Origin of the sequence: Enterobacter cloacae complex sp. CDL013 (assembly GCF_049238805.1) — a bacterium.
In the GTDB taxonomy this organism is placed as follows: Bacteria; Pseudomonadota; Gammaproteobacteria; order Enterobacterales; family Enterobacteriaceae; genus Enterobacter; species Enterobacter hormaechei_C.
In genome coordinates this window covers 423,072-480,742 of sequence record NZ_JBMKGT010000001.1, presented here as the reverse complement: position 1 = coordinate 480,742, position 57,671 = coordinate 423,072, and the positions used below count along the sequence as shown (strand labels likewise).

General features: G+C 56.0%; 49 protein-coding genes and 3 tRNA genes (2 of these 52 cut by a window edge). 18 read left to right on the top strand and 34 right to left on the bottom strand.

Annotated elements, in window-relative coordinates:
• The 6 genes from ACOTXD_RS02320 to syd all read right to left on the bottom strand — a co-directional run.
• On the bottom strand, window positions 1-944 hold the 5' portion of the coding sequence (locus ACOTXD_RS02320; RefSeq protein WP_003862733.1) for an enolase C-terminal domain-like protein. The gene continues 397 nt to the left of window position 1, outside the view; the window shows 944 of its 1,341 coding nt (coding positions 1-944); its start codon is at window positions 942-944; its stop codon lies off the left edge, out of view.
• Window positions 944-2,299, bottom strand: coding sequence for a galactarate/glucarate/glycerate transporter GudP (gene gudP, locus ACOTXD_RS02315; RefSeq protein WP_003862734.1), 1,356 nt, complete (start codon window positions 2,297-2,299; stop codon window positions 944-946). Before gudP ends, ACOTXD_RS02320 begins: the two co-directional genes overlap by 1 nt.
• Before the next feature lie 308 nt (window positions 2,300-2,607).
• Window positions 2,608-3,057 (bottom strand): flavodoxin, encoded by a 450-nt coding sequence (locus ACOTXD_RS02310; protein ID WP_023295346.1) that lies wholly within the window; start codon window positions 3,055-3,057, stop codon window positions 2,608-2,610.
• Between the two features lie 15 nt (window positions 3,058-3,072).
• Complete coding sequence (gene truC, locus ACOTXD_RS02305) at window positions 3,073-3,858, bottom strand: tRNA pseudouridine(65) synthase TruC (RefSeq protein ID WP_023323685.1); 786 nt, start codon at window positions 3,856-3,858, stop codon at window positions 3,073-3,075.
• Window positions 3,855-4,184 carry a YqcC family protein gene (locus ACOTXD_RS02300; protein ID WP_023323686.1) on the bottom strand — a complete coding sequence of 110 codons (330 nt, stop codon included), beginning with the start codon at window positions 4,182-4,184 and terminating at the stop codon, window positions 3,855-3,857. The genes truC and ACOTXD_RS02300 overlap by 4 nt, the downstream gene beginning before the upstream one ends.
• Before the next feature lie 631 nt (window positions 4,185-4,815).
• Window positions 4,816-5,361: a SecY-interacting protein gene (syd, locus tag ACOTXD_RS02295; RefSeq protein WP_061856265.1), complete on the bottom strand. Its 546-nt coding sequence runs from the start codon at window positions 5,359-5,361 to the stop codon at window positions 4,816-4,818.
• A 69-nt stretch (window positions 5,362-5,430) separates the two neighbouring features.
• On the opposite strand from syd, the gene queF reads away from it, so the two are divergent.
• From queF to xni, 5 genes are all read left to right on the top strand, one after another.
• Entirely contained in the window at window positions 5,431-6,273 is an 843-nt protein-coding gene (queF, locus tag ACOTXD_RS02290) for an NADPH-dependent 7-cyano-7-deazaguanine reductase QueF (protein WP_421766364.1), read from the top strand.
• Window positions 6,274-6,389: 116 nt separating this feature from the next.
• The gene (ppnN, locus tag ACOTXD_RS02285) at window positions 6,390-7,754 is read left to right on the top strand and encodes a nucleotide 5'-monophosphate nucleosidase PpnN (RefSeq protein WP_003862748.1); all 1,365 of its coding nucleotides are present in this window, start codon (window positions 6,390-6,392) and stop codon (window positions 7,752-7,754) included.
• A 504-nt stretch (window positions 7,755-8,258) separates the two neighbouring features.
• Window positions 8,259-9,548 (top strand): HAAAP family serine/threonine permease, encoded by a 1,290-nt coding sequence (locus ACOTXD_RS02280; protein ID WP_003862749.1) that lies wholly within the window; start codon window positions 8,259-8,261, stop codon window positions 9,546-9,548.
• A 62-nt stretch (window positions 9,549-9,610) separates the two neighbouring features.
• Window positions 9,611-10,978 carry an L-serine ammonia-lyase gene (locus tag ACOTXD_RS02275; RefSeq protein WP_003862751.1) on the top strand — a complete coding sequence of 456 codons (1,368 nt, stop codon included), beginning with the start codon at window positions 9,611-9,613 and terminating at the stop codon, window positions 10,976-10,978.
• 112 nt (window positions 10,979-11,090) lie between these two features.
• Window positions 11,091-11,846 (top strand): flap endonuclease Xni, encoded by a 756-nt coding sequence (gene xni / locus ACOTXD_RS02270; protein WP_060579705.1) that lies wholly within the window; start codon window positions 11,091-11,093, stop codon window positions 11,844-11,846.
• 57 nt (window positions 11,847-11,903) lie between these two features.
• Here xni and rlmM read toward each other — a convergent pair whose 3' ends face one another.
• The 4 genes from rlmM to ACOTXD_RS02250 all read right to left on the bottom strand — a co-directional run bounded on the left by rlmM (window position 11,904) and on the right by ACOTXD_RS02250 (window position 14,927).
• On the bottom strand, window positions 11,904-13,004 hold the full coding sequence (gene rlmM / locus ACOTXD_RS02265; RefSeq protein ID WP_003862754.1) for a 23S rRNA (cytidine(2498)-2'-O)-methyltransferase RlmM: 1,101 nt from the start codon (window positions 13,002-13,004) through the stop codon (window positions 11,904-11,906).
• Window positions 12,997-13,392: a DUF423 domain-containing protein gene (locus ACOTXD_RS02260; RefSeq protein WP_003862756.1), complete on the bottom strand. Its 396-nt coding sequence runs from the start codon at window positions 13,390-13,392 to the stop codon at window positions 12,997-12,999. The genes rlmM and ACOTXD_RS02260 overlap by 8 nt, the downstream gene beginning before the upstream one ends.
• Before the next feature lie 39 nt (window positions 13,393-13,431).
• Entirely contained in the window at window positions 13,432-14,349 is a 918-nt protein-coding gene (gcvA, locus tag ACOTXD_RS02255; RefSeq protein WP_003862758.1) for a glycine cleavage system transcriptional regulator GcvA, read from the bottom strand.
• 350 nt (window positions 14,350-14,699) lie between these two features.
• Window positions 14,700-14,927, bottom strand: coding sequence for a YgdI/YgdR family lipoprotein (locus ACOTXD_RS02250; protein WP_003862759.1), 228 nt, complete (start codon window positions 14,925-14,927; stop codon window positions 14,700-14,702).
• 191 nt (window positions 14,928-15,118) lie between these two features.
• Between ACOTXD_RS02250 and csdA the strand changes: the two genes are divergently transcribed.
• Both csdA and csdE read left to right on the top strand, forming a co-directional pair.
• A complete protein-coding gene (csdA, locus tag ACOTXD_RS02245) occupies window positions 15,119-16,324 on the top strand; it encodes a cysteine desulfurase CsdA (protein ID WP_022651789.1) in 1,206 nt (401 codons plus the stop codon).
• Window positions 16,324-16,770: a cysteine desulfurase sulfur acceptor subunit CsdE gene (csdE, locus tag ACOTXD_RS02240; protein WP_003862762.1), complete on the top strand. Its 447-nt coding sequence runs from the start codon at window positions 16,324-16,326 to the stop codon at window positions 16,768-16,770. Before csdA ends, csdE begins: the two co-directional genes overlap by 1 nt.
• On the opposite strand, the gene tcdA is transcribed toward csdE, so the two are convergent.
• Both tcdA and mltA read right to left on the bottom strand, forming a co-directional pair.
• Window positions 16,761-17,567, bottom strand: a complete 807-nt coding sequence (tcdA, locus tag ACOTXD_RS02235) for a tRNA cyclic N6-threonylcarbamoyladenosine(37) synthase TcdA (protein ID WP_006811804.1) — start codon at window positions 17,565-17,567, stop codon at window positions 16,761-16,763. The two genes, csdE and tcdA, sit on opposite strands and share 10 nt — an antisense overlap.
• A gap of 74 nt (window positions 17,568-17,641) precedes the next feature.
• A complete protein-coding gene (mltA, locus tag ACOTXD_RS02230) occupies window positions 17,642-18,739 on the bottom strand; it encodes a murein transglycosylase A (protein WP_003862765.1) in 1,098 nt (365 codons plus the stop codon).
• Between the two features lie 208 nt (window positions 18,740-18,947).
• Here mltA and ACOTXD_RS02225 point away from each other — a divergent pair.
• The 3 genes from ACOTXD_RS02225 to ACOTXD_RS02215 all read left to right on the top strand — a co-directional run bounded on the left by ACOTXD_RS02225 (window position 18,948) and on the right by ACOTXD_RS02215 (window position 19,393).
• Window positions 18,948-19,024, top strand: a tRNA-Met gene (locus ACOTXD_RS02225).
• A gap of 171 nt (window positions 19,025-19,195) precedes the next feature.
• Window positions 19,196-19,272 (top strand) — tRNA-Met (locus ACOTXD_RS02220).
• 44 nt (window positions 19,273-19,316) lie between these two features.
• A tRNA-Met gene (locus tag ACOTXD_RS02215) sits at window positions 19,317-19,393 on the top strand.
• 89 nt (window positions 19,394-19,482) lie between these two features.
• Here the strand turns inward: ACOTXD_RS02215 and amiC are convergent.
• On the bottom strand, window positions 19,483-20,736 hold the full coding sequence (gene amiC, locus ACOTXD_RS02210; RefSeq protein ID WP_003862766.1) for an N-acetylmuramoyl-L-alanine amidase AmiC: 1,254 nt from the start codon (window positions 20,734-20,736) through the stop codon (window positions 19,483-19,485).
• 227 nt (window positions 20,737-20,963) lie between these two features.
• Between amiC and argA the strand changes: the two genes are divergently transcribed.
• Window positions 20,964-22,295, top strand: a complete 1,332-nt coding sequence (argA, locus tag ACOTXD_RS02205) for an amino-acid N-acetyltransferase (RefSeq protein ID WP_003862767.1) — start codon at window positions 20,964-20,966, stop codon at window positions 22,293-22,295.
• A 33-nt stretch (window positions 22,296-22,328) separates the two neighbouring features.
• Here the strand turns inward: argA and recD are convergent, their stop codons facing one another.
• The 12 genes from recD to rppH form a co-directional block, all read right to left on the bottom strand.
• The gene (gene recD, locus ACOTXD_RS02200; protein WP_032610058.1) at window positions 22,329-24,149 is read right to left on the bottom strand and encodes an exodeoxyribonuclease V subunit alpha; all 1,821 of its coding nucleotides are present in this window, start codon (window positions 24,147-24,149) and stop codon (window positions 22,329-22,331) included.
• Window positions 24,146-27,688, bottom strand: a complete 3,543-nt coding sequence (recB, locus tag ACOTXD_RS02195; protein ID WP_061856267.1) for an exodeoxyribonuclease V subunit beta — start codon at window positions 27,686-27,688, stop codon at window positions 24,146-24,148. Before recB ends, recD begins: the two co-directional genes overlap by 4 nt.
• Window positions 27,685-30,567 carry a pitrilysin gene (ptrA, locus tag ACOTXD_RS02190; protein WP_003862771.1) on the bottom strand — a complete coding sequence of 961 codons (2,883 nt, stop codon included), beginning with the start codon at window positions 30,565-30,567 and terminating at the stop codon, window positions 27,685-27,687. Before ptrA ends, recB begins: the two co-directional genes overlap by 4 nt.
• Window positions 30,568-30,706: 139 nt before the next feature.
• The gene (gene recC, locus ACOTXD_RS02185; RefSeq protein WP_003862774.1) at window positions 30,707-34,081 is read right to left on the bottom strand and encodes an exodeoxyribonuclease V subunit gamma; all 3,375 of its coding nucleotides are present in this window, start codon (window positions 34,079-34,081) and stop codon (window positions 30,707-30,709) included.
• A 12-nt stretch (window positions 34,082-34,093) separates the two neighbouring features.
• Entirely contained in the window at window positions 34,094-34,417 is a 324-nt protein-coding gene (locus ACOTXD_RS02180) for a prepilin-type N-terminal cleavage/methylation domain-containing protein (RefSeq protein ID WP_003862776.1), read from the bottom strand.
• Complete coding sequence (locus tag ACOTXD_RS02175) at window positions 34,402-34,800, bottom strand: DUF2509 family protein (RefSeq protein WP_061856269.1); 399 nt, start codon at window positions 34,798-34,800, stop codon at window positions 34,402-34,404. Before ACOTXD_RS02175 ends, ACOTXD_RS02180 begins: the two co-directional genes overlap by 16 nt.
• On the bottom strand, window positions 34,797-35,357 hold the full coding sequence (locus tag ACOTXD_RS02170) for a prepilin peptidase-dependent protein (protein ID WP_032610062.1): 561 nt from the start codon (window positions 35,355-35,357) through the stop codon (window positions 34,797-34,799). The genes ACOTXD_RS02175 and ACOTXD_RS02170 overlap by 4 nt, the downstream gene beginning before the upstream one ends.
• The gene (locus ACOTXD_RS02165) at window positions 35,348-35,812 is read right to left on the bottom strand and encodes a prepilin peptidase-dependent protein (RefSeq protein ID WP_003862783.1); all 465 of its coding nucleotides are present in this window, start codon (window positions 35,810-35,812) and stop codon (window positions 35,348-35,350) included. The genes ACOTXD_RS02170 and ACOTXD_RS02165 overlap by 10 nt, the downstream gene beginning before the upstream one ends.
• Window positions 35,813-35,996: 184 nt before the next feature.
• Complete coding sequence (gene thyA, locus ACOTXD_RS02160; RefSeq protein ID WP_003862785.1) at window positions 35,997-36,791, bottom strand: thymidylate synthase; 795 nt, start codon at window positions 36,789-36,791, stop codon at window positions 35,997-35,999.
• 6 nt (window positions 36,792-36,797) lie between these two features.
• Entirely contained in the window at window positions 36,798-37,673 is an 876-nt protein-coding gene (gene lgt, locus ACOTXD_RS02155; RefSeq protein WP_003862787.1) for a prolipoprotein diacylglyceryl transferase, read from the bottom strand.
• Between the two features lie 227 nt (window positions 37,674-37,900).
• Window positions 37,901-40,147, bottom strand: a complete 2,247-nt coding sequence (gene ptsP / locus ACOTXD_RS02150; RefSeq protein WP_060580302.1) for a phosphoenolpyruvate--protein phosphotransferase — start codon at window positions 40,145-40,147, stop codon at window positions 37,901-37,903.
• 12 nt (window positions 40,148-40,159) lie between these two features.
• Entirely contained in the window at window positions 40,160-40,690 is a 531-nt protein-coding gene (rppH, locus tag ACOTXD_RS02145) for an RNA pyrophosphohydrolase (protein WP_003862791.1), read from the bottom strand.
• 683 nt (window positions 40,691-41,373) lie between these two features.
• On the opposite strand from rppH, the gene mutH reads away from it, so the two are divergent.
• The 3 genes from mutH (at window position 41,374) to ACOTXD_RS02130 (ending at window position 43,586) form a co-directional block, all read left to right on the top strand.
• The gene (mutH, locus tag ACOTXD_RS02140; RefSeq protein WP_003862792.1) at window positions 41,374-42,066 is read left to right on the top strand and encodes a DNA mismatch repair endonuclease MutH; all 693 of its coding nucleotides are present in this window, start codon (window positions 41,374-41,376) and stop codon (window positions 42,064-42,066) included.
• A 128-nt stretch (window positions 42,067-42,194) separates the two neighbouring features.
• Window positions 42,195-42,413: a YgdI/YgdR family lipoprotein gene (locus ACOTXD_RS02135; RefSeq protein ID WP_003862794.1), complete on the top strand. Its 219-nt coding sequence runs from the start codon at window positions 42,195-42,197 to the stop codon at window positions 42,411-42,413.
• Window positions 42,414-42,545: 132 nt separating this feature from the next.
• Window positions 42,546-43,586: an NADP(H)-dependent aldo-keto reductase gene (locus ACOTXD_RS02130; protein WP_003862795.1), complete on the top strand. Its 1,041-nt coding sequence runs from the start codon at window positions 42,546-42,548 to the stop codon at window positions 43,584-43,586.
• Between the two features lie 93 nt (window positions 43,587-43,679).
• On the opposite strand, the gene lplT is transcribed toward ACOTXD_RS02130, so the two are convergent.
• Together lplT and aas are read right to left on the bottom strand one after the other, a co-directional pair.
• A complete protein-coding gene (lplT, locus tag ACOTXD_RS02125; protein WP_003862801.1) occupies window positions 43,680-44,873 on the bottom strand; it encodes a lysophospholipid transporter LplT in 1,194 nt (397 codons plus the stop codon).
• Window positions 44,866-47,025 (bottom strand): bifunctional acyl-ACP--phospholipid O-acyltransferase/long-chain-fatty-acid--ACP ligase, encoded by a 2,160-nt coding sequence (gene aas / locus ACOTXD_RS02120; protein ID WP_023314771.1) that lies wholly within the window; start codon window positions 47,023-47,025, stop codon window positions 44,866-44,868. Before aas ends, lplT begins: the two co-directional genes overlap by 8 nt.
• 617 nt (window positions 47,026-47,642) lie before the next feature.
• On the opposite strand from aas, the gene galR reads away from it, so the two are divergent.
• Complete coding sequence (gene galR, locus ACOTXD_RS02115) at window positions 47,643-48,665, top strand: HTH-type transcriptional regulator GalR (RefSeq protein WP_003862806.1); 1,023 nt, start codon at window positions 47,643-47,645, stop codon at window positions 48,663-48,665.
• Here the strand turns inward: galR and ACOTXD_RS02110 are convergent.
• The 4 genes from ACOTXD_RS02110 to ACOTXD_RS02095 form a co-directional block, all read right to left on the bottom strand.
• Window positions 48,620-49,096: a GNAT family N-acetyltransferase gene (locus ACOTXD_RS02110; RefSeq protein WP_003862808.1), complete on the bottom strand. Its 477-nt coding sequence runs from the start codon at window positions 49,094-49,096 to the stop codon at window positions 48,620-48,622. The two genes, galR and ACOTXD_RS02110, sit on opposite strands and share 46 nt — an antisense overlap.
• The gene (locus ACOTXD_RS02105) at window positions 49,093-49,866 is read right to left on the bottom strand and encodes a GntR family transcriptional regulator (protein WP_003862809.1); all 774 of its coding nucleotides are present in this window, start codon (window positions 49,864-49,866) and stop codon (window positions 49,093-49,095) included. Before ACOTXD_RS02105 ends, ACOTXD_RS02110 begins: the two co-directional genes overlap by 4 nt.
• Window positions 49,867-49,944: 78 nt before the next feature.
• Complete coding sequence (locus ACOTXD_RS02100; RefSeq protein WP_061856271.1) at window positions 49,945-51,372, bottom strand: glycoside hydrolase family 1 protein; 1,428 nt, start codon at window positions 51,370-51,372, stop codon at window positions 49,945-49,947.
• Window positions 51,373-51,379: 7 nt separating this feature from the next.
• Window positions 51,380-52,705, bottom strand: a complete 1,326-nt coding sequence (locus ACOTXD_RS02095) for a PTS sugar transporter subunit IIC (protein WP_003862812.1) — start codon at window positions 52,703-52,705, stop codon at window positions 51,380-51,382.
• A 299-nt stretch (window positions 52,706-53,004) separates the two neighbouring features.
• Here ACOTXD_RS02095 and ACOTXD_RS02090 point away from each other — a divergent pair, with 299 nt between their 5' ends.
• Window positions 53,005-54,042, top strand: coding sequence for a LacI family DNA-binding transcriptional regulator (locus ACOTXD_RS02090; RefSeq protein WP_058659880.1), 1,038 nt, complete (start codon window positions 53,005-53,007; stop codon window positions 54,040-54,042).
• On the opposite strand, the gene lysA is transcribed toward ACOTXD_RS02090, so the two are convergent.
• Window positions 54,012-55,274 carry a diaminopimelate decarboxylase gene (lysA, locus tag ACOTXD_RS02085; RefSeq protein ID WP_045895004.1) on the bottom strand — a complete coding sequence of 421 codons (1,263 nt, stop codon included), beginning with the start codon at window positions 55,272-55,274 and terminating at the stop codon, window positions 54,012-54,014. The two genes, ACOTXD_RS02090 and lysA, sit on opposite strands and share 31 nt — an antisense overlap.
• A gap of 120 nt (window positions 55,275-55,394) precedes the next feature.
• On the opposite strand from lysA, the gene ACOTXD_RS02080 reads away from it, so the two are divergent.
• Window positions 55,395-56,321, top strand: coding sequence for a LysR family transcriptional regulator (locus tag ACOTXD_RS02080; protein ID WP_023295367.1), 927 nt, complete (start codon window positions 55,395-55,397; stop codon window positions 56,319-56,321).
• Here the strand turns inward: ACOTXD_RS02080 and ACOTXD_RS02075 are convergent.
• Window positions 56,316-57,008, bottom strand: coding sequence for an aspartate/glutamate racemase (locus ACOTXD_RS02075; protein ID WP_058674927.1), 693 nt, complete (start codon window positions 57,006-57,008; stop codon window positions 56,316-56,318). The genes ACOTXD_RS02080 and ACOTXD_RS02075 overlap by 6 nt on opposite strands.
• A gap of 135 nt (window positions 57,009-57,143) precedes the next feature.
• Here ACOTXD_RS02075 and ACOTXD_RS02070 point away from each other — a divergent pair, with 135 nt between their 5' ends.
• The gene (locus tag ACOTXD_RS02070; protein WP_003862821.1) at window positions 57,144-57,467 is read left to right on the top strand and encodes a cupin domain-containing protein; all 324 of its coding nucleotides are present in this window, start codon (window positions 57,144-57,146) and stop codon (window positions 57,465-57,467) included.
• A gap of 33 nt (window positions 57,468-57,500) precedes the next feature.
• On the opposite strand, the gene wzz(fepE) is transcribed toward ACOTXD_RS02070, so the two are convergent.
• Window positions 57,501-57,671, bottom strand: the end of a protein-coding gene (gene wzz(fepE), locus ACOTXD_RS02065; RefSeq protein WP_023314779.1) for an LPS O-antigen length regulator Wzz(fepE). It continues 966 nt past the right edge of the window; 171 of the gene's 1,137 nt are visible here — the last part of the coding sequence; the start codon falls outside the window, past its right edge — the gene reads right to left on this strand; it ends in the stop codon at window positions 57,501-57,503.

Here is a 57,671-nt window from a genome sequence, read left to right as displayed (position 1 = left end):
AAGTGCGGGTCCGCCAGCGGTATGTCCACCGCATTCAGCATCACCGCATGGCCCATTTCGCGCCAGTTGGTGGCGATCATGTTGGTCGCAACCGGCAGCCCGGTAGCGCGGCGGAATTCGGCCATCACCTCGCGGCCAGAAAAGCCCTGCTCGGCACCGCACGGATCTTCCGCGTAGGTCAGCACGTCGCCCAGCCCTTTGCACAGCGCGATAGCTTCATCCAGCAGCCAGGCGCCGTTCGGATCGACGGTGATGCGTGCCTCCGGGAAGCGTTTTTTCAACGCGCGCACGCTGTCAATCTCCTGCTCGCCCGGCAGAACGCCGCCTTTCAGCTTGAAGTCTTTAAAGCCGTAGCGATCCTGCGCCGCCTCTGCCAGGCGTACCACCGCCTCGCCAGAGAGCGCCTCCTGATGACGCAGGTGATACCACTCGTGGCTACCCGGCGAGCGTTCCAGATACGGCAGATCGGTTTTAGTCCGGTCGCCAACGTAGAACAGATAGCCCAGCACCGTTACCGCATCACGCTGTTTGCCTGGCCCCAGCAGTTCGCAGACCGGCACGTTCAGCGCCTTGCCCAGTAAATCGAGGAGAGCCGCCTCCAGCGCCGCCACCGCGTTAACGCGCAGTTCAAACGTCCAGGCACCTTTGCCGAAGGTATCAAAATCCGCCGACTGGTTGCCCTTATGCACCCGCTGAACCACCTTGTTGAGACGGGCGACCTCCTGCCCAACCACCTGCGGGATGGCGTCGACCAGCGTCTGGTAAATCACCTCTCCGCCAGGCGCTTCCCCGACGCCGGTGTTGCCTGCGCTGTCGGTCAGCACCACAATGTTGCGGGTGAACCAGGCGTTATGCGCGCCACCAATGTTGAGCAGCATGCTGTCCTGCCCCGCCACCGGGATGACCTTCATCTCCGTCACGATCGGGCTTGATTGCGTTGTCATCATCCGCGCTCCCCAACAGGTTTCAGTTCGATTCGTTTGATGTCACCCACCAGCACCAGGTAACTGAGTACCGCCACCAGCGCATGGACGCCTACATAAATCAGCGCACCATTGAAGGAGCCGGTGGTGCCGACGATGTAACCGATAGCGATTGGGGTGACAATGCCGGAAATGTTGCCAAACATGTTGAACAGACCGCCGCTCAGGCCGCTGATCTCTTTCGGCGCGGTATCTGCCATCACCGCCCAGCCCAGTGCGCCAATGCCTTTACCGAAGAAGGCCATCGCCATAAAGCCGATAATCATCCACTCCGCGCTGACGTAGTTACAGAACACCATGGTCATGGAGAGCAGCATGCCGAGCACGATTGGCGTTTTACGCGCAATATTCAGCGAACCGGTACGACGCATCAACCAGTCGGAGATGACCCCGCCAAGCACCCCACCCACGAAGCCGCAGATGGCCGGCACGGAGGCGACAAACCCCGCCTTCAGAATCGACATGCCGCGCGCCTGCACCAGGTAAACCGGGAACCAGGTGATGAAGAAGTAGGTTAAGGCGTTAATGCAATACTGGCCGAGATAGATACCGATCATCATTCGTGAGCCGACGAGTTGTTTGATCTGCCCCCATTTCTGGCTGAACGGGACCTTAGCTTTCTGGGTTTTCTGATCCATGTTGATCAGCGCCCCGCCTTCAGCAATGTAGTCCAGCTCTTTCTTGTTCACGCCCGGATGCTGGTTTGGTTCGTGGATCACTTTCAGCCAGATGAAGCTGATGACGATCCCCAGCCCGCCCATGAAGAAGAAGACGTGTGACCAGCCCACCTCATGCGTCAGCCAGCCCATGATTGGCGCGAAAATAACCGTCGCAAAGTATTGCGCCGAGTTAAAGATCGCTACCGCCGTTCCCCTCTCCTGCGCCGGGAACCAGGCGGCCACAATACGGCTGTTGCCAGGGAACGATGGCGCTTCCGCTAAGCCCACCAGGAAGCGGAGGGTAAAGAGCGCAATGATAATGCCGAAGCCGCTAAAGATATCCACGAAGCCCTGTAACAGGGTAAACATCGACCAGATGAAAATGGACCAGAAATAGACCCGTTTTGAGCCAAAGCGGTCCAGCAGCCAGCCGCCAGGGATTTGGCCGATTACGTAGGCCCATGAAAATGCGGAGAAAACATACCCCATACCCACCGGATCAAGTCCGATGTCCTTTGCCATCTCAGAGCCGGCAATGGATAACGTGGCACGGTCGCCGTAGTTGAAAGAGGTGACGATAAACAGCATCACCACTATCCAGTAGCGGGCGTTGGTGCGCTTCTCAGCGCTGCTCGCCGCGTGGCTTAATGTACTCATTGTTGCACTCCTGAAACATAGCTTTCGCCTGGTTCATTCTGTACAGCACCTGTAGGGTAATCAGAATGAGAGATTTGTGTTTGGTTTTGGTACGGCCAGAAGCCGTTTTATAGTGACGGGAAAAGTATATGAAGGAGTGACCGGTTCTCTCACCGTGCAGGAACACAACATTGACGGGCGTGGGGAACGTGGTTTGGGGCATAAGCCCAAAGTGGTGGAAGATACTTCACGGAATTGAGGATAGGATGCGGCTTCGTTGCCGGGTGGCGGCTTCGCCTTACCCGGCCTGGCGTTCGTTTAGTACAGGGTTAGTTCAGGAGCGTGGCCCAGTGTTCAACCCAGGGATTTGACTCGCTTTCTGGCTCAGGGTGTTCACCTGCATCAATCAGCAACATCTCTCCGACGCGCTGAGCGCTCTGTTCCTGCAACAGCGCGTCGAACTGCTTACCGCCGCCGCAGAAATTGGCGTAAGAGCTATCGCCGAGGGCAATGATGCCATAGTGAACATCTGGCTGATAACCAAGCTGGTCTTTAATGCCCTGGAAAAGCGGGACGATGCTGTCCGGTAGATCGCCCTGCCCGGTGGTGGAGGTCACCACCAGGATGTATTTATCTTTATACTTTTCCCAGTCCGCCAGCTCCGGATCTTCATAGACCGTTGCTTTATGGCCCTGGTTTACGAGGATTGCTTCCGCTTCCTCCGCCACCAGCAGCGAGTTGCCGTACATTGTGCCGACAAAAATGCCTACTTCAGCCATGCTTTGCTCCCGTAATTATTGCGCTTGCTGTTCATCCTGAACGTTGCCTGCGGCAAACTCAACCCTTTCATTTTCGGGGAGTTGTCCCAGCCAGCCAAACTGTGACAGCGCCTGCATCCAGACCTTGTCCAGCCCCGCGCGAATAGTCAGCGGTTCGCCGGTAAACGGGTGCGTCAGGCGTAGCTCGCTGGCGTGCAGCATCAGCCGGTTACAGCCAAAGTGCTCGGCCGCGCTGCGGTTCTGGCGCAGATCGCCGTGCTTGCTGTCGCCGATAATGGGGTGGCGCAGATGTGCAAGGTGACGGCGAAGCTGGTGCTTGCGCCCGGTTTTGGGCAAAAGCTCCACCAGACTGTATCGCGTGGTCGGAAATTTGCTGGTCGCCACCGGCAGTTCTGTGGTCGCCATACCACGATAGTCGGTCACCGCTGGCTGCGGGCCTTTATCGTCGCGGGCAAATTTATCGGCGATTTTATCCAGTTCCTCCACCAGGGGATAATCAAGCGTGGCGGAATCCATCAGCCAGCCACGCACGATGGCGTGGTAGCGTTTCTGGATCTGGTGCTGTTCAAACTGCTGCGCCAGCAGGCGCCCGGCCTCACTGGAAAGCCCCATCAGCAGAACACCAGAGGTTGGCCGATCGAGACGATGGGCAGTAAAAACGTGCTGACCGATTTGATCGCGCACGGTTTGCATGATCACCACTTTCTCATCGCGATCGAGCCAGCTACGGTGCACCAGCCAGCCGGACGGTTTATTCACCGCCACTAACCACTCATCCTGATAAAGGATCTCAAGCGTCATGCATCGTCACCGGCGAAAAGCGCATCCAGCTTCTCCAGCTCCACCAGCATCATAGTACGCGCCGGGTGGGTCGCTTCCAGCGCCATTTCGTAATAGGGAGAGACGGCAAAAGACGCGGGCAACGCGTGGCCACCTTCCAGCAGCGCATGCATACGCGGAATTAAGACCCACTGGAGCCACTCGAACGGGTCCAGCGTATCCAGACAAAACGGTTGGGTGCTGGCGAACGCGTCTGGCTGCGGCGCGTTATCCTGCCACAGCTGATGCTGGCGCATAAGGGCTTCGATGGCGTGCAACTGGGCACGAACGCTGTCATGATGCGACATATATACCTCAACTGAAAAACGGAATGGCGCGAAGCATAGCATTGCGGAAGACAGAAATAAAAAAGGGAGCACTGTAAAAACAGTGCTCCCGGTTCGTTTCGCAGCATTCCAGCTACAATACGTGCTCCCTGCTCATCCGTGACAACTTTTCCTGATGCCCGAAGGCCTGGTCATCCCTTTACCTTTTGCTTCCTGCTCACATCGTCCTGATGTGTAGGTTTCATCCTGAAACGTCCTGGCCATCCTGACCCACCGACCATCCTGACCGGCTCTCGTTCTCCTTCCTGGAGGTGTCCCTTACGCATCCTGCGTGATCCACTTTGCTTCATCCTGAAGCCTTCCTGCGGCGTCATCCTGACGTGTCCCTGGTAAGAAACGCCATCATCCTGATGTTCGTTTCTCGTGTCGGCATCCTGTCGACACAGATAGAATCCGCTATTCTGCTTCGTCTTACAACCCACCTTGTGAGCAATGTAAGCCAGGCGAAACGGGGGATTTCCTTTCAGAAAACCACTAACTTATTGAAAGAGAAGTTAATATTAATCTGAAATTCCTAAGACAATGCTAATTGTTTCGGCGATGTCTCACAGCGCGTGTAAGAGATCTCTCACACGCCCACTAGCATCATGGATTACAGAAGCGGCTCAATTCGGGTAAGGAAATCCGCAAGTGAAGGCGCGAGAACGTCGCGATTGCGGGTGCCGAGCGTCTCTTTGATGACCTCGCCAGACAGGTTGCAGACAGAAATGACGTCCAGTTCACTGTCGAGCGTCGCAATAAAGAGAGTCGGAGAGAGCTTAAGCCGTTTTTGCGTGACCAGGTGACCAATGAGGTTTTCCTGAACGCGTTGCAGATCGTCTTCGCTCCAGGTTTGCAGCAGCGTCAGCGGCTGTCCTGCAAAACATGCAGTCATATCCCCGGCAAACTGCGTGGTATAAAATGCATGAAGCGCAGGTTGTATCACAAGGTCCATCGCGCGTTCAACAGCATTTACATTCTGCTCGCCCATGAACGGTTTCGGTTGCCAGATAACGTAATCATCCTGCGAAGCGATAATGCACGGTGACGGCACGCCATATAAGTCAGTACTTTGCGGCCACGTCCCCCGCTTTTCATGCCAGGCATCGCAATTGCGGGTCGTGAAGGACGTCAGGGCATTTGCAGTTTCGATATCCACCGATTTCTCTCTTCTTGTAAGACAGGATAAACTCAGCCCATAAGTGTACCTGTAAAGTGGCTATGAAACATGTCTTACGAAAATCATCAGGCGTTAACGGGCTTAACGCTGGGAAAATCGACCGATTACCGCGACACCTACGATGCAAGCCTGTTGCAGGGCGTGCCGCGCAGTCTGAACCGCGATCCGCTCGGGCTGCACGCTGACGCGCTGCCGTTTGTCGGCGGCGACATCTGGACGCTGTACGAACTCTCCTGGCTGAATGCGCGCGGTCTGCCGCAGGTGGCCGTGGGCCACGTTGAGCTGGATTACGCCAGCGTAAACCTGGTCGAATCCAAGAGCTTTAAGCTCTATCTCAACAGCTTTAACCAGACCAAATTTAACAGCTGGGACGAGGTGCAACAGACGCTTGAACGTGATTTAAGCGCGTGCGCGCAGGGGAACGTAACCGTCTCGTTATACCTTCTGCATGAGCTGGAAGGTCAGCCCATCGCCCATTTCCACGGCACCTGCATCGACGATCAGGACATTGAGGTGGAAAGCTATGAATTTAGCAGCGACTACCTGGAAAACGCGGCGGGCGGAAAAGTGGTCAACGAGACGCTGGTTAGCCATCTGCTGAAATCCAACTGCCTTATCACCCATCAGCCGGACTGGGGCTCGGTACAGATCCAGTACCGCGGCCCGCAGATTGACCGTGAAAAGCTGCTGCGTTACCTGGTGTCATTCCGTCATCACAACGAATTCCACGAGCAGTGCGTGGAGCGCATCTTCAACGACATCCAGCGTTTCTGCCAGCCCGAAAAGCTGAGCGTTTACGCCCGCTACACCCGTCGCGGCGGTCTGGATATCAACCCGTGGCGCACCAATACCGATTTTGTGCCTGCCACCGGACGACTTGTGCGCCAGTAAGATAAATATTTTCACAATATGCGGGCGGTATTCCGCCCGAAGTGTTGTGAAACGTCATAAGCCAGGGCTATTGTAATCAACAGGGAAAGACGATAATCGTCCCATAAGGAGCTCACTTGATTACACATATTAGCCCGCTTGGCTCTATGGATATGTTGTCGCAACTGGAAGTGGACATGCTTAAACGCACCGCCAGTAGCGACCTTTATCAACTGTTTCGTAACTGTTCACTTGCCGTACTGAACTCCGGAAGCCTGACCGACAACAGTAAAGAGCTGCTGTCCCGCTTCGAAAGTTTTGATATCAACGTGCTGCGCCGCGAGCGCGGGGTGAAGCTCGAAGTGATCAACCCGCCGGAAGACGCTTTTGTCGACGGGCGTATTATTCGCTCACTTCAGGCAAACCTGTTTGCCGTGCTGCGCGACATTCTGTTTGTTAACGGACAGATCAGCAATGCCGGACGTTTCCAGCATCTTGACCTGGAAAGTTCCGTTCATATCACCAACCTGGTCTTCTCCATTCTGCGTAACGCCCGTGCCCTGCACGTGGGCGAAGCGCCGAACATGGTCGTCTGCTGGGGCGGTCACTCCATTAACGAAACCGAATACCTGTATGCCCGCCGCGTAGGGACGCAGCTCGGCCTGCGCGAACTGAATATCTGTACCGGTTGCGGTCCTGGCGCGATGGAAGCGCCGATGAAAGGCGCGGCAGTAGGACACGCACAGCAACGCTATAAAGAAGGCCGTTTTATCGGCATGACCGAGCCATCGATCATCGCCGCTGAGCCGCCTAACCCGCTGGTTAACGAACTGATTATTATGCCGGATATCGAAAAACGTCTTGAGGCGTTTGTCCGTATCGCGCACGGCATCATCATCTTCCCGGGCGGCGTAGGCACGGCGGAAGAGCTGCTTTATCTGCTGGGGATCCTGATGAACCCGGCCAACAAAGATCAGGTTCTGCCGCTGATCCTGACCGGCCCGAAAGAGAGCGCCGACTACTTCCGCGTGCTGGACGAGTTTATCGTGCATACGCTGGGCGAAGACGCGCGCCGTCACTACCGCATTATTATTGACGATGCCGCAGAAGTGGCCCGTCAGATGAAAAAAGCGATGCCGCTGGTGAAAGAGAATCGTCGTGATACCGGGGATGCCTACAGTTTTAACTGGTCCATCCGTATCGCACCGGATCTTCAGATACCCTTCGAGCCGTCGCATGAGAACATGGCGAACCTCAAACTCTATCCGGATCAGCCGGTGGAAGTGCTGGCTGCCGACCTGCGTCGCGCCTTCTCTGGCATCGTGGCGGGGAACGTGAAAGAGGTAGGGATCCGCGCAATTGAAGAGTTCGGGCCGTATAAGATCCACGGTGACCCGGAGATGATGCGCCGCATGGATGACATGTTGCAGGGCTTTGTCGCTCAGCACCGCATGAAGCTTCCAGGCTCTGCCTATATTCCGTGTTACGAAATCATCAAGTAAAGCGACATTTCTCTCCTCTCAAGCCGGATCGTCATCCGGCTTTTTTATTAGTGATGCAATTCATAGCGATCTTCAATGTTATTAACAAATCTGACGCCTGCGCAAACGATTACCTCGATTTTGAAACCGTAAATAATCAGCCTTAATCGAAATTACCCGCCAGAAAATCCTAAAATCCCATTTCTTTACAGCGAAAGACACCTATCTCGCGGGTCGACCTTTTCGAAAACATGTCGTTAATGGTAGCCTTCGCGCCCGTAAATTCTCTTTGATGTTTTTTTAACAGATAAATGGTCTAAAGATACCCACATCACAAGTGGATTATTGCATTTGGGATCGCGATCACTGATAGATTCATAACTAGAATGTATCTTTCCGCCCGCCAATAGTTACGGGCAAAAATTATTAAAAAACCGTCACTGAACGAATTTCATATTACCGTCAGGCACTTTTTCATCGGATTTGACTAAAAACCTGACAATTTGCTTCCTCCAGGAGATACAGATGGAAACCACTCAAACCAGCACCGTTGCTTCGATTGAATCCCGAAGCGGTTGGCGCAAAACGGATACCATGTGGATGCTTGGCCTGTACGGCACAGCAATCGGCGCTGGTGTACTGTTCCTTCCTATCAACGCAGGTGTCGGCGGTATGATCCCGCTGATCATCATGGCCCTCATCGCTTTCCCGATGACCTTCTTTGCACACCGCGGCCTGACCCGCTTCGTGCTGTCCGGTAAAAATCCGGGCGAAGACATCACTGAAGTCGTTGAAGAACACTTCGGCGTCGGCGCAGGTAAGCTGATTACCCTGCTCTACTTCTTCGCGATTTACCCGATTCTGCTGGTGTACAGCGTTGCTATCACCAACACCGTTGAAAGCTTTATGATGCACCAGCTTCAGATGACCCCGCCGCCGCGTGCGATTCTGTCCCTGATCCTGATCGTCGGTATGATGACCATCGTGCGCTTCGGCGAGCAGATGATTGTGAAAGCGATGAGCGTGCTGGTGTTCCCGTTTGTTGCGGCTCTGATGGTGCTGGCTCTGTACCTGATCCCACAGTGGAACGGCGCTGCGCTGGAAACCCTGTCTCTGAGCAGCGCATCCACGACCGGCAACGGTCTGCTGCTGACCCTGTGGCTGGCGATCCCGGTGATGGTATTCTCCTTCAACCACTCGCCAATCATCTCTTCCTTCGCAGTAGCGAAGCGTGAAGAGTACGGCAATGGCGCAGAGAAGAAGTGCTCCAGCATCCTGGCTCGCGCGCACATCATGATGGTACTGACTGTAATGTTCTTCGTGTTCAGCTGCGTGCTGAGCCTCTCCCCGGCGGATCTGGCGGCGGCGAAAGAGCAGAACATCTCTATTCTGTCTTACCTGGCAAACCACTTTAACGCACCGCTGATTGCGTGGATGGCGCCGATCATCGCGATTATCGCCATCACCAAATCCTTCCTGGGCCACTACCTGGGCGCACGTGAAGGCTTCAACGGCATGGTGATTAAATCTCTGCGTGGTAAAGGCAAGACCATTGAAATCAACCGTCTGAACAAAATCACTGCACTGTTCATGCTGGTGACCACCTGGGCGGTAGCCACCCTGAACCCAAGCATTCTGGGCATGATTGAAACCCTGGGCGGCCCGATTATCGCGATGATCCTGTTCCTGATGCCGATGTACGCGATTCAGAAAGTGCCTGCGATGCGCAAATACAGCGGCCATATCAGCAACGTGTTCGTTGTTGTGATGGGCCTGATTGCCATCTCCGCTATTTTCTACTCGCTGTTCAGCTAATACCTCCTGCGCCGTCTGCGGACGGCGCACTTCTCCCCTCTGACTGAAGCAATGGACGCATCATGATTAGCGTATTCGATATCTTCAAAATCGGTATTGGTCCTTCCAGCTCTCACACCGTCGGACCAATGAAAGCCGGTAAACAATTCACGGATGACTTGATTGCACGCGGCATTTTGCACGACATCACCCGCGTGGTTGTCGATGTATATGGTTCCCTTTCCCTGACCGGTAAAGGCCACCATACCGATATTGCCATTATCATGGGGCTGGCGGGTAATCTGCCGGATACCGTTGATATTGATGCAATACCTGGCTTTATCCAGGACGTGAACACCCACGGTCGTTTGCTGCTGGCGAACGGCGAGCATGAGGTTGAATTCCCGGTTGATCACTGCATGAATTTCCATGCGGATAACCTGTCGTTGCACGAGAATGGCATGCGCATTACCGCGCTGGCCGGCGACAAAGCGGTTTACAGCCAGACGTATTACTCCATCGGCGGCGGGTTTATCGTCGACGAGGACCATTTTGGTCAAAGCACCAATTCTGCTGTTGATGTGCCGTACCCTTACAAAAACGCGGCCGACTTACAGCGTCACTGCCAGGAGACAGGGCTTTCTCTCTCCGGCCTGATGATGAAAAACGAGCTGGCCCTGCACAGCAAAGAGGAACTGGAACAGCACTTCGCTAACGTCTGGGAAGTGATGCGCAGCGGCATTGAGCGCGGGATCACCACCGAAGGCGTGCTGCCGGGTAAACTGCGTGTTCCGCGTCGTGCGGCTGCGCTGCGCCGCATGCTGGTCAGCGCCGACAAAACCACCACCGATCCGATGGCCGTCGTCGACTGGATCAACATGTTCGCGCTGGCGGTGAACGAAGAGAACGCCGCGGGCGGCCGCGTCGTCACCGCACCAACCAACGGGGCGTGCGGCATTGTTCCGGCGGTCCTGGCGTATTACGACAAGTTTATCCGCGAAGTGAACGCAAACTCACTTGCACGCTACCTGCTGGTCGCCAGTGCGATTGGCTCACTGTACAAGATGAACGCCTCAATTTCTGGCGCGGAAGTAGGCTGTCAGGGTGAAGTGGGCGTAGCCTGCTCTATGGCGGCGGCGGGTCTGGCCGAATTGCTGGGCGCAAGCCCCGCGCAGGTTTGTATCGCGGCGGAAATCGGCATGGAACATAACCTGGGGCTGACCTGCGATCCGGTCGGCGGACAGGTCCAGGTGCCATGCATCGAACGTAACGCCATCGCCTCGGTGAAAGCAGTGAACGCGGCCCGTATGGCGCTGCGTCGTACCAGCGAACCGCGCGTCTGCCTCGACAAGGTTATCGAAACCATGTACGAAACCGGCAAAGATATGAACGCCAAATACCGCGAAACCTCCCGCGGTGGCCTGGCGATGAAGATCGTCACCTGCGATTAAGCCTCTCAGGAAGCCTCGTTTTGCGAGGCTTCTTCCTGTTTTCCCCACCATTCATAGTTTCATGCTGCGCTCAGTGTTACCCTTCACCCATTAGACAGAAGGGAGATTATCTGTGGCCGTTCATTTGCTTATCGTCGATGCTCTTAACCTGATTCGCCGTATTCATGCGGTACAGGGCACACCCTGCAAGGACACCTGTTTACACGCGCTGGAGCAGCTTATCCGCCACAGTGAACCCACCCATGCGGTCGCGGTTTTTGATGACGAAGCCCGCAACACGGGCTGGCGGCACCAGCGCCTGCCGGACTACAAAGCCGGGCGTGCGCCGATGCCGGACGATCTGCACGCAGAAATGCCCGCTATCCGCGCGGCCTTTGAGCAGCGCGGCGTTCCGTGCTGGGGCGCCCACGGTAATGAGGCTGACGATTTAGCCGCAACGCTGGCGGTTAAAGTCGCGAGCGCCGGACATCAGGCGACTATCGTTTCAACCGACAAAGGCTACTGCCAGCTGCTCTCCCCCACTATCCGTATTCGCGACTATTTTCAAAAACGCTGGCTGGACGCGCCGTTCATTGCCAGCGAGTTTGGCGTATCGCCTGAGCAACTGCCGGATTACTGGGGGCTGGCGGGGATCAGCAGCTCTAAAGTGCCGGGTGTCGCCGGTATTGGACCCAAAAGCGCCGCACAGCTGCTGACGGAGTTTCAGAGTCTGGAAGGGATGTACGCCCGGCTGAACGAGGTGCCGGAAAAATGGCGCAAAAAGCTGGAGGCGCATAAAGAAATGGCGTTTATCTGCCGGGAGGTGGCGACGCTACAGACTGATTTACAGCTGGACGGGAATTTACAGCAGTTAAGGTTAGAACGTTAAAACAACTACACGATTTTGTAGGCCCGGTAAGCGCAGCGCCACCGGGCGTTACAAACGTTATCGCTCGTCGCGACGCCCCCCCACGGCCGCCCACCAGCGACGGATATGCACCGTCACTTCTTCGCGGTCGTGATAAAGCTGACGCGCCTGGATTTCCGCGTTAATCCCGTGTTCATCCAGCTGCTGCTGAATATAAGCCAGGTTCTGCGACACCTCTTCGTAGCGCTTTTTCATCGGCAGCTTGAGGTTGAAAATGGTCTCGCGACACCAGCCGTTCACCAGCCAGGAGGCCATCAGCGCGGCCACTTTCGCCGGTTTCTCAACCATGTCGCACACCATCCAGGAGATGTTGTTGCGGTTCGGGCGATAGCGGAAACCGTCTTCACGCAGCCAGGTGACCTGTCCGGTGTCCATCAGGCTTTGCGCCATTGGGCCGTTATCAACGGACGATACCCACATGTTGCGTTTCACCAGCTGATAGGTCCAGCCGCCCGGGCACGCGCCAAGGTCGACGGCATACATGCCGTTTGCCAGCCGTTCGTCCCACTCGTCCGCCGGGATAAAGACGTGAAACGCCTCCTCCAGCTTGAGGGTTGAACGGCTCGGCGCATCTGCCGGGAAGCGCAGACGCGGGATCCCCATAAAGAACGGCGAGTTATTGGTGGTATACGAGTAGCCTGCGTAACAACATCCTGGCGCAATAAAGAAGATATGCACGACTGGGCGCTTTGGCGTTTCGTAGTTTGTCAGCACACCCGCATCACGCAGCGCCGCGCGCAGCGGCACGGTGAACTTACGGCAGAACTTCATCAGCTCTTTGCTTTCGTTGGTGTCGGCCACTTCCACGCGCAAATCGCCGCCCTTCTCCACCACGCCCTGCAACAGGCCAACAATCGGCGTGATGCGATCTTCCGGCGGAAGATCTTTCAGCAGTTCACCCGCGACAAACATCTGACGGGCGAAAATCAATGAGCTGAACGGCAGTTCGCGCGCCAGCTTGTCGGCATCATCAGGCTGATAGCATTCAAATACCACATAGCCCGCGTTCTCTTTGACGCGAGCGAATCCAAAGACTTCACGCTTCGCCGCTTTATCGGTGATTTCCGCGGCGCACTCTTTCTCAAACCCCGGGCGACAATATAAAACAACCTTATTCATGAACAACGCCCTTGCGTTTCAGACGGATAGCTCCGATAAACATTAACACCCAACCCGCCAGGAAGCTGACGCCGCCGACAGGTGTAACAAACGCCCACAGGCGTAAATGCGACAGCGCCAGACAGTAAAGACTGCCGCTGAACAGTACGGTACCCAGCGCCAGAAAGACGCTGCTCCAGTAAAACCAGATGCTGATGCGGCGCTGCATCGCCACCGCCAGCCCAAAAATTGCCAGCGTGTGGAACGCCTGATATTCAAGGCCGGTCTGGATCCACCCCATCTCCACAACGCCCAGAGATTTGCTTAAGACATGCGCGCCAAACGCGCCCAGAGCTACAAAAATAAAGCCACTCACCGCGGCGAAAATCAGCATGAATCGGCTGGTCATGTTTAAGTCCTGAATTGATGCGTGCCCGGCACACAAACGTTATTGTTCATACCTGAAGCGGAATTTTTCTTGCTCGCTTGCCGCTTTCGCCAGTATCCACTGCCGGAAAGCGGCTATTTTACCCAGTTCTGCCTGACTGTCATGACAAACCAGATAAAATGCATTCTTGCTGACCAGTACATCGTTAAATGGGCAAACCAGACGGCCTGCCTCAATTTCGGACTGCGCCATAACGTTGTTTGCCAACGCCACGCCCTGCCCGTGAATGGCAGCCTGTAGCACCATCGCGCTGTGGCTAAAAATGGGCCCCTGCTGCACGTTTATATGATTAAGACCTAACTGGCGGGTATAAGTTTGCCAGTCGCGACGCGACGCATCGTGCAAAAGCGTATGTTGCGCCAGATCGGCGGGCGTTTTGAGCGCTTTATCCCCCGTCAGCAGCAGCGGTGAACAGACCGGCAACAGATATTCTGCGTATAATTTTTCCACACGCAAGCCCGGCCAGTTACCGCGACCGTAAAAAATCGCCACGTCCACATCATCTGCAAGCTTGTCTTCCTGACGGTCCACCGCCTGGATTCGGACATCGATTCCCGGATAAGTTGAGTTAAAGCTTGAGAGTCGCGGCACCAGCCACTGAATGGCAAAACTGGGCAATAAACTCACAGTCAGGGCGCCTTTTGCGCTCCGGGCCTGAAGCTTGCGAGTGGCTTCCGTCAGCTGGGAAAAAATCTCTTTAATATCCTGAAAATAGCTCTGCCCCTCTTCGGTCAACAGCAACGAACGGTTGCGTCGACGGAACAGCTTAAGCCCCAGAAAATCCTCCAGAGACTTGATTTGATGACTTACTGCGGCCTGTGTCACAAAAAGCTCATCGGCTGCGCGGGTGAAGCTGAGGTGGCGTGCTGCTGCATCAAAAACACGTAATGCATTAAGGGGTGGCAATCGCTTGGACATGGTTATCTGGCTTAGATGTTAACGAGATTTAACATATAGGAAACAACGTTTAACCTATTAGTTTTTTTTATCTGAGCCATTATAATTTGTCCGTTGAGGAACTACCAGCAAATACCTATAGTGGCGGCACTTCCTGAGCCGGAACGAAAAGCTTTTTTTGGAATGCGTGTTCTGAAGGGCTTTTGGCTTACGGTTGTGATGTTGTGTTGTTGTGTTTGCAATTGGTCTGCGATTCAGACCACGGTAGCAACGCTACCAATTTTTCACTTCCTGTACATTTACCCTGTCTGTCCATAGTGATTAATGTAGCACCGCCAACTTGCGGTGCTTTTTTTTCGCTTATCTAACTGTTAATGCTCGATTTCCTTCATCTCTTTCACGTCAGTGCGATTGATCTGCTGTTTGTTCCCGTTAGCATCTTTGTATGAAATCATCCCGGTATCATTATCGGTTGTCGGTTTCCCTTCAGAGACGATAGATCGACCATCGTTGGTATGCATTACGTAGTTATTTCCAGAACAGGCGCTCAGGGCAAAGGTCAACGCACAGGCAGAAATGATTGCAGCTGTCTTTTTCATGATTATCTCCTTTAGCAATTAATGCTATTCAAACCTCGATTTATAACAGGCTAAAACATCCGCCTAACACTATTTAGCATAACCTGCTTTTTCAGACTCGCCAGGATAAGCAGACAAATCTGATAGATATCAACTTCCTTGCCCTGCCGATGAATTTGCGCGACGATCGTAGAATCGATATGAGGAATTCCATGAACGCTTTCAGTCCTGCGCAGTTTCGCGCACAGTTTCCCGCGCTGGCCGATGCCGGCATTTATCTTGATAGCGCTGCCACGGCCCTTAAACCGCAGGCGGTGATTGAGGCAACCCGCCAGTTTTACAGCCTGAGCGCCGGGAACGTGCACCGCAGCCAGTATGCCGACGCGCAGCGCTTAACGGCGCAATACGAAGCCGCACGGGATCAGGTCGCGCGCCTGATCAATGCTGACAGCGGTAAGAACATCGTCTGGACGCGGGGCACCACCGAGGCCATTAACATGGTTGCGCAATGTTACGCGCGTCCGCTGTTGCAGCCCGGGGATGAGATCATCGTCAGCGAGGCGGAACACCACGCCAACCTGGTGCCCTGGCTGATGGTGGCCGAACAAACCGGGGCACAGGTTGTAAAGCTCCCGTTGGGTGCGGACTTCCTGCCTGACGTGGCGCGTCTGCCTGAGCTGATTACGCCGCGCAGCCGTATTCTGGCGCTGGGGCAGATGTCCAACGTCACCGGCGGCTGTCCGGATCTGGCGCGTGCCATTGAAATTGCCCATGCCAGCGGCGTGGTGGTGATGGTCGACGGTGCGCAGGGTGTGGTGCATTTTCCGGCTGATGTGCAGGCGCTGGATATCGACTTCTATGCCTTCTCAGGGCACAAATTGTACGGGCCAACCGGTATCGGCGCGCTGTACGGCAAACCTGAACTGCTGGCCCGGATGACGCCGTGGCTCGGCGGCGGCAAGATGATTACCGAAGTCACCTTCGACGGTTTTAAAACGCAGGATGTGCCCTACCGCCTGGAAGCCGGTACACCGAACGTGGCCGGGGTTATTGGCCTGAGCGCGGCGCTCGAATGGCTGGCAGAAACGGACGTGGTTCAGGCTGAAAGCTGGAGCCGGGGTCTGGCGACGCTGGCGGAAGAAGAACTGAAAAAACGTCCGGGTTTTCGCTCGTTCCGCGTGCAGGACTCCAGCCTGCTCGCCTTTGATTTCGCGGGCGTGCACCATAGCGACATGGTAACGCTACTTGCCGGATACGGCATTGCCCTGCGTGCCGGACAGCACTGCGCCCAGCCGCTGCTGGCGGCTATTGGCGTGAGCGGTACCCTGCGCGCCTCGTTTGCACCGTACAATACAAAAAGTGACGTCGATGCGCTGGTTTCCGCCGTCGACCGCGCCCTGGAATTACTGGTGGATTAATGACAAGTTCAGCTTTAGCCGGACACCCGTTCGGCACCGTTATTACTGAAGAGACGTTAAAACAGACCTTTGTCCCGCTCACGCAGTGGGAAGATAAATATCGTCAGCTGATCCTGCTGGGCAAACAGTTGCCTGCACTGTCAGACGAGCTGAAATTACAGGCGAAGGAGATCGCAGGCTGCGAGAACCGCGTCTGGCTTGGGTTTAGCGTATCCGGTGAGAAACTGCATTTCTTCGGCGACAGCGAGGGACGCATTGTTCGCGGTCTGCTGGCGGTGCTGTTGACCGCAATCGAAGGGAAAAGCGCCGCAGAGCTGCTGGCGCATTCTCCGCTGGCGCTGTTTGATGAGCTGGGACTTCGCGCACAGCTTAGCGCCTCGCGCGGTCAGGGACTGATTGCGCTAAACGACGCGGTGCTGGATGCCGCCCGTCAGGCTCAGGCCTGACGTTCCGCCTTCGCCATCATCTTCTTCAGGGCGTGAGAGACCGCCACAAAGCCGAAGGAGGCGGTCACCATGGTGGCCGCTCCAAACCCTGAGGCACAATCCATCCGCTTTGGCCCTTCCGCCGTGCTTTTCATCGCACAAACTGAACCATCCGCCTGCGGGTAGACCAGCGCTTCGGTGGAGAACACGCAGTCGACGCCCAGCTTGCCCTTGCTGTTCTTCACCACATTGAAGTCGCTCTTCAGGCGTTCACGCAGCTTGGCAGCCAGCGGATCCTGAATGGTTTTCGCCAGATCCGCCACCTGGATCTGCGTCGGATCGATTTGCCCGCCCGCGCCGCCGGTCGTGACCAGCGGCACCTTGTAACGACGACAGTAAGCGATCAGCGCCGCTTTTGGCCGCACGCTGTCGATGGCGTCAATCACATAGCTGTAGCCTTTGCTCATGTACTCCGCGACGTTATCTGCCGTCACAAAGTCGTCGATCACCGTCACCCGGCACTCCGGGTTGATGAGACGAATACGCTCCGCCATCACCTCGGACTTCGCCAGACCGACGTTATCACGCAGGGCGTGGATCTGACGGTTAGTGTTAGTGACGCAGACATCATCCATATCAATCAACGTAATTGCGCCAATGCCGGTTCTTGCCAGCGCTTCTGCCGCCCACGAACCCACGCCACCAATGCCCACCACGCAGACATGCGCATCCGCGAACAGTTGCAGGGCTTTTTCACCATATAACCGTGCCGTGCCGCCGAAACGCTGGCGCCAGGCATCGCTGATTACCACAGACATAAAACCTCAGATGTAAAAAGGGTGAGGTATTCCTCACCCTGAACCGTAATCCGCTTGCGCTCAGAATACCACAATCAGCCGCTGAATACGTTTCCGGTACCCGGCGCTGTCTTCAGCACCCACACGCGTCCGTAGTGGTTATACCAGCCTGCACGATGGCCAGCATCCGGGCCGATGCCCTGATAAATGTCGAAGTGCTGGCCTTTGATCGCCCCACCCACGTCCAGCGCCACCATCAGGCGTAATTCATATTTGCCGTTGAATTTGCCGTTGTTGTCGAGGAGTGGAACTTCCGCCAGGAGCGTGGTACCCGCCGGAATAATCGAACGATCCGATGCCACAGAAGCGCGGCCAATCAGCGGGACGGCGCTCGCCCCTTTCACCGGCGCAAAGTTCTGCGGTTTGAAGAAGACAAACGATGGGTTCTGCTCAAGCAGCTCACGCACTTCCGCTTCGCTGTGCTTTTCGCCCCACTCGCGGATAGCCTGCATCGACATATCTTCTCGTTTCACTTCGCCACGGTCGATCAGCACCTTACCGATGCTGCGATAGGCATGGCCATTTTTACCGGCATAGCTAAAGAAGTTCAGCGGCGAGCCGTCGCCAAAATCAATATAGCCACTGCCCTGCACGTCCATAATGAAGTTGTCCATCAGCGAGTTGCTGTAGGCCAGAACATAATTTTCGCTCAGCGCGCCGGCGTAGATCTCGGCGCGGGACGGCAGACGACCGCGTTTCGGCGGCATACGGTAAATGGGATACTGGAACTCGCCCTGGCGCGTGTGTCGCGCCTGGACAACCGGGGTGTAGTAACCGGTAAACTGGACGTTACCGTAGTTATCCGCCCCCTCCATCTGCCAGGCATCGATACCAAACTGGCGCATATTGCGGGTATCACCGCCTGCACGCAGCCAGTCCTGCACGGCACTATAAACGTTGTTCTGTGCGCCATACAGGCGCGGCGACGCTTTGCGGATCTGGTACACCTGCTCGGAGAAATCCCCGGCATTGATTGGAGCACCCACGGCATCGGGCTGGTTAACTAAAGAGAAAGGCTGGGATAACTTCCCGTCTTTATACTGTTGACCGCGATCGGTCGGTTTGGAAGAGCAGGCCGCAAGAATCGCCACCATTGCGCCTGTCATCAGATACTTCGCCCAACGTCCTTTCATTATATCTCGTCTTTTAGTTGCCCAATTCCGCGAGATGAAGATAACAAACCCACCGTGTTAATGAAATGCAATCGCCTTCCCTTTGGCAAATTCTGCACAAAAAATAGTCCAAAGTGGCTTTTGCCGTTCATTTTGCATACAAAATAATGAATTATGTGAAAAAGGGGTTGCATCACAAACCTATCCGAGTATAGTGCGCTTCCACGGACGCGGGGTGGAGCAGCCTGGTAGCTCGTCGGGCTCATAACCCGAAGGTCGTCGGTTCAAATCCGGCCCCCGCAACCAATTAAAATTTGATGAAGTATCTTCTACGACAGTAGAAGTTTTTGCGAAGTAGTTCGAATCACAGCAAGGCGACGACGCAGTGAATCCTTAGGGACTTACTCCAGTAAGTGACTGAGGTGAACGAGGAAAGTCAACGCAGATGTGGTTTGAAATACGAAGCAAAAAGACGGACGCGGGGTGGAGCAGCCTGGTAGCTCGTCGGGCTCATAACCCGAAGGTCGTCGGTTCAAATCCGGCCCCCGCAACCAATCAAATTTGAAGAAGTAAGTTTCTACAAGTGTAGAAAGACGGACGCGGGGTGGAGCAGCCTGGTAGCTCGTCGGGCTCATAACCCGAAGGTCGTCGGTTCAAATCCGGCCCCCGCAACCAACACTTCTTAAAACAATAAACACCCTGAAGGGTGTTTTTTTGTATCTGGCGTTTGTGAAAATGCCGGGCATGATACCCGGCTTAATGCCCTACCCCCGCCGCGCCAGCGTTTCCCCGTCTGAGAAGTAGGCCCGGATCCCCGCCAGAATCGACTCCGCCACTTCCTGCTGGAATTTAGCCGTCTTGAGCTTACGTTCCTCTTCCACGTTACTGATAAACGCGGTTTCGACCAGAATGGAAGGAATATCCGGCGCTTTCAGTACCGCAAATCCGGCCTGCTCGACGCTGTTTTTGTGCAGCTTGTTGACCCGGCCCAGTTTGCCCAGCACCGCTTTACCAAACTTCAGGCTGTCGGTAATAGTCAGCGACTGCACCATATCAAACATCGTATGGTCGACGTAACGGTCGCCACTTTTGCTCACACCACCGATTAAATCCGAGGCGTTCTGCGTGTCCGCCAGGTATCTCGCGGCGGTGCTGGTCGCCCCTTTTGTTGACAGGGCAAACACTGAGGATCCGCTCGGCTGGCGGCTGGTGAAGGCATCCGCATGAATAGAGACAAACAGATCCGCGCGCTGCTTTTGCGCTTTTGCCACGCGGACCTTCAGCGGAATAAAGACATCTTCGTTGCGCGTCATATAGGCGCGCATATTGCCCTCTTTGTCGATCAACGCCTTCAGACGACGGGCAATTTGCAGCACCACATCTTTTTCGCGGGTGCGATATTTCCCGACGGCGCCGGAATCTTCTCCGCCGTGGCCAGGATCGAGCATGATCACAATCGGGCGATCGCGCCCCGCCTTGCCAGGCTTTGGACCACTTTGCGCTGGCGGAACCTGGCTGTCGAGATCGCCTTTGTTGTAATCCTCAAGTAATGCCAGGAGCGGATCCTGAATATCCGTCGCATTCGCCGGATAGAGATCCATCACCAGACGCTCCTTAAAGGCGGCAACAGGCGCAAGGGCAAAGAGCTGCGGTTTCACGTTCTGCTTCAGCTCAAACACCATGCGCACGGTTTGCGGATCGAACTGCCCGACGCGCGCCGATTTGATAAACGGATCGTCGCCACGGATTTGTGCTGCCATGCCTTTAAGCACGGAGTTGAGGTTCACACCTTCGAGATCAACCACCACACGTTCAGGATTGCTGAGGGCAAATTGCTTGTATTTCAGCACGCGATTGGACTCGACCGTCACGCGCGTATAGGTCGACGACGGCCAGACGCGCACCGCGACTACCTGGCTTGTGGCGGCAAGACCCACCTGGCTGACGCTAAGCAACCACATCGCCCCGGCCCCTTTTAACAGGCGGCGGCGGCTTATTGCTGAATTGGATCCCGACATGCTTCTCCCGAGCAAGAAATCTGATTGATGAACAAAACGCCCAAATTGACCGAAAACTTTAACGAATGACGCATAAACTGTCATCTATAAAAGGGTAAACAATCATACGTTAACGCACGGATTACTTATTATTTTCTGTGGGTCGCAGAAAATTTAGGCTTGCACACGCGGCCGCGATCGAATAAAAATACATAAATTACGAATAAACATTCACTAAGGGTTGTATCATGGTTAAGGAACGCAGAACCGAACTGGTCCAGGGATTCCGCCATTCTGTTCCCTATATCAACACCCATCGGGGAAAAACGTTTGTCATCATGCTTGGCGGCGAAGCCATTGAGCATGAAAACTTTTCCAGCATCGTCAATGATATCGGCCTGCTGCACAGCCTCGGCATCCGTCTGGTGGTGGTGTATGGCGCACGTCCGCAAATCGAAGCCAACCTGGCCGCCCATCACCATGAGCCGATCTACCACAAACACACGCGCGTGACGGATGCGAAAACCCTCGAACTGGTCAAACAGGCGGCGGGTCTGTTGCAGCTCGATATCACCGCCCGCCTGTCGATGAGCCTGAATAATACGCCGTTGCAGGGCGCGCACATTAACGTGGTGAGCGGCAACTTTATCATCGCTCAGCCGCTCGGCGTGGACGATGGCGTGGATTACTGCCACAGCGGCCGCATCCGCCGTATTGATGAAGACGCCATTCACCGCCAGTTAGACAATGGCGCGATCGTCCTGATGGGGCCCGTTGCCGTCTCCGTAACGGGTGAAAGTTTTAATCTGACCTCAGAAGAGATTGCCACCCAGCTGGCCATCAAGCTGAAAGCGGAAAAAATGATCGGCTTTTGCTCCTCGCAGGGTGTCGTGAACGATGAGGGCGTGATTGTGCCAGAACTTTTTCCGAATGAAGCCCAGGCGCGCGTGGAAGCGCTGGAAGCAGAAGGCGATTACTATTCCGGTACCGTGCGTTTTCTTCGCGGCGCCGTTAAAGCGTGCCGCAGCGGGGTGCGCCGCAGCCACCTGATCAGCTATCAGGAAGACGGTGCGCTGTTGCAGGAACTGTTCTCCCGGGACGGGATCGGTACGCAGATCGTCATGGAGAGCGCCGAGCAGATCCGCCGTGCCACCATCAACGATATCGGCGGCATTCTGGAGCTGATCCGTCCGCTGGAACAACAGGGCATTCTGGTTCGCCGCTCCCGGGAGCAGCTGGAGATGGAGATCGACAAGTTCACCATCATTCAGCGCGATAACCTGACCATTGCCTGTGCGGCGCTTTATCCGTTCCCGGAAGAGCAGATTGGCGAAATGGCGTGCGTTGCCGTGCACCCGGATTACCGTAGCTCCTCGCGGGGGGAACTGCTGCTTGAACGCGTGGCGGCACAGGCGCGCCAGATGGGTCTGAGCAAGCTGTTCGTGCTCACCACGCGCAGCATTCACTGGTTCCAGGAGCGCGGCTTCACGCCGGTGGATATTGATTCCCTGCCGGAAAGTAAGAAAGAGATGTACAACTACCAGCGCCGCTCGAAGGTGTTAATGGCGGACCTGGGATAACAGTCACCCTCTCCTGTTGGAGAAGGCGTTCACTCAGACAGATTCAAATATCGCGCTTAATCCGCTTCTGCGCTCGGTACGGGTGGCAATAGCCTGGCTCAACACGCGCTCATCCGCATACAGCGACAGGCGCTGGCGCGCACGGGTAATGGCGGTGTAGACCAGTTCGCGGGTCACTACCGGCGACAGCTGTGTCGGCAGGATCAGCGCCGCATGGTTGAACTCGGAGCCCTGAGATTTATGTACCGTCATCGCCCATGCCGTTTCATGCTCTGGCAGGCGGCTGGGCTGGACGGACTTCACGCTACCGTCCGGTAGCTGGAACCAGACGCGCAGACCGTTACCGCGATCGAGCGCAATGCCGATATCCCCGTTGAACAGCCCCAGCGCACTGTCGTTGCGGGAGATCATCACTGGCCGGCCTTCATACCATCGCGAATGCAGCTGACGGTTAATTTTGCGTTTCTGCACCAGCAACTGCTCCAGCCTGTCGTTCAGGCCCGTGACGCCAAACGGCCCTTCCCGCAATGCGCACAGAAGCTGGTATTCGCCAAATGCGGCGATGACCTGTCCGGGCTGACTGCACTGCTGCACGCAGCTCAGAAAATGCTGGTATCCCTGGAGAGCCTCCTCAAGCATAGCCTGATACTCTTCCCCGCTTTGCAGCGATTTCTTTTCAATGTCAGTGAAGGTACCGTCAAACACCGTGCGCGTGGCGTGCCTGTCGCCACGGTTGACCGCCGCAGCCAGCTGGCCGATGCCGGAGTCGCTACCGAAACGGTAGCTTTTTTGCAGCAGGCACAGGCTGTCACGCAGTGCGCCCGCGATCGGCGTGTGATCGGGTTCAAGCGAGCAGCCGGTCAGACGGGCGAGCTCCTGCGCCCGCGCGGCGGTATAACCGTAACTGGCGTAGGTACAGATATCTCCCAGCACCGCCCCGGCTTCTACAGAGGCGAGCTGGTCGCGATCGCCCAGGAAAACCACCCGCGCATGGGGTGGCAGAGCATCAATCAGGCGCGACATCATGGTCAGGTCGATCATGGAGGCTTCATCCACCACCAGCACGTCCAGATGCAGCGGATTACCCGCATGGTAGCGCAGCCGCTGGCTACCCGGCTGCGCGCCGAGCAGACGGTGCAGAGTACTTGCTTCACCCGGGAAAAGCGCAAGCTGCTCCTGAGTGAGCGGCAGCTGTTGCATCGCGCCGCCCAGTGATTCGGTCAGACGCGCCGCAGCCTTCCCGGTGGGCGCCGCCAGACGAATACGGCATCGCTGCTCGCCTGAAAGCTGTATCAGGGCTGCCAGCAGCTTTGCGACGGTCGTTGTTTTCCCCGTTCCCGGGCCGCCGGATATCACCGAGATCCGCCGCGTCAGGGCGACGGCCGCCGCCACTTTCTGCCAGTCTGTGTCCTCACCGGAGTCAAACAGCCTGTCCAGCGTCTGGCGAAGCTGTGCTTCGTCGCAGGGAAGCGGCGCATTGGTCTCACTAAAGAAACGCGCTACCGTCAGTTCATTTCGCCACAGGCGGTTCAGGTATAAGCGCTCCCCCGTCAGGATCAGCGGTGCCTGGTTGTCTCCCGGCCCAACGGCTGACGATTCCCGCAAGATTTTCTGCCAGTCCACCTTATCTCCCAGCAGCGCAAAGCAGGACTGGAGGACAGGCGGCATTTTCTCGTCAACCACCAGACGCGAGAGCGGCAGACACACATGCCCCTCTCCGGCATCTTTACTCAACAGGGCAGCGGCAAGCATCACGGCGGGCTGGTCAGCGGCAATCATCATGGCAAACTGCACGTCCAGCTGACGCAGCACGCGTTGCTCTACCGCATCCAGCAATAAGTCCTGCATCGTCATGCCATCTCCTCCGTGTTTGCTGCAAACAGGTTATCCATTTTATTAATCAATTCCGCATCCGGACGAGTGCTGAAGATCCCGGAGCGCGGATCGGCAGCGTCAACCCCGCGCAGGAACAGGTAGATGACGCCGCCAAAATGATCGTCGTAGCGGTAATCCGCAATACGGTGGCGCAAATAGCGGTGCAGCGCCAGGGTATAGAGCTGATATTGCAGATCGTAGCGATGCATTTGCATGGCGGCCGCCATCGCCTGCTGGGTATAGGCTGCGCTGTTCTCGCCCAGCCAGTTTGATTTGTAATCCAGCAGGTAGTACCGTCCTTCGTGACGGAAGACCAGGTCGATAAACCCTTTCAGCATGCCCTGCACCTGACGGAAGTTCAGCGGCGGGCAACCGGCTGACAGCGGATCGTACTGACGGATAAGCGCATCGAGCGCGTCGGCCTTAAGCGGGCCTGCGACGGGCAGATAAAACTCCATCTCAACCTGCTTATTTTTGGCCGTTAACTGGCGAAGAGAGAAGCCCTGCGCCGTCAGCGGCGCTTGCAAAATGGCGTTGATCCAGTCAGTGAGAACGGGCTGCCAGTGCGCGTCATAGCCTCCGCTCTGCAACATCTTCAGCACCCACTCCTCACTGACAGGCTGGGTGAAATCAAGCTCTTCAAAAAGGCTGTGCAAAAAGGTGCCCGGCGACGCGCCGCGTGGGAACTGATGCGGAGTTAACGTCGGTTCAACCGGAACATCGCCTACCCCTGCGGCATCCACGTCCAGCTTCGGCATGAGATCCTGCGCAATACTTTGCCCGTGCTGTTGCAGGCCAGAATAGCTGGTGACGCGCCAGTCGTCGGCAAGCACCCGTGTGATCTGGCGCGCGTTAAGATCGGTCACGGGCTCTTGCGCCATTTCCCAGCGGCTGTTGTCTGGCAGAGAAGGGATATGCAGGGCGATATCGTCTCCGCAAAGCGACTCAATACAGAGGCGCAACCCCGCCGCATCTTTTGGCTCACCACGCTGAATAAGCCGCCCTAAGGCGCTTAAATGGAAATCGCTCTCCCCTGTTTTTTCCCCGCGACGGCGGAAAACCGGCGCGACGCCCAGGCTGCAATGCCAGACAGAACGGGTCAGCGCCACGTAAAGCAGGCGCAAATCCTCCGCCAGACGCTCCGCTTCCGCCAGCTCAACGCTGGTTTCCGCCTTGCTGAGATCGAGCACCGCATCGAAAGTCTCGCGGTCATGATAATAGGCCTGATCCTGAACGCGGTAGTTCGCGATAAAGGGCAGCCAGACCAGCGGATACTCGAGACCTTTCGATTTGTGAATGGTGACGATTTGCACCAGATGCTTATCGCTCTCAAGACGCATCTGCTGGCTTGAGGCGTTACTGTTTGGATCCGCGATTTGCTGCGCCAGCCAGCGCACGAGAGCATGTTCACTTTCAAGCTGGGTGCCGGCTTCCTGCAACAGTTCGCTGATGTGTAAAATATCGGTAAGACGCCTTTCACCGCCGGATGACGCCAGCATATTTTCGGCAATCTGACGCCGCGTCATCAATTCGCGCAGCATCGCCATGACGCCGCGTTTTTGCCAGCGTTCACGGTAATGGACAAACTCTTCCACCACCGCATCCCATGCGTTTTCGTCATGGTTGAGCTCATCAATATCGCGCGCGTTCAAACCCAGCATAGAGCTGGCCAGCGCGCTTCGAAGCGTATTTTCGCGCTCCGGCGCCAGTACCGCCTGAAGCAGCCAGAGCATTTCCTGGGCTTCCAGCGTGTCGAACACGCTGTCACGGTTAGAGAGATACACTGATGGAATATCCAGCAACGTTAGCGCATCGCGGATTAACGCCGCTTCCTGACGACTGCGCACCAGCACGGTAATATCAGAGGCTTTAACAGGATTTGCCTGTTCCCCCTTCCACAGCAGCGCCTCGCCGCGGTTGCCTGCGCTCAGCCAGTCACGGATTTGCGCGGCGCAGTGCTGGGCCATCACCGCCTGATAGTCAGCAACGCCATAGCCTTCCCCTTCAAGCAGCCAGAAGGTCATGGCGGGCTGCTCCGCGCCACTGACTTCGAAGCGCAGGGATGCGTTTTTTGGGGCGGATTTCACCGGCAGAAAAGGGATTTCCTTGAACATGAACGCCGTCTCCATACGGCTGAACAGCGCATTGACGCTCTCAACCATCCCCGGAGCGGAACGCCAGTTGGTGTCTAACGTGTAATGCGCGACAACTTCACTACGGGCTTTCATATAGGTGAAGATATCTGCCCCACGGAAGGCGTAAATCGCCTGTTTAGGGTCGCCAATCAACAACAGGGCAGTGTCGGGCTGCTGTCGCCAGATCCGGCGAAAAATGCGGTACTGCTGGGGGTCGGTGTCCTGAAATTCGTCAATCATCGCCACCGGAAAACGGGTACGGATCGCGCTGGCGAGCGCTTCACCATTCTCGCTGGACAGGGCTTCGTCCAGGCGGCTCAGCATGTCATCAAACCCCAGCTCGCCCCGGCGACGTTTTTCGCGCGCGACGGCCTGGCGGATCTCCGTCATGGCGCGGGTGATCATCAGGTCATTGAGCGTTAATGGCTCCGCAAGCAGCGCTTCAATCGCCACAAACAGGGGATGCTCAGGCACAATACCGTCGGCTTTGGTTCGCTCGGTCAAAAAGCGTTGCGAAAATTTTTCCAGTGCGTCCGGAAGCTGGTAACCCCGCGTCTCCTCCTGGGCCCAGGCGCTGATCTTTTCGATCCACTTCCCCTGGTTCCCACGGTTGAACTTGCGTCTGTCGATGCCTGAGTTTTCGATGATTGCATCAATTTCACCAACCGACTCATTCCACTTCTGCTTAAGCGCGGTAATTTTGGCGACGATCTTTTCATGGCGCGAGGCCAGCGTTTCATCGGCAGGCGGAGGAGATTTAATGACCGGCGCCTCGCCTTGCAGGTAACGGTCGATGGCGCGAAGAAGCTCTTCCGGACCTTTCCACAGGGCGTGAACCGCTTCGGCAATGTCGCGCTGCAACGGATAACAGTGTCGACGCCAGAAATCCGCACAGGCCTGATAGCGAAGCTCGGATTCATCTTCAATAAGCTGCTGCTCAAAGAGCATGCCGGATTCAAACGCATTCAGGCTCAGCATGCGCTGACAAAAACCGTGAATGGTGAAGACGGACGCTTCATCCATTTGCCGTTCGGCCAGCAGCAGCCATTGCGCAGCCTGCTGCTTATCCGCAATCTCGTCCAGCAGGCTCGCGTAGAGGGGGTTATCCGTCGTCTGACGCAGACAGGCGATGCGCAGCTCATGAATGTTGCTGCGAATACGGCCACGCAGCTCGGCAGTGGCCGCTTCGGTGAAGGTTACCACCAGCAGCTCTTCCACGCTTAACGGGCGCGAAAAAGCGGCGTTGCCGCCGAGCCCCAACAGCAGACGCAGATAGAGCGCGGCGATGGTATAGGTTTTTCCCGTTCCCGCTGAGGCTTCAATCAGTCGCTCACCCTGTAGAGGTAAACTTAGGGGATCAAGCGGCTCAGCGGTATGGGTCATTCTTTCTTACTCCAGGGCATTGTTTGTTGCAGCGCGCTGACGCTCTTCCAGACGGTCCACTCTTTTGATTTTACGTAGTCCGTTTTCCCGTTCTGGCTGCCAGAAACCTGAGACAGGATGGCCATACCCTGCGGTTTTACTACCGCCTGATGGAAGAAATCGGCAACCTTTTGTGGCGTCAGCTGTTTTATTTCGGCCACTATTTTATCACGCGAATCAAATTTCATATTACCGCGATCAAAATCTTTGCTCAGCTGCGAGGTCTCTTCACCCAGCGTCTGCGGCGGTTGCATCACCTGGGCGATAACCGCCTGCTGGATTTGGGCAAACTCTTCCGGCTTCATGGCGCGCAGTTTTGCTTCCGCCTGCGGGAAGAACGCCTGATAACGCTGCCACAGGTAAGCGGGTTGCTTGTCACTGCTTTGCAGAAGGAAGCCCAGCCCCCACTGACGGCCCACATTCATGGAGAAAGCGAACACCGCATAGCCCAGCTGCTCTTCGGTGCGCAGCTGGTTGTAAAACCACGGCTGAATAATTTGACCAAGCACAGCACTCTGGGCAGAGCTGGTAAATTCGTCATAACCGACAGGGACAAACACCGCGGCCAGCGCGGAATCCGTGCTGCTTCCCGCTTTTTCGAAGATCACGTTCTGCTTTTTCTCTACCAGCACATCCTGGTTACGGCACCACTCATCGCCTTTTGAACCCAGTTGCGCACGGACGTTTTGCGCCAGCGTTTTAGCCTGATCTTCGCTCATATTCCCTACAACCAGGAACTCCGGACGGGTATTGGTTTTCAGCGCATCACGGTAAGCCAGCACCTCTTTTAAGGTGACTGAGGGCAATATCGCGCGGCGATCTTCGCGCTGGAAGTACGGAATTTGCGACAGCATCTGTGCTGGCATAATCGCCTGATCGTAGGCTTTACCCTTCTCGGCAGAATCCATCATCTGGGCATACCAGGACTTAGCCTGCTCGAGCTGTTCTTCCGTAGGCGTATAGCTGAAATAACCGTCCAGCAGCGCCTGGAACAGCTGCGGCAAACGCTGGGTATAGCCGTTGGCATTCACCATCAGGCCGTTATTGGCGTTGGTGGAGAAACTGATACCACCAACGGCAGCCTGGTTGCTGAGCTGATCGAGGGCAATACCGGCCAGATAATCATTAAGCGCAAACAGCACCTGGTTTCTGGCGCTGTCCATTGCTTTGGGGTTACGCAGCACCACGCTGACATCCGCTTTTGGCTCGTCGGCGAAATAGCGGCTTGGGGTGTAGACCACGCGCAGCGTCGGCTCATCAACAATCAGCTCCGGGTGCGGATACGCCTTTGCGGGTTTGATCAGCGAGAAATCGTCCGGGATGTAGGGGTTAAGCTCCGGTAACTTCAGCGCAATTTCCCCCGCCTTTTTCTGCCAGCCCGCGAAGGTCTGTTCGCTGATTTTTTCAACCTGATACGGGGCATCAACGAAGTAGGCCATTTTGTTATGCGGTTCGTTCGGGCTGATATACCAGACGCGGGCATTCTGCGGAGTCATCATCGCCAGACGCGCTTTGAGCGCTCCGGCGTCAAACTGGTCGGCAATATTTACCGCATCCAGCGTATGTTCCACCGGCACGCGGATCATGGTATCTGCCAGCCACTCAACGTAGTCCATATCACGCGTGATAGAGGGATAGCGGAAATCGAGATCCAGCACGTGCGCCAGCTCGTCAAAGTAGCGTTTATCGACGCCTTTGTCGCGCAGCAGAGAGAGATAACTGAAAATGGCCGCAACGACGTCGTTCCGGTGAGCCAGCCCTTTATCGGTCAGCGTCGCGGAGATGGCCAGCACGCCGCTATTCCCATTTACAACGGGATCGGAGTCAGCGCGAATACCTTCCACCAGCCCCTGCTTTTGCAGCCAGTCGGAGAGCGTACCCGGGCTGCGGTTGCCGATAAGATACGTCACCAGCTCGTCGGTTTTGCTGCGGAACTGCGCCGTGTTGTTATCAATACGGAATTCAACGCGTAACACCTTGCGCGGCAAGGCCGGCACATAGTGAATAACAATGCCTTTTTGCGCGTCCGTGACAACTGGCACGTTAATCTGCGGCAGATCGATATTTTTATTTGGCACCCTGCCGTAGGTCTGCGCGGCCATGTTTGCCAGCGTCGGCAACGGTTTATTGCTGTAGATAACCGCTTTCATCAGATTGGCGGAATAGTATTTTTCACGAAACGCATGCAGCGCATCGAGCACCGGGCTACCTGGCTTGTCGCTCAGCGTTTCAAGGTTGCCGCCTGAGAAGCGCGAACCCGGGTGCGCCGGATTGATGGTTTCAGCACTAACCTGCGCCATGCGCATACCGTCTCGCGTGCGCGCCATCGTCAGTTCGGCGTTCACGGCATTACGTTCACGGTCAGCGTATTTTTTATCCAGCAGCGGTGCGGCGATGGCATCCGCCAGACGATCCACCGCCCCATCAAGCGCATCATTTTCCACTTCCAGGTAAAACGCGGTGCGATACGGCGCGGTACTGGCGTTGTGGCTGCCGCCATGCATTTTCAGAAATTCGGACAGGCTGTCAGGCTGTGGGTATTTTTTAGATCCCATCAGCGTCATGTGCTCAAGGTAGTGCGCCAGTCCCGGATGGGCGTCAGGATCTTCCAGCGAACCCACCGGCACAACCAGCGCGGAGAGCGATTTCACCGCCTGAGGATCGGAAACCAGCAGTACGGTCATCCCGTTATCAAGACGAATCGCCTGATACTGACGGGTGTCCTTATCGCTCTTACGGATTGTTTCCTTGACAGGTTGCCAACCGGAATCGGCCTGTGTGACGGGAGCCCAAAGGGCGATAAACAAAACAAACGCTTTGAACAAGGTGCTGCCTGGCATTACGACCTCTTTATCACGGCTACATCATTAACAACGTGCGTGCTGGACACGCCAGCATCTCTTTCTTTGGGTACATCAGTCCGTGATAAGAGGTGCATCATAAATGAACACCTCATACTGCGCAATTTTTATACAGCACTCAGGACTGATTAAATTTGTATAACGGTAACAGGTAGCGTTGCGCCTCCTGGGTGATAATGTCGAAATATTCTGGCTCCAGCGTTCGCCATAAACGTTGATACCAGACATCGTCACCTTCGCCACGTACCATCATGTTCCCTTCGTAGGCCTGCAAAAACTTGCTGCGCGCTTTCTGGAGCGAAGCCTCATCCGTTAACATGGCATCATTCTGCGCGTCATAACAGGCTTTTATCCATGCCCCCCCACTTTCAGGCAGCAAAAGCAGGGGTTTGTTCATGCCCTGACGGTAACCTTCAATATAAAGCGACAGGTACGTCAACGCCTGCTCAGGCTCCATCCGCGGGAAGCGCCATTCGCCGTCCTTACGTACAAACAACCGGCTTTCACCTTCGTGACCACTCGCACTGTAGACAAGATGTTCGAGCCAGAGTTGCAGGCCATGTGAAACGCTGAGCATGGATGGGCGCCAACGCAGCAGCCCGTCAGACTGCACGTGCGTGAGCCAGCCGCTAAGGTGCATACCGTTACAATCGAGATCGATTTCAATGCTGCTCGCCGGCTGCCGACACGCGATAACGCGGTCAGCTAGCGCTCGCATCTCCTCGCACTGGGCATCCCAGACGATTTCGCCGAATGCACCATACGGAAGTAATCCCGACGCCCTGTAACGTCGAAACAGTTTACTGGCGTCTTCTTCGTCAACCAGCGCATTCAGAAGCTGGGAATTAAGCTTAAAACGCTCCAGCCCATCAAGAATAAACGGTTCCGCATCGGGGATTTCGCTCTCTTCAGAGCGGAAATTCACCTGCAAGCGTTGCTGGAAAAACGCCCGAACCGGGTGTGCCCAAAAGCGCTGTAGCTGCTCAAACGTGAGGGTGTCTATAGCGCGCGGTTCGAGCGCCTGAATAAAATCGGTTTGCGGCGTCCCCGCTTTCTTCGCGGCGGGAAGCCACTCGCGGGCATAGCTTTGCAGTTCATCAGGAACGTAGTTGACAGGATCGAACGGCATACGGCTATGGTGGCAAGTGATATGCGCTATCACCCGACGTTCGCTTTCGTCGCAGTTGCAGGCTTCATCGCCCGGCAGATAGTGGCTCTGTCCAATGTAGTCCACTAGCTCCTGCACCAGCACAGACGGGAAACGCTCGCTGTTATCCTGAATTGAACGTCCGATATAGCTGATATAAAGCCTGCTTTGCGCAGACATCAGCGCCTCAAGGAAGAGATAACGGTCATCATCGCGGCGGCTGCGGTCACCCCGCTTCGGTTGTGCGCTCATAAGATCAAAGCCCAGAGGCGGCAGCGCACGCGGATAAATACCGTCGTTCATGCCAAGCAGACAGACCACTTTGAACGGGATTGAACGCATTGGCATCAGGGTACAAATATTCACCGGCCCCGCAAGGAAGCGCTGGCTGATGCGCTCCTGATCGAGACGTTGCGTCAGCTCATCACGCAGAAGCGAAAGGGGAACCGCCTCGTGATAGTGCGAATTAACCCCTTCATCAACGATGGCCTGCCACTGCTTCTCGATAAGCGCCATGGCGGCTTCAGTTTCGCTGTCCGGCAGGAAGAAATCATTCAGCATTTCGCGGCAAACTGGCAGCCACTCTTCGAGCGGGCGGGGCTGCATCAATGCACGGCGCCAGCGGTTGAGCTGCATAAGCAGCGAGGCTAAGTGACCAACCAGTTCCGCGATCAACCCACTGGATTCATCGTACGGCAGCACGTCATTCCATTCGCCGTGGATGCTCTCCATTGCATACCCCAGCAGCATGCGCGTCAGCCCAAACTGCCAGGTATGCTGGCCGGTTGCTGGCAGTTCGAACTCCTGGACGTTATCATCGTCGATACCCCAGCGGACACCGGATTCGTTGACCCACTGGCGCAGATAGCGCAACCCCTCTTCGTTAATGTTGAAACGTGCGGCCAGAACTGGCACATCCAGCAGTGCCAGCACATCCTCAGAGATAAACCGGCTATCAGGCAGCGAAAGCAGGCTGATAAAGGCCTGTAGCGCCGGGTGTGACTGACGAGCGCGACGGTCAGAGATTGCGTAGGGCAGATAGCGGTCGCCCGTTGCGCTGCCAAATACCGCCTGAATAAACGGGCTGTAGCTGTCGATATCCGCCACCATCACCACGATATCGCGCGGTGTCAGGGTTGGGTCGTCCTGCAACATGGCCAGCAGGCGGTCATGAAGAATTTCAACTTCACGCTGTGGGCTGTGACAAACGTGGATCGCGATACTACGATCGTCAGGATCCAGTTTTCGCTTCTTATCGCTTCGCGCAAACTCCTCGGCAGTGATCCCGGCAACGGCACGGTTCTCTAAATCCAGAATATCAAGCTGAATATTGTGCAGCAGGCTATCCGGCGTAATATCGGCAAACGCATCCACATCCCCTTCTCCCGAGGAGGTGATATCTGAAAGCAGATAAATATAGTCACGTCCGAGCTTGCCCCACGAGGCAAGCAGCGGGTTCGGCAGGTTCTGAATCCCCTCTTCATCAAAAAGCTGCGCCGCGTTTTCACTGTCTTTAAACAGCGGCACCGCGCGTTCTTCAAAGAGACGTTTTCTCTGACGGGTGACCAGCCGTGAAAGCCAGCGCGGATCCTGAATATCCCCCCAATAGTGCCGACACGGGTTGGTAAAGAGGATATGGATATCAGTGTGCTTACCGAGCGCTTTTAGCGCGTTCAGGTAGACAGGCGGCAACGCGGAGATACCGCAAATGAACACGCGTGACGGCAAACGGGCTGGCCGTTCTGCGCTGTTCTCAAGTATCGAGATAAAGCGATCGTACAAGTTAGCACGGTGCCACTTAGGCTGACCGAGTTTCCCGGTATGCTCGACCAGCGCTTTCCAGAGCGGCGCCTGCCAGATTTGCGCTTCCGGTAACCCATCGACTAATTCTCCCGCTTCCCAGCGAATCAGCCAGTCTGCACGGTAAACCAGATACTGGTCATAGAGGTCGGCAGTACGTGAGGCCAGCTGGAAAAGTTTACGCTTGTCGGTGTCGTCATTCAGGTAGTGCCGCAGCATGGCAAACTCATCACGCGCCAGCATGTCCGGCAGCAGCGTCATCAGTTTCCAGGCCATGCTTTGTTTGTTGAAGGCGCTCTGCTCAGGGATGTCCGGCAGGACGCGAACAAACATCTCCCAGATAAAGCTCGCGGGCAGCGGAAAATCGATGTTCGCCGCAATGCCAAATTTCTGCGAAAGGGACATTTGCAGCCACTGCGCCATACCGGTGCTCTGCACCAGCACCATTTCTGGCTCAAACGGATCGTCAAGACGCTCTTGCTCAACGATATACTCCATCAGTGCTTCCAGCACATCCAGACGATTTGAGTGGTAAACCCTTAGCATAAACGCTCCCGACTAGCGGCTAACCGGGCAGTGCAGACGCGTTAACGCGCCCTGCCGCCCCATAGGAGAAATAAGTGTGACCGTGATGCTGACACATCCGGACTGTGTTGTCTGCCCCCGACTGACCTGCCAGCCCGGCGGGAGCGTTAATGTTGAGATCTGCGATTGATTCCACGCATGATGCCATAGCTGACGATACTGGCTAAGCGCCGCATACCGGGCTGCCAGCGCGCGATGATATCCGGATAACGCCGTCACAACCACAACCAGCAACATCATTGCCAGCAAAACCTCCACCATGCTAAATCCTTTTTGTCTGCTCAGGGTAACTGACATAGCGTACTTTCCTTAAGGGGGCAGAAATCACTCCAGCCGTGGGCGGAAAAGCGTATCTGCCCTTCCGCGATGTCCCCGCCTTGCCATAGCAACAGATCGTCATTGCCGGCAATAAGCAAAACACGCTCCCCAAACAACCTTACACAGACCCGCAAACGCTGTGTCTGTTTGCACTGAACCTCTGGCTGTAAAGCCCATTCCTGAACGCGCCCCCACTCCAGTGCAGATTGCACGGCAGCCTGCTGGCGAACAGACGAACTCTCGCCACTTACCAGCGTGCTAAAGGTTTGCAACTGCTGATTTAATCCGGTGAGGATCAGCGTGCCGAGCACCAGCAATAGCAGGACCAGCGCCAGCGATGACATGCCCCGCTGACGATTCACAGATTAAACCCCGTTACGGTATGGCGAGCCGAAAAGGGGGCGGTCAGTTCACCTTTACGGCGGGCACGCAGCTCGATACTGATGACCGGCGCAAAGCCAGCACGATCGGTTTTAGTGACCATAAATTGCTCTATCAGGACCCGATCCGGGTCGGTGAGCTTATCCCATCCCTTACCGTCACAGGATGTGGCGCCCCGCAGCGTTTCAAGCGATCCGGACTCAAGCCGGAATCCCGTACTGTCGTTTTCTGACGCGGTGCTATCCCACTGGCCGTTGCTGTTCGCATCCCATTGCACAATCGCACATCGTCCTTGCCTGCCGATGATCATCCCCTGTCCCTGGCAATGCCCTGCACAGTATCCTGCTCTCTGAAACTGTTTACCGACCGCGAACAGACGTTGCCAGACCTCATCCTCCAGCTCCTGCTGCCCGGATTGCAGTAAAACCCCCCGCTGTAGCCCCGGTAAAAAACGTGACGTGCTGAGTAACAGAATGCTGCTTATCGTCATCGTAATCAGCACTTCCAGCAGGGAAAACCCTTTTCGATTTACTGGCATGCACCTTCTCCTGCGGCATTACACAGCCTGATACGTCCGCCATTTGAGACAATAACCCACCACCCACCAGCGCGGCTCTGCACCCGGATATGTCCGGCCCACGCGGTATCTCTTAAACCGTAAAATCCCAGCGCAGGTGTTATGTCGCTTATCGTGACCCCTGGCCACATCGGCTTCATCACGAACGGTCCGCCGCTGTCACAACCGGTCACCGCTGAACTGGCCAGACAGTTCTTTTCACCGTCGTTATACAGCGCGATCCTGTGCTCGCTGTTGTGACGGTTGGCGTCATTGCGCAAAAACACCAGGTAATCCCGCACCTGGCAGGCGGTTTGCCAAAGCCGCTGCCGCTGCTGCCAGCTGTCCCAGCCATAGAGTCCTGTGGCGCTGAGGATCACTGCCAGCGAAACGGCGATAAGGGTTTCGATAAGCGTAAAGCCTTGTTCGTTTTTCATGGCGGGAGTGTGGAGGAATAGCAGAAACGGTGCGAGCGTCAAACCAGAACTTTACGAGCCGCTTTCAGGAGATTTTCACCCGTTGCAACGCGTTGCATCATCTCTGGAAACAGGTTCGAAAAACAAAACGGGCGTGAAAAAAAACCGGCGCTAAAGAGCACCGGTTGTGTCAGGATTTGCCGTATCAGATGGCGACAGGAGCTTTAATGCCGGGATGCGGGTCGTAACCCTCAATCTCGAAATCATCAAAACGGTAATCGAAGATCGAGTCCGGTTTACGTTTGATCACCAGCTTCGGCAATGCACGCGGTTCGCGCGTCAGCTGGAGATGCGTCTGTTCCATATGATTGCTGTAGAGGTGGGTATCACCGCCCGTCCAGACAAAATCGCCCACTTCAAGATCGCACTGCTGCGCCATCATGTGCACCAACAGCGCGTAGCTGGCGATGTTAAACGGCAGGCCGAGGAACACGTCGCAGGAGCGTTGATAGAGCTGGCAGGAGAGCTTGCCGTCCGCCACGTAAAACTGGAAAAACGCGTGGCAAGGCGCCAGCGCCATTTTATCCAGTTCACCCACGTTCCAGGCAGAGACAATGATACGGCGCGAGTCCGGATCATTTTTCAGCTGGTTTATGACGGTCGTGATCTGGTCGATATGGCGGCCGTCCGGGGTAGGCCACGCGCGCCATTGCTTGCCGTAGACCGGACCCAGGTCGCCGTTCTCATCTGCCCACTCGTCCCAGATGGAGACATTGTTTTCATGTAGATAAGCAACGTTGGTATCGCCTTGCAGGAACCAGAGCAGTTCATGAATGATCGAGCGCAGATGGCAGCGCTTCGTTGTCACCAGAGGAAAGCCTTCTTGCAGATTGAAGCGCATCTGGTGGCCAAAAATGGAGAGCGTACCGGTGCCGGTGCGGTCGTTTTTCGGCGTGCCCTCGTCGAGCACTTTTTTCATCAATTCAAGATACTGTTTCATGATTCCTCAGGAAAGTTGTTGCTGTGGACGACGACGATACGCCCAAATCATCATAATGGCACCCGCGACAATCATCGGGATGGAGAGGATCTGCCCCATGCTGATGTACTGTACCCATTCACCGGTAAACTGCGCATCCGGCTGGCGGAAGAACTCGACGATGATACGAAACGCGCCGTAGCCAATCAGGAACAGACCGGAGACAGCCCCCATTGGACGCGGTTTGCGGATATAAAGATTCAGGATGATGAACAGCACCACGCCTTCCAGCGCCAGCTCATAGAGCTGTGACATATGGCGCGGCAGGACGCCGTAGGTATCGAAAATGGACTGCCACTCAGGATGCGAAGGCAGCAGCGCGATATCCTCTGCGCGGGAGCCCGGGAACAGCATGGTAAACGGCACGCTCGGATCGACACGCCCCCACAGCTCACCGTTGATGAAATTGCCCAGACGCCCTGCGCCCAACCCAAACGGGATTAACGGCGCAATAAAATCAGCCACCTGGAAGAAGTTGCGTTTGGTGCGTCTGGCGAAGATCACCATCACGAGGATCACACCAATCAGTCCGCCGTGGAAGGACATACCGCCGTCCCAGACGCGGAACAGATAGAGCGGGTCGTTCAGGAATACCGGGAAATTATAGAACAGGACATAACCGATGCGACCTCCCAGGAATACGCCGAGGAAGCCGGCATAAAGCAGGTTTTCCACTTCGTTCTTCGTCCATCCACTGCCCGGACGACTGGCGCGACGGCCAGCAAGCCACATGGCAAAAACGAAGCCCACCAGGTACATCAGACCGTACCAGTGCAGCGCTACAGGTCCTATTGAGAAAATAACCGGATCGAATTCCGGAAAATGCAGATAACCACTGTTCATCTGTCACCACAAGATGTTGTTATTCCGCTGAAAGTGGACAGCGGGTGAATTGCATTCCCGCCGTTGGCAGGTGCTCCAAAGTTGCGAATCATAGCATAAGGCAGGCGCGGAGGATGCGCCTGAGATGTAAAAGATGTGTATAGGGGTTCATGCGCGCAGTTCTCCCTCACCCCACCCCTCTCCCTCAAGGGAGAGGGGTCGTCCGAGCAGTCATTATTTTGTGGGGATCAGCGGCCGCCGCGGATCAAACCGCCCATGCCGCGTCGCTCCATAAACGCAGCCACCTGATGGCGCACTTCTGCTGCCAGCTGTGCTTCCAGGCTACGCGAGGCCAGTTCGCGCGCCTCATCTTGTTCGATGTGACGTAACAGGTATTTCACACGCGCAACGGAACGTCCGTTCATTGACAGGTGACGGAAACCGAGACCAATCAGGATCGCCACGCACATCGGATCGCCGGCCATTTCACCGCACAGGCGCAGGTCGATATTATGCTGCTCGGCTTCGCGGGCGATCATCGCCAGGGCACGAAGCATCGCCGGATGCAGGCTATCGTAGATGCTGGCAACACGCGTATTGTTGCGATCGACTGCCAGAATGTATTGCGTTAAGTCGTTGGTACCAACGGAGATAAAATCAACGCGGGTCGCCAGCTGCGGCAACATAAAGACCATCGAAGGCACTTCAAGCATCACGCCGATACGGGGTTTAGGGATCGCATAGCCGATCATCTCTTCCACTTCGCGCCCTGCACGTTCTATCAACCGCCGCGCTTCGTCGATCTCGTCAATACTGGTGACCATCGGCAGCAAAATGCTGAGATTCCCCGTGGCCGCGTTGGCACGCAGCATGGCACGAACCTGGATAAGGAAGATTTCCGGCTGATCGAGGGTTATGCGGATCCCACGCCAGCCGAGGCAGGGATTCTCTTCACTGATGGGCATATAGGGCAGTTGCTTATCCGCGCCGACGTCCAGGGTGCGCAACGTGACGGGTTTGTCATTAAACATCTGCAACATGCCCTGATACTGCGCCACTTGCTCCTCTTCTGACGGGAAGCCGCTTTGCAGCATAAACGGTATTTCAGTGCGGTAGAGGCCGATGCCATCGATGCGGCTGCCGAGCTTCTCTTCATGCTCGGGGCTTAAGCCAGCGTTGAGCATCACCTTCACCCGCTCACCGCTCTTGAGCTGCGCGGGCAGGTTGACGTCATCTTCCGCCAGCTTGCTTAATTCATTCTCTTCGCTGATAAGACGCTGGTACTCCTGAAGGAGAACCGGTTCAGGATCCACCAGCAACTCACCACGATATCCGTCCACCACCAGCGTACGGCGATGCAGTACGGAGGGCTGAATATCCGCCCCCATCACGGTCGGAATACCGAGCGCGCGCACCATAATGGCGGCATGGGAGTTAGCAGCGCCATCGCGCACCACCACGCCCGCCAGCCTGTCCTGCGGTAATTCAGCCAGCGTCGTCGCTGAGAGTTCATCGGCCACCAGCACAAACCGGTTCGGCCAGGCGTTCGCCCCCTGAATAGTATCATCGAGGTGGAACAGCAGACGTTGCCCAAGCGCGCGTAAATCGCCGGCGCGCTCTTTCAGATAACCGTCAGTCAGCACCGCAAACTGCTCAGCAAATTTTTCAATGACCTTTTTAACCGCCCATTCTGCCACCGACCCTTTATCGACCTCGGCAAATAACTCACGACGCAAACGCGCATCGGAAAGCAGGTGTGAGTAGAGATCGAAAATAGCCGCCGTCTCTTTTTGCGCGCCAGCGGCAAAGCGTTTGCTGTAGCGACGAAACTCATTCGCCGCCTCTTCCAGCGCAGCGGTAAGCCGTTCGCGCTCAAGCGCTTCATCCAGCGTCGAGGCTTCGTAGACCTGCTCCATCAGCGGGAGCGTGGCATCCATCCAGCCTTCGGCAATCGCGACGCCCGGCGAGGCCGGAAGCGCGCGGATGCGGGTATGACGATACTGCCCAAAAAGGGCTGCCAGCTGAGACTGGGAGAGGATAGCAGCCATCTGCGTTGCCAGCGTGACGAGGAAAGACTCCTCGCTTTCGTCGTACTGCCGCAACTCTCGTTGCTGGACAACAAGCACGCCAAGCAGTTGGCGGCGCTGAATAATAGGCACGCCAAGGAAAGCGCGGAACCGCTCCTCTTTGACGGAAGGGATATATTTGAAGCTGGGGTGTTTTTGCGCATCGGCAAGGTTGATTGGCTCCGCCAGTCGCCCGACCAGGCCAACAATACCTTCATCAAACGCGAGCGTGACGGTGCGTCCCCGTGGTTTTTTTAAACCGCGGGTTGCCATCAGGTAGTAGCAACGTCGGTCATGATCGGCCAGGTAGACCGAACAGACCTCGGTTTCCATCGCAAGACAGATGTCCGTCACCAGAATATTCAGCGCCTCGTTGAGGCGAGGCGCACTGGCAACCTTTTCAACTATTTCTCGCAAGCGGGTGAGCATGATTTGCGTAGCTTAACCTCTTTTACGTCGCCAGGCAGGTGCGCTCTGTGGCTTCGGAGGCGTCTCCTGAAGCTGCATCACGACACTTGCGAACTCTTTCATCACCCTACGATATACATCGCGCTTAAATGACACGACCTGACGAACCGGATACCAGTAGCTTACCCAGCGCCAGCCATCAAACTCTGGCGTGCTGCTGGTTTGCATATTGATATCTGAATCGTTGCCCACCAACTGCAAAAGAAACCACTTCTGTTTCTGGCCGATACAAACCGGCTTTGTGTCCCAACGCACCAAACGTTTCGGTAACTTGTAACGCAACCAGTTGCGGGTCGAAGCCAGAATACGAACATCTTTTCGGCTTAAACCAACCTCTTCAAACAGCTCCCGGTACATCGCTTGTTCTGGGGACTCTCCAGGATTGATCCCGCCTTGCGGGAACTGCCAGGAGTGCTGACCATATCGCCGGGCCCACATCACCTGGCCCTGACGATTACAAATTACTATTCCTACGTTTGGGCGGTAGCCATCGTCATCAATCACCGGACTACCCCAAACTAAATCTGATATATGAATGATTGTTTCACACTACAGGGAGGCGGTAAACCACTCTCTTACAGGCCTGCAACCTAATAACATTTGAATAACTCACAATTTAGTGAGGAGTTATAAACAGATGAGGGCGACAGAGACCATTTTTATTCACCTTTTCTGTGGATATAGTTGTGAAGAAGTGCGGAATTACCGATGAACAACCTTTTAACCCGACGAAACGCCACTTTACCCTGCCAAAAATAAATCATTTAAATTCATAATATTATATTGGAATTAAGGGTGCCAGAGGCGATTAACGTGACGATCGTCACATCAAAGATCCTCCTGCTGATGAAAGATCGAACAGCGTCGGTTTTATCCACAGATTGTGCCAATAAGTTAGGCACAATTTGTGTGAAAATTCGATTTTCATCGCACGTCAAGGCTGTAAATTGAAACAGTAGTGGCAGTTATTCCCAGTTATCCCATTTTTCTGTGGATAACATGGTGTAAGATCCTGTTTATTGTCAGTGACCAGAATTGCACAACCTGTTTTTTAGCCGCGGCGCGACGGGCTATAGTCTAAAAAAGATGAAATAAATCATACGCATGGGATATTCACTCAGAAAAAGGTAAACTCTGTCCACAAGGGATAAAATATCAGCTTATTTTTTAATCAAAAGGTTGTTAGTATGCATTCTCTCGCCCCACTGCTCTCCCCTCCCGTCAGTGAAGCCCAGTTGCTCCAGCAGGCGCAACGTCTGGCAGGCTATTCACTGGGCGAGCTGGCCGTGATGGCGGGGTTGACGATACCCAACGATCTAAAGCGTGATAAGGGCTGGATCGGCGTGTTGCTGGAACGCTGGCTGGGCGCAAGCGCGGGCAGTAAACCCGAGCAAGATTTTGCGGCGCTGGGGGTGGAACTGAAGACGATCCCCATCGATAGCCAGGGGCGGCCGCTGGAAACCACCTTTGTCTGCGTTGCGCCGCTCACGGGTAACAGCGGAGTGACCTGGGAAACCAGCCACGTCAGGCATAAGCTGAAGCGGGTGTTGTGGGTACCCGTTGAGGGCGACAGGCAGATCCCGCTGGCAGAGCGTCGCGTTGGCGCCCCGCTGCTCTGGAGTCCGAATGATGAAGAGGAGAGACTGCTTTCCCAGGACTGGGAAGAGCTGATGGACATGATTGTGCTGGGACAGGTTGAGCGGATCACCGCCCGGCATGGCGAAGTGCTGCAACTTCGTCCTAAAGCCGCCAATAGCAAAGCGCTCACTGAAGCGGTAGGCGCACAGGGCGAACCGATCCTCACGCTGCCGCGCGGTTTCTATCTTAAAAAGAATTTCACCGGGGCACTGCTGGCACGCCACTTCCTGTTGAAAACATAGTTTTTTACTAATTTTGCGCTCCGGCTAACATAATCTCCTCCTTTTTAAGATTTCCCCCCTTTCACCTGTCGTAATATCAGGTTATTACTACACTATGATTTGATACGAGCCAGGTGAGGATGAGAACGATGAAAAAATGGGCAGTAATTATCTCAGCAGTCGGTTTAGCGTTTGCGGTATCGGGTTGTAGCAGCGACTATGTCATGTCAACGAAAGATGGTCGTATGATCCTGACCGATGGCAAACCTGAAGTCGACGACGATACCGGTCTGGTGAGTTACCGCGATCGCGAAGGCAATCAAATGCAGATTAATCGCGACGAAGTCTCCCAGATCATCGAGCGCTAAACAGATAAAGGTCAGTAGCTTGCTGGCCTTTTTGATTTTTTCCTTCCCCTTTTGCCTTCCCTCTGCCATGTTTATATTCCTTTGTCGGGAGGTTCCTGACGCAGTCTGTATGTCTAAAAAAGGAAACCGGCTATGCATTATCATCGTATCCCCCACAGCGCTCTGGAGATCAGCCAACTGGGGTTGGGCACCATGACATTTGGTGAACAAAACAGCGAAGCCGATGCCCATGCACAACTCGATTACGCCGTCAGCCAGGGCATTAACCTGATTGACGTGGCGGAGATGTACCCCGTTCCTCCCCGCCCGGAAACACAAGGTCTTACTGAAACGTATGTCGGCAACTGGCTGGCGAAACGCGGCAATCGCGAAAAGCTGGTCATCGCCTCCAAAGTCAGCGGACCTTCCCGTAATAACGATGCCGGGATCCGCCCTAATCAGATCCTCGATCGCAAGAATATCCGTGCCGCGCTGGATGCAAGCCTGAAGCGCCTGCAAACCGACTATCTCGATCTTTATCAGGTGCACTGGCCGCAGCGTCCGACGAACTGCTTCGGTAAGCTTGGCTACACCTGGAACGAAAGTGCTCCGGCCGTTACCCTGCTGGAAACGCTGGAAGCGCTCACGGAGTGCCAGCGGGCGGGTAAGATCCGCTACATCGGCGTTTCCAACGAGACGGCGTTTGGCGTGATGCGCTATCTGCATCTGGCCGATAAACACGATCTGCCGCGCATCGTGACCATTCAGAACCCGTACAGCCTGCTGAACCGCAGTTATGAAGTGGGTCTGGCGGAGGTGACGCAGTACGAAGAGGTGGAGCTGCTCGCCTACTCCTGTCTGGGCTTCGGTACCCTGACGGGCAAATACCTGAACGGCGCGAAACCGGCTGGCGCGCGTAACACGCTTTTCAGCCGCTTCACCCGCTATAGCGGCGAGCAGACGCAAAAAGCCGTTGCGGCCTACGTGGATATCGCGAAACGCCACGGACTCGATCCGGCGCAGATGGCGCTGGCCTTCGTGCGTCGTCAGCCGTTTGTGGCGAGTACCCTGCTCGGCGCAACGACGATGGATCAGTTGAAAACCAATATTGAGAGTTTCAATCTGAACCTGAGTGAAGAGGTATTAGCGGAGATAGAAGCGGTGCATCAGGTTTATACCTACCCGGCACCGTAATAAAAGCAAAACGGCAACGCACGTTGCCGTTTTTAGGGTTTTCACCCTCTCTCTGTGGGAGAGGGCCGGGGTGAGGGCATCAGGCAGCACAATTCAACGACGACGCTGCCAGACCCACAGCCCGCTAATCGCCAGCGCGAACAGCGCGCCGAATCCTACCCCGATTGCCACGACCGGCGCACCTGCTTTTACCGCCAGCGAGTAAATCCCCAGCATCAGTAACATCGCCATGTTTTCACCAAGGTTTTGCACCGCAATGGCGTTACCCGCCCCAACGGTCTGCTTGCCGCGCTCCTGCAACAGCGCGTTTAGCGGCACCACAAAGAAACCGCCTAACATGCCGATCAGCAACAGCAGGGCATAGGCAGGCAATAGGGCATGTTGCAGGGAGAAGAACAGAACGCCGACGCCAATCAGGATCCCCGCAGGCATGCAGCGCGCGACGGTTTCCAGCGTCACCAGTTTTGCCGCAGCCCCGGCCCCGACAACAATCCCGACGGCGACCATGGCATTCAGATAAGTCGGCGTGGCGTTGTCAGTAATGCCCAGCGCCACCGGCACCCACAGCACCAGCAGGAAACGCAGCGTAACGCCGGCCCCCCAGAACATGCTGGTGCCCATCAGCGAGAAGCGTGTTTCACCGTTACGCCACAGTACGCGGCAGGCGTTGAAGAAGCTGCCGGTCATGGGCCCGAAGCGCCAGGATTGCCCCGGACGCGCCACGGCCAGTTTGGGGATAAACAGGTTGGCGATCACCGCGCCACCGTACATCAGGGCGCAGATGCCAAGCGCGGCGAGCACATGCCAGTCTGCCAGTACGCCACCCGCCACCGAACCCAGCAGAATAGCCGCAATGGTGGAGGACTCCATCAGGCCGTTGGCCTTCACCAGCTTATCACCGGTGGTGAGCTCACCCAGAATACCGTACTTCGCCGGGGAGTAGGCTGCCGCACCAATGCCCACCAGTGTGTAGCCGACAAACGGGTTGATACCAAAGCAGATACTTGCCGCGCCCAGAAGCTTAAGGCTGTTGGCAAACATCATGACACGACCTTTCGGGAAGCTGTCCGCCACCTGGCCGACAAACGGCGCAAATACGATGTAAGCACCCACAAACACCATCTGTAGGATCGGCTGGCTCCAGTCGGGATAAAACTCAGCTTTCAGCAATGCCAGCGTGGCAAACAGCAACGCGTTATCGCCGAACGCGGAAAGAAACTGGGCGGCGATAACCGCCATCATGCCTTTCGACCAGATTGAAGTGTTAGTGTGCACTGACTCACGCATTTTGCTGTTCTGCCTCTTCAACCATGCCCTTCAGGGTCACGAAATCGGGTTTACCGCTGCCCAGCACCGGTAACTGTTTGAGGTAACGAATATCGCGGGGGACCGCCAGCTCGGGGATACCGTGTTCGCGTGCATACCTGAGCAGCGCGTCACGCTTCAGTTCACCGTCTGTCGTGAAGAGCACCAGCGCCTCGCCTTTACTGGCATCACTTTTCACCACGGTCGCATGCATTTTCTCTGCTGAGACTGCGGTCGCCAGCGTCTCGACCATTTCAAGAGAGACCATTTCCCCGGCGATTTTGGCGAAGCGTTTTGCGCGTCCCTGGATCTGCACGAAGCCCTGATCGTCGAAGCGCACGATATCGCCCGTGTCGTACCAGCCCGTTTCAACCTCGCCATTGACGTTCTCAGCCGTCGGCGCCTCAAGCACCCCCGGGTTTTCCACACGCAAATAGCCGTTCATGACGTTCGGCCCTTTCAGCTGAAGACGTCCGCCGTCTTCAATACCCGGCACCGCCAGCAGACGCGCGTCCAGCCCCGGCAGAATGCGGCCAACCGTTCCGGGTTTTGCCGCCATCGGAACGTTGATGGAGACCACCGGCGCGCACTCCGTCACGCCATAGCCTTCCAGAATGCGCAGGCCAAACTTGTCCTGCCAGATTTGGCGCGTGCTGTCCTGGAGTTTTTCCGCCCCCGCCACCACGTAGCGCACGCGGAAGAAATCATACGGGTTGGCGAAGCGCGCGTAGTTTCCGAGGAAGGTGGACGTCCCGAACAGCACCGTGCAGTTACGGTCATAAACCAGTTCCGGCACAATGCGGTAGTGCAGCGGGCTTGGGTAGAGGAACACCTCGGCACCGGTCAGCAGCGGCGTAAAGAGCCCCACGGTCAGACCAAATGAGTGGAACAGCGGCAGCGCCGACATAAAGCGATCGTTGGCGGTAAAGTCAGCAATGGTTTTAATCTGTTCGACGTTCGCCAGAATGCTTTTGTGACTGTGAACCACACCTTTCGGGTTGCCTTCAGAGCCGGAGGTAAAGAGGATAATGGCATCATCCTCCGGCTGCTGCTTAACCTGCGCCAGACGCGGCATCAGCAGGTGCGCGAAAATCCACAGCTTGTCGGCGGTCGTGACGTCTGCTTTCAGATCTTCCAGGAACACCCAGCGCACCTGCGTCAGCTGTTCCGGCAGGTGCCACAGCTTGCCTTTATCCAGGAACTGGCGGGAGGTAAAGACGGTGTTGATTTGCGCCGCGGTAATCGCGCTGGAGAGCCCTTTCACGCCCGCCGTGTAGTTCATCATCGCCGGAATGCGGCCCCGGGAGACGGCACCAAAGATCACCGCCGCGCTGATACCCGCGTTTGGCAGCATCAGGCCGATCTTTTCACCCTGTTTGCTGTATTTTTCCAGGATACGCCCGACAAACAGCGTTTTGGTCAACAGCTTACGGTAGGTATCCGGCGTAAAGTTGATATCTTCAATGCAGTTTTTCTTCGCACCGTAGCGATACTGGGCCGACAGCAACGATTCATACAGCGTCTCGCGCGGGCGAACGGCCATGCGCGCTTCCATCATAATCTGGTGCAGCATTTCCCCGGCGATTTTACGGCGGTCGCGCGCACGCGGCGCCTCGGGCATCGGCAGTGACGTCGGCGGTAATATATGCAGCGTAATTTTCGGGAACAGACGCTGCTTCACCAGCCCTTTCAGACGACTGAAAAAGGTCAGCTCAGCCCCGTCGATGCGTAGCGGCACGACGGTGGCCTGAGACTTCGCCGCGACAAAACCGGCCCCATCGTAAATTTTCATCAGGGAGCCCGTCACTGAAATCCGCCCTTCCGGGAAGATAACCACCGGACGCCCCTGCCCAATCAGACGCACCAGATGTTTAATCATCATCGGTTTGGTTGGATCGAGCGGGACAAAATCAATCAGCGGTTTGAGCCAGCGCATGTACCATTTTTCACTGATGGAGCTGTACACCGCGAAGACGGGCCGCACGGGCAAAAACAGCGCCAGCAATACGCCATCAAGAAAAGAGACGTGATTCGGTGTGATAAGAACACGCTCGCCATAGAGTGCCTGCGTATCGCCAGTCACGCGGATGCGAAACAGGACACGAAACAGTGTGCGGAAGAACCCAAAAAGCATTTCAACTCCCTTTGCCAGCCAGTGTGAAAGGTATAAATGGTGGCAGATTACACGAGAAGTAGTGAGGGAGCGATAGCAAAAACAGAGGCGAAAAAAAACCTGCGCATCCGCGCAGGTTGGTGCAAGAGAAGAGTACGAAAACGTACCAGGAATTCTCACCAATCAATACCTCTGGGATCTTGATTGTGGCCTCCGGCGACAGGCTTCGCCAGCGGGAAAACGCAAGGGAATGAGCCGAAGTGCAACCAGGTGTGAATATTCTCTTTTGCTGTTACAGGTTGAACTTACAGGCAAAAAAAAACCTGCGTAAAACGCAGGTTGGTGTAAATCGTGTTAATCAACCGAAGTTGATTCCACCTATCAATACCTCTGGGATCTCGACTCTAGCAATTCATAACGCATCGTTGCTAACGGACAATCGCAACAGCCTGAGGCAAAGTGTAACTAAAGGTTCAGATTACCATTATTCAGACATGACTGGCCGTGTAACGATTACACCGCGAGGGATGTTCTGCTTCACGTTTGCAGAGGACGCTCACCCGCTCCCCTTGAATGCGCGCCGCTTTTCCGCAACACTAGTTAGTGTGTAAACGCTTACCCCTATAAGAAGGTATTGAATGGCGACAATTAAGGATGTGGCTCGTCTGGCCGGTGTTTCCGTCGCGACCGTCTCCCGCGTAATCAACAACTCCCCTAAAGCGAGTGATGCATCGCGCCAGGCCGTGCAGGACGCCATGGAAAACCTGAATTATCACCCTAACGCCAACGCGCGCGCCCTTGCCCAGCAGTCGACAGAAACCATCGGGCTGGTGGTCGGGGATGTATCCGATCCGTTTTTCGGTGCGATGGTCAAAGCCGTAGAACAAGTCTCTTATCACACCGGAAATTTCCTGCTGATTGGTAATGGCTACCACAATGAACAGAAAGAGCGCCAGGCCATTGAGCAGCTGATCCGTCATCGCTGTGCGGCACTGGTGGTCCATGCCAAAATGATCCCCGACGCCGAGCTGATCCATCTGATGAAACAGATGCCGGGGATGGTGATTATCAACCGTATTATTCCCGGTTTTGAAACCCGCTGCGTGGCGCTCGACGACCGTTACGGCGCATGGCTCGCAACCCGTCACCTGATCCAGCAGGGCCATACCCGAATTGGTTATCTGTGCTCCAACCACCCAATTTCCGATGCGGAAGATCGCCTTCAGGGCTATTACGACGCGCTGCGCGAAGCCGGTCTGCCCTGCAACGATCGTCTTGTGGCGTACGGAGAACCGGATGAGAGTGGCGGCGAGCAGGCGATGACCGAGCTGCTGGGACGCGGGCGGAATTTCACCGCCGTGGCCAGCTATAACGACTCCATGGCCGCCGGCGCAATGGGCGTGCTGAATGATAACGGGATCGACGTCCCGGCAGAAATTTCGCTGATTGGCTTTGATGATGTGCTGGTGTCGCGCTACGTGCGCCCTCGCCTGACCACCGTGCGTTACCCGATTGTAACCATGGCAACGCAGGCGGCAGAACTGGCGTTAGCGCTGGCCGAGCATCGCCCGCCACCGGAAATTACCCACCTGTTCAGCCCAACCTTAGTGCGCCGTCACTCGGTGGTATCGCCCGCGGAAGCCGTGAGCGAACAGCGATAGAGATGGACGGTTTTATCCGGGTATTCCAGCGCATCGCCGATGTAGTGCCAGCCGTAACGTTCGTAGAAGTCGCGGCAGGCAGACCAGAGATGAAGCTCGTGATACCCGGCGCGTCGCGCGTAGCCGATAACATGCTGCTGAAGTTTTCCCGCCAGCCCGTTTCCCCGGGCGGCTTCATCGACATACAGCGCAGCCAGCCAGGGGTGGAGATCCTGTCGGGAAATTAAATCGCAACGCCACAACCCAACGGTGCCCAGCAGCTGGTCATCCTCAACGGCAATAAAGGTGAGCGGTAACTCGCCCGGCGTCAGGCTGTGCTCGACAATGCTCTGGAAAAAGGCACGCGGCATACCTTCACCAAACGCGTACCAGATCCAGTCGATCACCTGCTGTGTAAACTGCGGCGCAGCGTGAAGCGGCAGTATATTCACACCAGCTTCCCCTGGAAAAGAGGGACCGATTCGAAGAGATAGCCGTCGAAATCGGGTGCGTCTTCGTCTGACAGCTCAAGCAGGCTCTTTTTGACGTTTTCAAGATGCTGGAACATCGCCTGCCACGCCCCCATCACGTCGCGGCGGCGGAGCGCAGCGAGAATGGTTTGCCTGTCGCCGAGCCATTTCAGCCGCCATGCGCGGCTGGCGATGTGGCCGTTGAATTGCTGCCACAGTGGGCTGCTGTCCATGTGATGCCAGACGCTTTCAACGGTCGCCAGCAGCATCTGGTTTTGTGTGGCCCCCGCCAGTACAAGGTGGAACATTTTGTTGTTGTCCTGGCTGCGATCGTCGGCGGCAATCGCCCGTTGCTCCTGCTCGATGATGCGGCGCAGGTTGTCGATATCCGCCCGCGTCGCCATTTTTGCGGCAAAGGCGGCAATGTTGCTTTCAAGCAGCTGACGCGCCTGGAGAATTTCAAACGGCCCTACGTCACTGTTCAGAAAACGCTCTTCCTCGTTTTCATGCTCCTCCGGAATGCGCATCACGTACACGCCAGACCCCTGGCGAATATCCACCGTCCCCTGAAGCTCAAGCATCAGCAGCGCCTCGCGCACAATAGTGCGGCTCACGCCATACGTCTCGGCGATGTTGCGCTCCGGCGGCAGACGCGATCCCACGGGATAATGCCCCTGGATAATCTGCGCCCGTAAATCCTCGCCAATCTCCTGGTACTGTTTTTTTTCCGGCAGGATGACAGCCTTATCCACGTTTTCACCTGTGTTTTTCAGTTAATGCGCGAGCCGGACGTCCTCCCGGCCAGTTTGTGCGCTATTTTACCAGAAGGCTTACTTCCATTCATCGTCTACCCTGAGCGTCAGCACACGCTCATCGCGCAGCTGGCGGAACCAGGACGCTGATTTCTTTGCCCGCCGTGCGCGTTGATTTTCAAGGTCGATCTCAATCAGCCCGTAGCGGTTTTTAAACGCGTTCATCGGCGAGACGTTGTCGGTGAAGGCCCACAGCATATAGCCGTGGCAGTTAGCCCCCGCCTCCCGCGCCAGCAACGTGTAATAAAGATGTTCGCTGATAAACGCGATGCGGTACGCGTCATTGATAATGCCGTCGCGATTGCGAAAATGCGCTTCGTTCTCCACACCCATCCCGCTTTCCGCTACAAACCAGTCAATGTTGCGATAGTCGTTTTTAATCCGCATCGCCATGTCGTAAATAATGCGCGGGAAGATCTCCCAGCCGCGGGAGGTGTTCATCCTCCGCCCCGGCAGCTCGAACGGCTCGTAGTAATACGCCGGGTGGAACGGCGTCTCCGGGTGCCAGGCGCGGGACGGGGCTTTGACGCGATGCGGGTAATAGAGGTTAATGCCCAGCTCGTCGACGGTGTTGTCGGCAATCAGCGCCAGCTCGTCAGCCGTGTAGTCCCACCGCACCTGATGCTGCGCCAGCAGGGTAAAGAGCGCCTGCGGATAGCGCCCGTGCACCAGCGGGTCGAGAAAGACGCGGTTGTAGAACAGATCGTACATCTCTGCCGCTCGCACGTCATGCGGTGCGCGCGAGCGTGGATAGGTCACTTCCGGGTTAAGAATACAACCCACTGAGCCGTCATACCCTTTCTCGCGAAACAGCTTCACCACTTTCGCCGTCGCCAGCACTTTATGGTGGTTCCACTGCATCCAGGTGCTGGTGTTCTGCTCATAGGGCCAGCGCAGTGCGTCAAGGTAGACGCGCGTCTGGACCACAATCGGCTCGTTGAAGGTAAACCAGCGGGTGACTTTGCCGTGAAAGCGCTCAAACACTTTTTCCGCATAGCGAACGAACAGCTCGACGACGTGCTTCGACGCCCAGCCGCCGTAGGTTTCCAGCAGCACGCCCGGCAATTCGTAGTGTTCCAGGCAGATCATCGGCTCAATGCCCTGACGGTGCATTTCATCGAACAGCGCGTCGTAATAGGCGGCGTACTCTTCATCTACGGTGGCGTTTTCATAGTCGGTCAAAAAGCGCGACCAGTTGATCGAGGTGCGATAGTGCGTCAGGCCCGCCTGCTTCATCAGCGCCACGTCTTCACGGAAGCGATTAATAAAGTCGGTTGCCACCGCCGGGCCATAGCCGTTGTGCCAGACGTGACGATCGTTCTTGTACCAGAGATCGATCCACGAATCCTGCCCCGGCTTTTTGCCGCTCCAGCCCTCGGTCTGCCAGGCCGATGCCGCCGCGCCCAGCATAAAATCCTGCGGTATAGTTATCTGTTTTATGCTCATCCGGTCCTTATGCGTTATCGGTGGCTTGTTGCAGCGCGGCCTGCTCTGCGCGGCGTGAGGCAATTTTCACAAACGGCAGATAGATAATCACCGCGGTCACGATGCAGATAAACTGGGTGATCACCGCCCCCATGGAGCCCGCGGTTGACAGCCAGGCGTTGATCAGCGGCGGCGTGGTCCAGGGCACCATCACCACGGCTTTCCCGGCAAATCCGGTCACGGTGGCAAAGTAGCCAATCGAGCCCGTCACCAGCGGCGTGATGATGAACGGGATAGCCAGGATCGGGTTGAGCATGATTGGCATCCCGAAGATCACCGGCTCGTTGATATTAAAAATACCCGGGCCGATGGAGAGCTTAGCGATCTCCTTCATCTCTTTACGTTTGGTGGCAATCATGACGGCGATCAGCAGGCCGATGGTCAGGCCGGAGCCGCCGATGCTCATATAGACGTCCCAGAACGGCATGGTGATGATGTTTGGCACCTCTTTGCCCTGCTCGAACGCGCTCATGTTAACGGTGATTGCCCCCAGCAACAGCGGCTCGCGGATCGGCTTGATCATCTGGTTGCCGTGAATACCAATCACCCAGAACAGCTGGGCGACAAACATCAGCAGCAGGATCCCCGGCAGGCTTTGCACCACGCGCTCCAGCGGCTGTTGCACCACCTGGTAAACCGCGTCGTAGAGATACATGCCGGTAATCTGATGAAACACGAAGCCAAAGGTGGCGATGGCAGTGGTGGTGATAATGGCCGGGATCAGCGCAGAGAACGACGCGGCGACGTTCGGCGGCACCGTGTCCGGCATCCTGATTTTCAGCCCCTTGCGGTTTTCCAGCCAGCAGTAAATCTCCACTGACAGGATGGCGATAAACATGCCGAGGAACAGGCTGCGGGTATCGGAGAACTGGCGCAGCAGCACGTCTTTCACCACGTGCATCTCGCCGTCCACCAGCATTTCCACCGTGGTTGGCGTCACGCAGATAAAGCAGATCACCGCCAGCAGGCCGGGGAACAGGGACTTAATGCCGTTAATACGCCCCAGCTCAATGCCGATTAAAAACACCGCACCGATGTTGAGAAAGTTAAGCGTGGCATAGTTGAGCGCGCTGGTGATCGGCTTTAACGCCGCCAAAAACGACAGCGACTGAAAGCTCGCCAGGCCGTTTTTCGGATCCAGCACCATATTGGAGATCAGTACCGAGAACGCCCCCACAATGATGACCGGCATTAAGGTAATAAACGCAGACTTGATCGCCTGGATATAGCGATAGCTGTTGAAGGTGGTGGCAAAACTGCCCAGAGCGTCGATCAGTTTTTCCTGAAATGCCATAGGGTAATACCTCAGTAAAAGGGCTTTTATTGAATAAGATGGACAGCCGGATACTATTGGTATGCCAAAAATAGCGCCCACAGGCGCTTTGTTCTGTGATTAAGCTCTCAATGAGGTAAGAGGTATTCCAGATTGCGATTTATCACCATTTTGGCATGCCAATGACAGGCATTTATCCCGCTGGCGAGGATCGTTACCGAAAAGCGTGATCGTTATAGGGTTTTGCCCTTCCCACGTCGCTTATGCGCCGGATGGTCTGTGTTAAACTGCAAACCATTACGTGGAAACAGGAATTTCGAATGGCAACAATGCTGGATGTCTCACTGCGTGCGGGCGTGTCGAAGGCCACCGTTTCGCGCGTGCTGAACGGCACAGGTCAGGTTAAAGAGAGCACGCGTCAGCAGGTATTTCGCGCGATGGAGGAGCTGGGCTATCGTCCGAACTTTCTCGCGCGTTCGCTGGCTAACCAGACCAGCAACAGCATTGGTCTTGTCGTCTCGACGTTCGACGGTTTTTACTTTGGTCGTTTGCTACAGCAGGCGTCACGGCAGACCGAAAAGCACGGAAAACAGCTGATTGTCACCGACGGTCACGACGCCCCTGAACAGGAAGAACAGGCGGTGCAGATGCTCGCCGACCGCAAGTGCGACGCCATCGTGCTGTACACGCGATACATGAGCGAAAAGACGATCCTGAAGCTGATCAACAGCGTGCAGACGCCGCTGGTGATCATTAACCGTGAAGTGAGCCAGGCGGCGGATCGCTGCGTCTTCTTTGAACAGCAGGACGCGGCCTTCAAAGCGGTGGATTACCTGATAAGCCAGGGTCATCGGGAGATCGCCTGTATCACCGTCCCGATCCACACCCCAACGGGTAAAGCGCGGCTGATGGGCTACCGTAAGGCGCTGGAGAAGCACGGTATTCGTCTCGACGAGCGGCGGATTAAATACGGCGATGCAGGCATGACGCGGGGTTACGAGCTGTGCAAGGAGCTGATTGCGGAAAAGACATCGTTCAGCGCCCTGTTTGCCTGTAATGATGATATGGCCCTGGGCGCCTCCAAAGCATTACACCAGGCCGGGCTGAAGATCCCGCAGGATATTTCGCTGTTTGGTTTTGACGATGCCCCCAGCGCAAAGTGGCTGGAGCCTGCCCTGTCGTCGGTATATTTGCCGATCGACAACATGATCGTCACGGCAATCGACCAGGCGATCCGGCTGACAAAAAACCAGCCGGTTGAAGCGATCCCGCCGTTCACCGGCACGCTGGTGTTACGCGATTCGGTGACAACAGGGCCGTGGTTTAATCAGACCAGCTCTAACGCCAGCAGCTCCTGAATGGTCTGGCGACGGCGAATCAGCCGCGCCACGCCGTTATCAAACAATACTTCCGGCAGCAGCGGGCGGCTATTGTAGTTGGAAGACATAGACGCCCCGTACGCACCGGTATCATGCAGCACCAGATAATCTCCCGGTTTTACCTCTGGCAGCGAACGGGTTTCGACTTTCCCGCCTTCCTGCTGAGTAAAGACGTCACCGGATTCACACAGCGGGCCGGCAACAACGGTCTCGATGCGCGGGGCGTTGACCAGATCGCGGCCATCGGCGGCAAGCGCGGTAATGTGATGATAGCTGCCGTACATGGACGGGCGCATCAGGTCGTTGAAGCCAGCATCAATCAGCACAAAGTGACGGCTTCCCATCTCCTTCACGCTCCGCACCTGCGCCACCAGCACGCCAGCTTCGGCGACCAGGAAACGACCCGGCTCAATCTCCAGCTTCACCGCATGGCCCAGATGGGCAGCGATCCTGTCACGCGCGGCGCTCCACAGGCCGTAATAGTGATCCGTGTCGATCGCCTCTTCTCCTTCGCGGTAAGGGATCGAAAGCCCTCCCCCGGCGGAGATCGCCTCCAGATCCTGACCAAAATCGATAACCTGACGCACCATTGCGCCACAGACCTGCTCAAGATGGCCATAATCCACGCCGGACCCGATATGCATGTGAATGCCCACCAGCTTGAGGTTGTAGCGTTGTAAAACCTCCAGCGCCGCAGGCATATCGGCATACCAGATCCCGTGTTTACTGTTTTCGCCCCCGGTGTTGGTTTTCTGACTGTGGCCGTGACCAAAGCCCGGGTTGACGCGCAGCCAGACGCGATGGCCAGGAGAGACCTGCCCAAGCTGTTCCAGCATATCCACCGAACCAGCATTGACCGGGATTTGCAGCTCGTGCACGCGCGCCAGCGTGGCGTCGTCTATCAGGTCAGCGGTGAAGACGATCGCGTCGCTGTCGGCTTTCGGATCAAACCCGGCCACCAGCGCACGTTCGATCTCACCCAGCGATACGGAGTCAACCTTCACGCCCTGCTCGCGCATCAGGCGCAGAATATGAATATTGGAGCAGGCCTTCTGCGCAAAACGCACCACGTCAAACTGATGCAGCGCGGCGATCTTCTCGCGGACAATCTGCGCATCGTAAACCCACACCGGACAGCCGAATTCGGCAGGCAGGCGCAGCAGGTTATCGGCGTTTAAATCGGTTTCGGTCTGGTTGAGCGGGCGTGGCATGGTCGTCTCCGGAAATCTGTTTTTTATCATTACGCCATAGCCTGAAGAGAATAAAAAATATCGTTTTATCGTGAGTCTATGCAAAAATGATATGGAACACGCTCAGCCATCAGGTGCCCTATGCCCGCCGTTAACCTACGCCATATCGAGATTTTTCATGCGGTGATGACCACCGGCAATCTCACTGAAGCCGCGCACATGCTGCACACCTCGCAGCCGACGGTCAGCCGCGAGCTGGCGCGTTTTGAGAAAGTGCTGGGGCTGAAGCTGTTTGAACGCACCCGCGGCAGGCTGCATCCAACGGTGCAGGGTTTACGTCTGTTTGAGGAGGTTCAGCGCTCCTGGTACGGGCTGGACAGGATCGTGAGCGCGGCAGAGAGCCTGAGGGAGTTCCGCCAGGGCGAACTGTCCATCGTCTGCCTGCCGGTCTTTTCCCAGTCATTCCTGCCGGTACTGTTACAGCCGTTTCTGGCCCGCTATCCGGAGGTCAGCCTGACCATCGTGCCGCAGGAGTCGCCGCTGCTGGAGGAGTGGCTTTCGGCCCAGCGCCACGATCTGGGTCTGACTGAAACCCTCGTCACGCCAGCGGGAACGGAACGCACGGAGCTGCTGTCGCTGGATGAGGTCTGCGTGCTGCCTGCCAGCCACCCGCTTGCCCACAAAACCGTGCTGACACCGGCGGATTTTCACGGTGAGAACTATATCAGCCTGTCGCAGACCGACAGCTACCGGCAGCTTCTGGATGGCCTGTTTGCCGAACATCAGGTGAAGCGGCGGATGGTGATGGAAACGCACAGTGCGGCGTCAATTTGCGCGATGGTGCGCGCGGGCGTGGGTATTTCGGTGGTGAACCCGCTCACGGCCATGGACTACGCCAGCAGCGGCGTGGTTCTGCGCCGTTTTAGCGTTTCCGTTCCCTTTACCGTGAGCCTGATCCGCCCGCTGCACCGGCCCGCCTCAGCGCTGGTTGATGCCTTTAGTGAACATCTGATTGCGCACGCGCGTCAGGTGGCGCTTCGCTTACCTGACCTGCAAAAACCTTTATGACAGCATAAACTCCACCGCATCCGCGGCATGGATGGCGGCGGTATCGAAGACCGGTATCGGGCTTCGGTCTGCAGGCACCAGCAGACCGATTTCGGTACAGCCGAAGATGACCCCTTCCGCTCCCTGCTGCGCCAGTTTCTCTATCACGCTGACGTACCAGGCGCGCGAAGCTTCGCTGAAGGTGCCCAGACACAGCTCATCAAAAATAATCTGGTTAATGTGCGCCCGGTCAGCCTCCTCCGGGAGCAGGCTTTCAATCCCGAACTGGCTGCTCAGCCGCCCGCGGTAAAAATCCTGTTCCATGGTGTAGCGCGTCCCCAGCAGCGCCACGCGCGTCATGCCGGCGGTACGTATGGCACGCCCGGTGGCATCCGCGATATGTAAGAACGGCAGCGAACAGCGGTCTTCAATGTGCGACGCCACCTTATGCATGGTGTTGGTACACAGCAGAATACCCTGCGCGCCCGCACGCTCCAGCCCGAGCGCGGCGTCCGCCAGTATCTGCCCCGCTTTGTCCCACTCCCCGCTCGACTGGCAGGCTTCTATTTCATGGAAATCCACGCTGTGCAGCAGCAGGCTGGCCGAATGCAGACCGCCCATACGCTGTTTAACGCCTTCATTAATCAGGCGGTAGTACGGGATCGTTGATTCCCAGCTCATGCCCCCTAACAGACCGATCGTTTTCATCTTTCCTCCTGTGCGTTTCACCCAGTGAAGCAAACTTGTGATCGCCTTTCCAGTTATTTGGCTAAACGTTTCCTTTTCTCGGCGGGTGAGATAAGTTAATTGAAACAATGTTTCATTACATAACAGGGCGAAAATATGTTTATTTTCCATAAAGAGACCACGCTTGAGGATCTGGGCAACGGCGTGACGCGTCGTATTCTGGCGCACGACGGCAGGATGATGGCGGTGGAAGTGAATTTCGAGGAAGGCGCGATTGGCCCGATGCATAACCACCCGCATGAGCAACTCACCTACGTTCTCTCGGGGGAATTTGAGTTCACCATTGGCGAGGAGAAGCATGTGGTGACCGCGGGCGACACCCTCTATAAAGCGCCGCACGTGATGCACGGCTGCGTTTGCCTGAAACCCGGCACCCTGCTGGATACCTTTACGCCGGTACGCGAAGATTTCCTGAAATAAAAAAAGGCGCTCAGTTGAGCGCCTTTTTTGATGTTATTCCGTTACCGGCTCAGGAAGTTGTTCCGGCAGCGGGTTGCGGGTGCTCATAGCCTCGCGCAGCAGCACGCTGCCACAGGCGAACAGTCCACCCAGAATACACGCCAGCAGCACGATGAGGGCTTTGCCCGGGCCATCTTTTTTCACCGGCATAGAAGGTGAAAGCTG

Coding starts and splice junctions, on each gene's coding strand:
- gudP (WP_003862734.1), bottom strand. CDS start 2,299: ATGAGTACATTAAGCCACGCGGCGAGCAGCGCTGAGAAGCGCACCAAC.
- ACOTXD_RS02310 (WP_023295346.1), bottom strand. CDS start 3,057: ATGGCTGAAGTAGGCATTTTTGTCGGCACAATGTACGGCAACTCGCTG.
- truC (WP_023323685.1), bottom strand. CDS start 3,858: ATGACGCTTGAGATCCTTTATCAGGATGAGTGGTTAGTGGCGGTGAAT.
- ACOTXD_RS02300 (WP_023323686.1), bottom strand. CDS start 4,184: ATGTCGCATCATGACAGCGTTCGTGCCCAGTTGCACGCCATCGAAGCC.
- queF (WP_421766364.1), top strand. CDS start 5,431: ATGTCTTACGAAAATCATCAGGCGTTAACGGGCTTAACGCTGGGAAAA.
- ACOTXD_RS02280 (WP_003862749.1), top strand. CDS start 8,259: ATGGAAACCACTCAAACCAGCACCGTTGCTTCGATTGAATCCCGAAGC.
- ACOTXD_RS02275 (WP_003862751.1), top strand. CDS start 9,611: ATGATTAGCGTATTCGATATCTTCAAAATCGGTATTGGTCCTTCCAGC.
- rlmM (WP_003862754.1), bottom strand. CDS start 13,004: ATGAATAAGGTTGTTTTATATTGTCGCCCGGGGTTTGAGAAAGAGTGC.
- ACOTXD_RS02260 (WP_003862756.1), bottom strand. CDS start 13,392: ATGACCAGCCGATTCATGCTGATTTTCGCCGCGGTGAGTGGCTTTATT.
- gcvA (WP_003862758.1), bottom strand. CDS start 14,349: ATGTCCAAGCGATTGCCACCCCTTAATGCATTACGTGTTTTTGATGCA.
- ACOTXD_RS02250 (WP_003862759.1), bottom strand. CDS start 14,927: ATGAAAAAGACAGCTGCAATCATTTCTGCCTGTGCGTTGACCTTTGCC.
- csdA (WP_022651789.1), top strand. CDS start 15,119: ATGAACGCTTTCAGTCCTGCGCAGTTTCGCGCACAGTTTCCCGCGCTG.
- csdE (WP_003862762.1), top strand. CDS start 16,324: ATGACAAGTTCAGCTTTAGCCGGACACCCGTTCGGCACCGTTATTACT.
- tcdA (WP_006811804.1), bottom strand. CDS start 17,567: ATGTCTGTGGTAATCAGCGATGCCTGGCGCCAGCGTTTCGGCGGCACG.
- mltA (WP_003862765.1), bottom strand. CDS start 18,739: ATGAAAGGACGTTGGGCGAAGTATCTGATGACAGGCGCAATGGTGGCG.
- amiC (WP_003862766.1), bottom strand. CDS start 20,736: ATGTCGGGATCCAATTCAGCAATAAGCCGCCGCCGCCTGTTAAAAGGG.
- argA (WP_003862767.1), top strand. CDS start 20,964: ATGGTTAAGGAACGCAGAACCGAACTGGTCCAGGGATTCCGCCATTCT.
- recD (WP_032610058.1), bottom strand. CDS start 24,149: ATGACGATGCAGGACTTATTGCTGGATGCGGTAGAGCAACGCGTGCTG.
- recB (WP_061856267.1), bottom strand. CDS start 27,688: ATGACCCATACCGCTGAGCCGCTTGATCCCCTAAGTTTACCTCTACAG.
- ptrA (WP_003862771.1), bottom strand. CDS start 30,567: ATGCCAGGCAGCACCTTGTTCAAAGCGTTTGTTTTGTTTATCGCCCTT.
- recC (WP_003862774.1), bottom strand. CDS start 34,081: ATGCTAAGGGTTTACCACTCAAATCGTCTGGATGTGCTGGAAGCACTG.
- ACOTXD_RS02180 (WP_003862776.1), bottom strand. CDS start 34,417: ATGTCAGTTACCCTGAGCAGACAAAAAGGATTTAGCATGGTGGAGGTT.
- ACOTXD_RS02170 (WP_032610062.1), bottom strand. CDS start 35,357: ATGCCAGTAAATCGAAAAGGGTTTTCCCTGCTGGAAGTGCTGATTACG.
- ACOTXD_RS02165 (WP_003862783.1), bottom strand. CDS start 35,812: ATGAAAAACGAACAAGGCTTTACGCTTATCGAAACCCTTATCGCCGTT.
- thyA (WP_003862785.1), bottom strand. CDS start 36,791: ATGAAACAGTATCTTGAATTGATGAAAAAAGTGCTCGACGAGGGCACG.
- lgt (WP_003862787.1), bottom strand. CDS start 37,673: ATGAACAGTGGTTATCTGCATTTTCCGGAATTCGATCCGGTTATTTTC.
- ptsP (WP_060580302.1), bottom strand. CDS start 40,147: ATGCTCACCCGCTTGCGAGAAATAGTTGAAAAGGTTGCCAGTGCGCCT.
- mutH (WP_003862792.1), top strand. CDS start 41,374: ATGCATTCTCTCGCCCCACTGCTCTCCCCTCCCGTCAGTGAAGCCCAG.
- ACOTXD_RS02135 (WP_003862794.1), top strand. CDS start 42,195: ATGAAAAAATGGGCAGTAATTATCTCAGCAGTCGGTTTAGCGTTTGCG.
- ACOTXD_RS02130 (WP_003862795.1), top strand. CDS start 42,546: ATGCATTATCATCGTATCCCCCACAGCGCTCTGGAGATCAGCCAACTG.
- lplT (WP_003862801.1), bottom strand. CDS start 44,873: ATGCGTGAGTCAGTGCACACTAACACTTCAATCTGGTCGAAAGGCATG.
- aas (WP_023314771.1), bottom strand. CDS start 47,025: ATGCTTTTTGGGTTCTTCCGCACACTGTTTCGTGTCCTGTTTCGCATC.
- galR (WP_003862806.1), top strand. CDS start 47,643: ATGGCGACAATTAAGGATGTGGCTCGTCTGGCCGGTGTTTCCGTCGCG.
- ACOTXD_RS02100 (WP_061856271.1), bottom strand. CDS start 51,372: ATGAGCATAAAACAGATAACTATACCGCAGGATTTTATGCTGGGCGCG.
- ACOTXD_RS02095 (WP_003862812.1), bottom strand. CDS start 52,705: ATGGCATTTCAGGAAAAACTGATCGACGCTCTGGGCAGTTTTGCCACC.
- ACOTXD_RS02090 (WP_058659880.1), top strand. CDS start 53,005: ATGGCAACAATGCTGGATGTCTCACTGCGTGCGGGCGTGTCGAAGGCC.
- lysA (WP_045895004.1), bottom strand. CDS start 55,274: ATGCCACGCCCGCTCAACCAGACCGAAACCGATTTAAACGCCGATAAC.
- ACOTXD_RS02080 (WP_023295367.1), top strand. CDS start 55,395: ATGCCCGCCGTTAACCTACGCCATATCGAGATTTTTCATGCGGTGATG.
- ACOTXD_RS02075 (WP_058674927.1), bottom strand. CDS start 57,008: ATGAAAACGATCGGTCTGTTAGGGGGCATGAGCTGGGAATCAACGATC.
- ACOTXD_RS02070 (WP_003862821.1), top strand. CDS start 57,144: ATGTTTATTTTCCATAAAGAGACCACGCTTGAGGATCTGGGCAACGGC.